The organism is Pedobacter sp. HDW13 (genome assembly GCF_011303555.1).
In the GTDB taxonomy this organism is placed as follows: domain Bacteria; phylum Bacteroidota; class Bacteroidia; order Sphingobacteriales; family Sphingobacteriaceae; genus Pedobacter.
In genome coordinates, this window is sequence record NZ_CP049868.1 from 4612429 (window position 1) to 4670099 (window position 57671).

Annotated in this window: 42 protein-coding genes and 2 pseudogenes (1 of these 44 running past the window's edge); 21 read left to right on the plus strand and 23 right to left on the minus strand. The window is 40.2% G+C overall.

Annotated features, from left to right (window positions below; genetic code table 11):
• The first annotated feature begins 243 nt into the window (after positions 1 to 243).
• The 4 genes from recR to G7074_RS19595 all read left to right on the plus strand — a co-directional run bounded on the left by recR (position 244) and on the right by G7074_RS19595 (position 3541).
• Positions 244 to 861: a recombination mediator RecR gene (recR, locus tag G7074_RS19580; protein WP_124559704.1), complete on the plus strand. Its 618-nt coding sequence runs from the start codon at positions 244 to 246 to the stop codon at positions 859 to 861.
• A 26-nt stretch (positions 862 to 887) separates the two neighbouring features.
• On the plus strand, positions 888 to 1592 hold the full coding sequence (locus tag G7074_RS19585; protein ID WP_124559705.1) for a glycerophosphodiester phosphodiesterase: 705 nt from the start codon (positions 888 to 890) through the stop codon (positions 1590 to 1592).
• Between the two features lie 64 nt (positions 1593 to 1656).
• Complete coding sequence (locus tag G7074_RS19590; protein WP_166210731.1) at positions 1657 to 2475, plus strand: SDR family oxidoreductase; 819 nt, start codon at positions 1657 to 1659, stop codon at positions 2473 to 2475.
• Between the two features lie 205 nt (positions 2476 to 2680).
• Positions 2681 to 3541, plus strand: a complete 861-nt coding sequence (locus G7074_RS19595) for an alpha/beta hydrolase (protein ID WP_166210734.1) — start codon at positions 2681 to 2683, stop codon at positions 3539 to 3541.
• A 167-nt stretch (positions 3542 to 3708) separates the two neighbouring features.
• Here the strand turns inward: G7074_RS19595 and G7074_RS19600 are convergent, their stop codons facing one another.
• Entirely contained in the window at positions 3709 to 4650 is a 942-nt protein-coding gene (locus G7074_RS19600; protein ID WP_124559708.1) for an ion channel, read from the minus strand.
• 381 nt (positions 4651 to 5031) lie between these two features.
• Between G7074_RS19600 and trpD the strand changes: the two genes are divergently transcribed.
• The 4 genes from trpD to trpA all read left to right on the plus strand — a co-directional run bounded on the left by trpD (position 5032) and on the right by trpA (position 8854).
• On the plus strand, positions 5032 to 6021 hold the full coding sequence (gene trpD, locus G7074_RS19605) for an anthranilate phosphoribosyltransferase (RefSeq protein WP_166210738.1): 990 nt from the start codon (positions 5032 to 5034) through the stop codon (positions 6019 to 6021).
• Positions 6015 to 6647 carry a phosphoribosylanthranilate isomerase gene (locus tag G7074_RS19610; RefSeq protein ID WP_240916360.1) on the plus strand — a complete coding sequence of 211 codons (633 nt, stop codon included), beginning with the start codon at positions 6015 to 6017 and terminating at the stop codon, positions 6645 to 6647. The genes trpD and G7074_RS19610 overlap by 7 nt, the downstream gene beginning before the upstream one ends.
• 151 nt (positions 6648 to 6798) lie before the next feature.
• Positions 6799 to 7980 carry a tryptophan synthase subunit beta gene (gene trpB / locus G7074_RS19615; RefSeq protein ID WP_166210741.1) on the plus strand — a complete coding sequence of 394 codons (1182 nt, stop codon included), beginning with the start codon at positions 6799 to 6801 and terminating at the stop codon, positions 7978 to 7980.
• A gap of 106 nt (positions 7981 to 8086) precedes the next feature.
• Positions 8087 to 8854 (plus strand): tryptophan synthase subunit alpha, encoded by a 768-nt coding sequence (gene trpA / locus G7074_RS19620; RefSeq protein WP_124559711.1) that lies wholly within the window; start codon positions 8087 to 8089, stop codon positions 8852 to 8854.
• 134 nt (positions 8855 to 8988) lie between these two features.
• On the opposite strand, the gene G7074_RS19625 is transcribed toward trpA, so the two are convergent.
• Positions 8989 to 9426: a GNAT family N-acetyltransferase gene (locus G7074_RS19625; protein ID WP_124559712.1), complete on the minus strand. Its 438-nt coding sequence runs from the start codon at positions 9424 to 9426 to the stop codon at positions 8989 to 8991.
• 528 nt (positions 9427 to 9954) lie between these two features.
• On the opposite strand from G7074_RS19625, the gene G7074_RS19630 reads away from it, so the two are divergent.
• From G7074_RS19630 to G7074_RS19645, 4 genes and pseudogenes are all read left to right on the plus strand, one after another.
• The gene (locus G7074_RS19630) at positions 9955 to 10560 is read left to right on the plus strand and encodes a TetR/AcrR family transcriptional regulator (protein WP_124559713.1); all 606 of its coding nucleotides are present in this window, start codon (positions 9955 to 9957) and stop codon (positions 10558 to 10560) included.
• 72 nt (positions 10561 to 10632) lie between these two features.
• Positions 10633 to 11835, plus strand: a complete 1203-nt coding sequence (locus tag G7074_RS19635) for an efflux RND transporter periplasmic adaptor subunit (RefSeq protein ID WP_124559714.1) — start codon at positions 10633 to 10635, stop codon at positions 11833 to 11835.
• A 23-nt stretch (positions 11836 to 11858) separates the two neighbouring features.
• Positions 11859 to 15052: pseudogene (locus G7074_RS19640) on the plus strand (efflux RND transporter permease subunit).
• The gene (locus G7074_RS19645; protein WP_166210744.1) at positions 15039 to 16502 is read left to right on the plus strand and encodes a TolC family protein; all 1464 of its coding nucleotides are present in this window, start codon (positions 15039 to 15041) and stop codon (positions 16500 to 16502) included. Before G7074_RS19640 ends, G7074_RS19645 begins: the two are co-directional and overlap by 14 nt.
• Positions 16503 to 16650: 148 nt before the next feature.
• Here G7074_RS19645 and G7074_RS19650 read toward each other — a convergent pair whose 3' ends face one another.
• The 7 genes from G7074_RS19650 to G7074_RS19680 form a co-directional block, all read right to left on the minus strand.
• The gene (locus G7074_RS19650; RefSeq protein WP_166210747.1) at positions 16651 to 17037 is read right to left on the minus strand and encodes a hypothetical protein; all 387 of its coding nucleotides are present in this window, start codon (positions 17035 to 17037) and stop codon (positions 16651 to 16653) included.
• Positions 17034 to 17243: a hypothetical protein gene (locus G7074_RS19655; protein WP_166210750.1), complete on the minus strand. Its 210-nt coding sequence runs from the start codon at positions 17241 to 17243 to the stop codon at positions 17034 to 17036. The genes G7074_RS19650 and G7074_RS19655 overlap by 4 nt, the downstream gene beginning before the upstream one ends.
• Before the next feature lie 843 nt (positions 17244 to 18086).
• The gene (gene nhaA / locus G7074_RS19660; protein WP_166210753.1) at positions 18087 to 19241 is read right to left on the minus strand and encodes a Na+/H+ antiporter NhaA; all 1155 of its coding nucleotides are present in this window, start codon (positions 19239 to 19241) and stop codon (positions 18087 to 18089) included.
• A gap of 863 nt (positions 19242 to 20104) precedes the next feature.
• Positions 20105 to 21025 (minus strand): type IX secretion system membrane protein PorP/SprF, encoded by a 921-nt coding sequence (locus G7074_RS19665; RefSeq protein WP_124559719.1) that lies wholly within the window; start codon positions 21023 to 21025, stop codon positions 20105 to 20107.
• 8 nt (positions 21026 to 21033) lie between these two features.
• Complete coding sequence (locus G7074_RS19670) at positions 21034 to 25875, minus strand: CehA/McbA family metallohydrolase (RefSeq protein WP_166210756.1); 4842 nt, start codon at positions 25873 to 25875, stop codon at positions 21034 to 21036.
• A 293-nt stretch (positions 25876 to 26168) separates the two neighbouring features.
• Positions 26169 to 26777: a hypothetical protein gene (locus G7074_RS19675; RefSeq protein WP_166210759.1), complete on the minus strand. Its 609-nt coding sequence runs from the start codon at positions 26775 to 26777 to the stop codon at positions 26169 to 26171.
• A 484-nt stretch (positions 26778 to 27261) separates the two neighbouring features.
• The gene (locus G7074_RS19680) at positions 27262 to 27882 is read right to left on the minus strand and encodes an L-threonylcarbamoyladenylate synthase (protein ID WP_124559721.1); all 621 of its coding nucleotides are present in this window, start codon (positions 27880 to 27882) and stop codon (positions 27262 to 27264) included.
• Between the two features lie 559 nt (positions 27883 to 28441).
• On the opposite strand from G7074_RS19680, the pseudogene G7074_RS19685 reads away from it, so the two are divergent.
• Positions 28442 to 29616: pseudogene (locus G7074_RS19685) on the plus strand (FMN-binding glutamate synthase family protein).
• 150 nt (positions 29617 to 29766) lie between these two features.
• Here G7074_RS19685 and asnS read toward each other — a convergent pair.
• The 6 genes from asnS to lpdA all read right to left on the minus strand — a co-directional run bounded on the left by asnS (position 29767) and on the right by lpdA (position 36644).
• Positions 29767 to 31215, minus strand: a complete 1449-nt coding sequence (gene asnS / locus G7074_RS19690) for an asparagine--tRNA ligase (protein ID WP_124559723.1) — start codon at positions 31213 to 31215, stop codon at positions 29767 to 29769.
• 764 nt (positions 31216 to 31979) lie between these two features.
• Complete coding sequence (locus tag G7074_RS19695; RefSeq protein ID WP_124559724.1) at positions 31980 to 32507, minus strand: ferritin; 528 nt, start codon at positions 32505 to 32507, stop codon at positions 31980 to 31982.
• A 666-nt stretch (positions 32508 to 33173) separates the two neighbouring features.
• A complete protein-coding gene (locus G7074_RS19700) occupies positions 33174 to 33533 on the minus strand; it encodes a hypothetical protein (RefSeq protein ID WP_124559725.1) in 360 nt (119 codons plus the stop codon).
• A 180-nt stretch (positions 33534 to 33713) separates the two neighbouring features.
• Positions 33714 to 34280: a GNAT family N-acetyltransferase gene (locus tag G7074_RS19705; protein WP_124559726.1), complete on the minus strand. Its 567-nt coding sequence runs from the start codon at positions 34278 to 34280 to the stop codon at positions 33714 to 33716.
• On the minus strand, positions 34280 to 35119 hold the full coding sequence (locus G7074_RS19710) for an MBL fold metallo-hydrolase (RefSeq protein WP_124559727.1): 840 nt from the start codon (positions 35117 to 35119) through the stop codon (positions 34280 to 34282). Before G7074_RS19710 ends, G7074_RS19705 begins: the two co-directional genes overlap by 1 nt.
• A gap of 136 nt (positions 35120 to 35255) precedes the next feature.
• Positions 35256 to 36644: a dihydrolipoyl dehydrogenase gene (lpdA, locus tag G7074_RS19715; RefSeq protein ID WP_124559728.1), complete on the minus strand. Its 1389-nt coding sequence runs from the start codon at positions 36642 to 36644 to the stop codon at positions 35256 to 35258.
• 700 nt (positions 36645 to 37344) lie between these two features.
• On the opposite strand from lpdA, the gene G7074_RS19720 reads away from it, so the two are divergent.
• The gene (locus G7074_RS19720; RefSeq protein ID WP_124559729.1) at positions 37345 to 40608 is read left to right on the plus strand and encodes a TonB-dependent receptor; all 3264 of its coding nucleotides are present in this window, start codon (positions 37345 to 37347) and stop codon (positions 40606 to 40608) included.
• Positions 40609 to 40690: 82 nt separating this feature from the next.
• Here the strand turns inward: G7074_RS19720 and G7074_RS19725 are convergent, their stop codons facing one another.
• The 4 genes from G7074_RS19725 to G7074_RS19740 all read right to left on the minus strand — a co-directional run bounded on the left by G7074_RS19725 (position 40691) and on the right by G7074_RS19740 (position 46192).
• Positions 40691 to 41326, minus strand: a complete 636-nt coding sequence (locus tag G7074_RS19725) for an acetyltransferase (protein ID WP_124559730.1) — start codon at positions 41324 to 41326, stop codon at positions 40691 to 40693.
• A gap of 655 nt (positions 41327 to 41981) precedes the next feature.
• Positions 41982 to 42377, minus strand: coding sequence for a c-type cytochrome (locus G7074_RS19730; RefSeq protein ID WP_166210762.1), 396 nt, complete (start codon positions 42375 to 42377; stop codon positions 41982 to 41984).
• A gap of 168 nt (positions 42378 to 42545) precedes the next feature.
• Positions 42546 to 43727: an AIR synthase related protein gene (locus G7074_RS19735; protein WP_124559732.1), complete on the minus strand. Its 1182-nt coding sequence runs from the start codon at positions 43725 to 43727 to the stop codon at positions 42546 to 42548.
• A gap of 290 nt (positions 43728 to 44017) precedes the next feature.
• On the minus strand, positions 44018 to 46192 hold the full coding sequence (locus G7074_RS19740; protein ID WP_124559733.1) for a glutamine synthetase III: 2175 nt from the start codon (positions 46190 to 46192) through the stop codon (positions 44018 to 44020).
• Positions 46193 to 46395: 203 nt separating this feature from the next.
• Between G7074_RS19740 and G7074_RS19745 the strand changes: the two genes are divergently transcribed.
• Positions 46396 to 47247 carry an energy transducer TonB gene (locus G7074_RS19745; RefSeq protein ID WP_124559734.1) on the plus strand — a complete coding sequence of 284 codons (852 nt, stop codon included), beginning with the start codon at positions 46396 to 46398 and terminating at the stop codon, positions 47245 to 47247.
• A gap of 17 nt (positions 47248 to 47264) precedes the next feature.
• A complete protein-coding gene (locus tag G7074_RS19750) occupies positions 47265 to 47615 on the plus strand; it encodes a hypothetical protein (protein ID WP_166210765.1) in 351 nt (116 codons plus the stop codon).
• A gap of 508 nt (positions 47616 to 48123) precedes the next feature.
• On the opposite strand, the gene purL is transcribed toward G7074_RS19750, so the two are convergent.
• Positions 48124 to 51822, minus strand: coding sequence for a phosphoribosylformylglycinamidine synthase (purL, locus tag G7074_RS19755; RefSeq protein ID WP_255456816.1), 3699 nt, complete (start codon positions 51820 to 51822; stop codon positions 48124 to 48126).
• A gap of 266 nt (positions 51823 to 52088) precedes the next feature.
• Here purL and G7074_RS19760 point away from each other — a divergent pair, with 266 nt between their 5' ends.
• Genes G7074_RS19760 through G7074_RS19770 form a run of 3 tightly spaced genes read left to right on the plus strand, consistent with a single transcriptional unit; the run spans position 52089 to position 53709 of the window.
• Entirely contained in the window at positions 52089 to 52469 is a 381-nt protein-coding gene (locus G7074_RS19760) for a VOC family protein (protein WP_124559737.1), read from the plus strand.
• 25 nt (positions 52470 to 52494) lie between these two features.
• On the plus strand, positions 52495 to 53001 hold the full coding sequence (locus tag G7074_RS19765; protein WP_124559738.1) for a hypothetical protein: 507 nt from the start codon (positions 52495 to 52497) through the stop codon (positions 52999 to 53001).
• Between the two features lie 57 nt (positions 53002 to 53058).
• Entirely contained in the window at positions 53059 to 53709 is a 651-nt protein-coding gene (locus tag G7074_RS19770) for a tRNA1(Val) (adenine(37)-N6)-methyltransferase (protein WP_240916361.1), read from the plus strand.
• A gap of 4 nt (positions 53710 to 53713) precedes the next feature.
• On the opposite strand, the gene G7074_RS19775 is transcribed toward G7074_RS19770, so the two are convergent.
• Both G7074_RS19775 and G7074_RS19780 read right to left on the minus strand, forming a co-directional pair.
• Positions 53714 to 54691: a hypothetical protein gene (locus G7074_RS19775; RefSeq protein ID WP_166210774.1), complete on the minus strand. Its 978-nt coding sequence runs from the start codon at positions 54689 to 54691 to the stop codon at positions 53714 to 53716.
• Positions 54688 to 55788 carry a carboxypeptidase-like regulatory domain-containing protein gene (locus G7074_RS19780; RefSeq protein ID WP_166210777.1) on the minus strand — a complete coding sequence of 367 codons (1101 nt, stop codon included), beginning with the start codon at positions 55786 to 55788 and terminating at the stop codon, positions 54688 to 54690. The genes G7074_RS19775 and G7074_RS19780 overlap by 4 nt, the downstream gene beginning before the upstream one ends.
• A gap of 265 nt (positions 55789 to 56053) precedes the next feature.
• On the opposite strand from G7074_RS19780, the gene G7074_RS19785 reads away from it, so the two are divergent.
• Complete coding sequence (locus tag G7074_RS19785) at positions 56054 to 56545, plus strand: metallophosphoesterase (RefSeq protein ID WP_166210780.1); 492 nt, start codon at positions 56054 to 56056, stop codon at positions 56543 to 56545.
• Positions 56546 to 56564: 19 nt separating this feature from the next.
• Positions 56565 to 57644 carry a class 1 fructose-bisphosphatase gene (fbp, locus tag G7074_RS19790; protein WP_166210783.1) on the plus strand — a complete coding sequence of 360 codons (1080 nt, stop codon included), beginning with the start codon at positions 56565 to 56567 and terminating at the stop codon, positions 57642 to 57644.
• Here the strand turns inward: fbp and rnhA are convergent.
• Positions 57641 to 57671, minus strand: partial view of a ribonuclease HI gene (rnhA, locus tag G7074_RS19795; protein ID WP_166210786.1) — the 3' end only. Its footprint extends 437 nt past the window's final position; 31 of the gene's 468 nt are visible here — the last part of the coding sequence; the start codon falls outside the window, past its right edge; its stop codon occupies positions 57641 to 57643. The two genes, fbp and rnhA, sit on opposite strands and share 4 nt — an antisense overlap.

Sequence of the window (57671 nt, forward strand, 5' to 3'; positions counted from 1 at the left end):
TTAGTTTTTACTGCTTTTGTTTAATGGTTTATAGCTGATTGTTAATAGTCATTACACCTAAGCCGGCGAGCCATTAATATTCAATCGTTTTTCTAAAACATCGCATTGGACTATAAGTAATCGACCATTAACTTAGAAATGCTTCGGAACATTGGTTATCAACTATGAGCCATTAACTATAACCCCATGAACTATTGAACCAATGACTAATGAACTAATAAACCTTTTACCTATTTTTGTATTATGAATTTTTCATCCAAACTACTTGAGGATGCAGTAAACGAATTTTCGAAACTGCCTGGTGTAGGACAAAAAACGGCTTTGCGTCTGGTGTTGCATCTTTTAAGCAAAGAACAAGAGGAGGTAAACCAGTTTGGTAACACATTTATTAAACTCAAACAACAGATTAAACACTGTACCACCTGTCACAATATTTCTGACTATACAATTTGCGAAATCTGTACCTCGCATAAACGCGATAAAGAAACCATTTGTGTGGTAGAAGATACGCGTGATGTAATGGCGATTGAAAACACCGGACAGTACTTTGGTGTTTACCACGTTTTGGGCGGTTTAATTTCGCCAATGGATGGGGTAGGACCATCTGATCTGTTTATTGATGGTTTGGTTACCCGTGTTGCAGCTGGCGGAATTAAAGAAATTATTTTGGCCTTAAGTCCCAATATGGAAGGCGATACCACTTTGTTTTACCTCTACAAAAGACTAAAAGAATTCAATGTGCCGGTTACTACCATTGCGCGTGGTATTGCCTTTGGTGGCGAACTCGAATATGCCGATGAAATTACCCTGGGGCGTTCGATTGTTACCCGTGTACCTTACGAAACTGCGATGATGAAATAATGGCAAAGCATTTTTTATTCTTATCAATGATTTTTTTTTCGGGATGGTTTGATCAAACGCCGATCAGGATCCATTCCCACAACGATTATACCCACAACAAACCTTTTTACGAAGCCGTTCAGAACAAGGCTTTTTCGATAGAGGCCGATGTATTTGTAGTTGGCGATTCATTAATGGTGGCACACAGTAAAAAAGAAATCAAAGCTGGGAATACCTTAGATAAAATGTACCTCCAGCCGATCTTGGCCTTTTCTAAAACTAAAGATTTTTATAGTTTCCAGTTGATGATCGATTTTAAAGAAAGCTGGGATATAACCTATCCTGTTTTGCTGAAAACATTGAAGCCCTACGAAAAACTATTTTCAAAAAGAGGCAAAAGGGTAAGCATTGTGATCAGCGGAAACCGGCCGCCGCACAATACTTTTCATCTTTATCCCGAAATGATCAAGTTTGATGGCTTGCCAGGCGTAAACTATGCCCTTGAAGATTTAAAAAAGATAACGATGATCAGTGCTAATTTTGCTGATTATTCCAAATGGAAAGGAATAGGTGAAATACCGGAAGCTGATCAAGACAAATTATCTGCACTTGTACTTGCCGCTTATCAAATCAATAAACCTTTCCGTTTTTGGGGAGCACCAGATAACGAAAACTACTGGAAGCAATCCCTATCAGGCATCATAAATACGGATAAAGTTACTGAAGCTACAAACTACTTTAAAACAAAATAAATATAAGAAGTATCAAGTCTCAATACTTATATCTTGATACTTAATACTCAAACCTTGCTACTAAATGAATCTAAAAAATAAAGTAATCGTCATTACAGGCGCATCAAGCGGAATTGGAAAAGCCTGTGCCGAAGAATTTGCAAAACGTGGTGCCAATCTGGTTTTAGCTGCGCGCCAATATGTAACCTTATGCGAAATCACAGCCGACCTGGAAAAACAATATGGTATCAGGGCAGTGGCCGTTCAGGCTGATGTAAGTAAAGAAGCCGATTGCGAGCTGATTATTAAACAAGCTCTGGTTTCCTTTCAAAAAATAGATATCCTGGTTAATAATGCCGGTTTATCGATGCGTGCCCTTTTTAAGGACCTTGATTTATCGGTGCTTAAAAACCTGATGGATGTGAATTTCTGGGGTACCGTTTATTGTACAAAATATGCCCTGCCCGAAATTCTAAAAACCAAAGGAACAGTAGTTGGCGTATCATCAATTGCAGGTTACCGCGGTTTACCGGGCCGTACAGGTTATTCGGCTTCTAAGTTTGCCATGAATGGTTTTATGGAATCGTTGCGTACCGAACTGCTTAAAACCGGCGTAAATGTAATGGTGGCCTGTCCGGGGTTTACCGCTTCGAACATCCGTGTAACAGCCTTATCAAAAGATGGTGCAGCCCACGGCGAAACCAGTATGGATGAAGGTAAAATGATGACCTCAGAAGAAGTCGCCAGCATTATAGCCGATGGTATTGAAAAACGTAAACGTACTTTAGTAATGACCGGACAAGGAAAATTAGCAGTATGGATGAATAAGCTTTTCCCGGCTTTTGTAGATAAAAAGGTATTTGATCTGTTTGCGAAAGAGAAAAACCCGTTGATTAAGGCTTAGCATTTCTTGAAAAGTCGTCATCTCGACCGAAACACAGTGGAGCGGAGAGATCTGTCTCGAGATAGATTTAGCTTCGCTGAGCACTTCGTGGTTCTCGACTGCGTTGCACTTCGCTCGAAATGACGATCAAGCAGCCTGTCGTGCTCCAAAAATCCACCTTTACAACAATTTCGTTTATTTATATAGAGAAGAAAAATCTTGTTTTATGTACAAACCCTTTGTTTTATTCATGCTCTTATTTCAAACCATCGTTTCACCTGCTCAGGTAAAAAAGGCGAAAAACATCAATTACGCCGGCAATACCGATGAGGCAAATACGCTAAACATTTTTTATAAGAACGACAGTATAAAAGATAAACCCGTTTTGGTTTTCATTCACGGTGGTTCATGGAGCAGTGGAAAAAAGGAGACCTATTGGTGGTTGGGTAGAAATTTTGCGCGTAAAGGTGTGGTTACGGTAATCATCAATTATCCCCTGGCTCCAAATGTGCAATACGAAAAAATGGGCGATGATTGTGCTTTGGCCGTAAAATGGGTGAGCGAAAATATTGCCACTTATAAGGCAAGCGCCGATAAGATTTTTGTAATGGGGCACTCTGCCGGTGCGCATTTGGCCGAGCTTATTAACGCCGACCCAAAATATTTTAAAAATGCAGGGATTAAAAACCCAATTAAAGGTGTAATCCTCAACGATCCCTTTGGCCTGGATATGCACGAATATTTAACCACAGCTGAAAAAGACCATTTTTATTTCGATTTCATCAGAACTTTTACCGAACAGGCTGAAGTTTGGAAAACAGCTTCGCCGATGGATTATGTAAGCAATATCAAAAATCCACATCTACTTTTTTATGGGAGTAAAACTTACGGCGCTATTAAGTTGCAAACGCCTAAGCTATACGAGAAACTAAAAGCCAAGGGTGTTCAGGCAGAAATAAAAGAAATTAAAGGTAAAAGCCATGTACCTATGATTAGCCAGATGATTTTTGGCGGGAACCAGTTGTATGAGGATATTTTGGGTTTTATACAAGAGGTATCGTCATTGCGAGGTACGAAGCAATCTTAATGCGGTAGCTAGGCTTTTCTTTGTTCGGTTGCAGCCCTAAACCCGCTAGTAGCAAAAATCCTTGTTGTTTGCAGCAACCCTGAATGCCCTGTCATGCTGAGGTACGAAGCATCTGTTTCATAGTTGTAGATGCTTCGTGCCTCAGCATGACAAATAACAAAAGCTACCTAAACCGTCCGCGTAACCTCATCCAGTTTACTATAATCCATTACCATTTTACCAGCCTCGTTGTGGTGATACATTTTCTCAAAACGGGCGTCCATTTCAATTTCTTCATCCTGGTAGCTGGTGCGTGTGTGGATGGTTTGGGCAAAAGTATCATCGAAGGCCTTTAACATAACAAAAACCTCAACCTCTGCCAGCTGCAATTCGATAAGCGATTTTTCGAACAACGGACTTTCTTCATTAATTGGGTGCACTAAAGTCCAGTTTAAAGAAAGGATGCTTATTTTATCGCGTTCGAGATGAAGCGGGTAAAAACGCCTCACTTGTTTATCATCAACCATTTCGTTGTACGACATTACCATCTGCACTTCTACTTCAATTAGCTGGTTGCGCCGTAAATTAACCAAACGGCACATTAAGCCATGACCACCCTCATAAGGGGCAATTACCATTTTCTTGCTGAAACTAACTTTAGAAGTTGGCCGGCTAAAGCGCCCGTACAATAAACCGGTTGCCAAAGCAAAAGCGAGCAGGCCGAGCATACTTTCGAATGCTGCCAGTACGCTTGTTACAAAACCTTGTGGCGCAATGTGGCCATAACCAACGGTAGAGATGGTTTGTGCTGAAAAGAAAAAAGCATCGAAAAACTGATCGCGGAGGGTAAGGCCCTTTGCGCCAACTAAATTTTCAATCCCAATCAGGTTGTACAGAATGGCAAATAAAGTATTTACAAGGAGATAGGTTATGAGAATAACCAAAAAGAAACGCGGCCAGCTCATGGTAACCAAACGCGTATAAGTATCATCGAACTTAAACCAGGGCAAGCCCGTACGCTCTATATTGGCCGAACCATCGGGATTGAGCATACGCTGATTTTTGGTTACCGGATTAGACCCGAAACCGAAATCATCATTAAACTGTACTTTTCTTTTGAAGAAAGACATATATTTTTAGAAAGATTTTGGAATTTTAAAAAACTATATCAATATTTGCTTTATACAAACATGATAATTAAAAACTTAAATAACAATTGGTGGTGGCATAACGAAATTCGTTAGGCAAATTCTATTGTTATATATTTTAAAATATTTTATACACAACGAAGAGGATTGCCCAAAAAGCAATCCTTTTTTTTGTGGTATTTTTTAACAACGCCCCGTTTAGTGTCTTCACGGAACGGAGTTTAAATAAATGGTTCGTGAAGACACGAACCATAATGAAATAAAGATATAAATGAAAAATGAACCACAGATGGACACAGATACACAGAGATTTTATCCGTGTTCATCCTTTTTATCTGTGGTTAAATAACATTGGCAATAAACATGAAAAAAATATTAAACCATTTATTCGAGAACAAGAGCTTTAGTAGGGAAGAGGCAAAAAACATACTGATCTCCATATCAGAAGGTGCTTTCAATTCTTCGCAAATTGCCGCTTTTATAACCGCTTATGCCATGCGCAACATTACCGTGCAGGAGTTACAGGGCTTTAGAGATGCCATGCTGGATATGTGCGTGAAAGTTAACCTTTCGGCTTACGAACTGATTGACCTTTGCGGTACCGGTGGCGATGGCAAAGACACTTTTAACATTTCTACCTTATCATCGTTTGTGGTGGCAGGTGCAGGTCATCATGTAGCCAAACATGGTAATTATGGTGTTTCCTCAGGCTGCGGTTCATCAAACGTAATGGAGTACCTGGGCTATAGTTTTACCAATGATGAGGATACTTTGAAACGCAATTTAGATGCCGCCGGTATTTGCTTTCTGCATGCACCACTTTTTAACCCGGCCATGAAAATAGTAGCGCCGATTAGAAAAGAGCTGGGCGTGAAAACCTTTTTCAATATGCTGGGACCAATGGTTAACCCGGGGCAACCCAGGCACCAGATGGTTGGCGTGTTTAGTTTAGAACTGGCCCGTTTATATGCCTATTTATATCAGGATACCGATAAAAACTATACCATTATGCACGCGCTGGAGGGCTACGATGAAATTTCGCTAACCTGCGATGTGAAAACCTTTAGCAACAAAGGCGAACAGATTTTAACCCTCGATGATATGGGCTTTGAAAGGGTAGATGTAAATGCGATTAAAGGTGGCGATACGGTAGAATCATCAGCTAAAATATTTATGGATGTATTAAATGGTGAGGCAACAAGGGTACAGAACGATGTAGTGCTGTGCAACTCGGCACTGGCCATCAGGACCATAAAGCCTGAACAGTCATTCGCCGATTGTTATTACGAAGCTGAGGAATCGCTGATGAGCAAAAAAGCACTTAACAGTTTTAAACAACTACTGGCATGCTAAAGTTAAAAGTTTGTGGCATGCGTTTGGCGGCAAATATTGCTGCGGTTGCAGAGCTGCAACCTGATTATTTGGGCTTTATCTTCTATGATAAATCGCCGAGATTAATCAGCGATGTTTCTGCAGAACTGATCAAATACATTCCTGCTGAAATTAAAACCATTGGTGTTTTCGTAAATGAAGATATCGAAAAGGTAAAAGAGAAAGTAAGTACTTTTAAGTTGAAAGCCGTTCAGTTGCATGGGAACGAATCGCCGGAGTATTGTGCAGGGTTAAAGGCCGGTTTTCCAGATGTAGAGGTGATTAAAGCTTTTGGCATAGATGAAGACTTCGATTTTGCCGTTTTGGCAGCTTACTTAGATGTAGCAGATTATTTTCTGTTCGATACCAAAACAAAAGCACATGGCGGATCGGGGAAAACATTTAATTGGTCTGTTTTAGACCGGTATACTTATAACAAACCCTACTTTTTAAGCGGTGGAATTGATTTAGAACATGCCACAGCGATAAAAAATATAAGCGACGATCGTTTATATGCACTAGACATCAATAGCCGCTTCGAAACCGAGCCCGGGCTGAAAGATGCAGTGAAGATTAAAGAATTTATAAAAGAAATGAGCACGAAATAATGTCATCATGAAGTTGATTAAAATATAAGTTGATCCGTCATTCCCAACTTGATTGGGAATCGTAATGCATGTGCTTTGAGATTCCCCGCCTGCGCGGGAATGACGACTTATCTTTAAAAGCTATCGATGTGACAATTTAGTAGAAAAGAAAATGAAATACAAAGTAAACGAAAAAGGATATTACGGAGATTTTGGAGGCGCTTACATCCCCGAAATGCTTTATCCGAACGTAGAAGAATTGCGTCAAAACTATTTAAAGATTATTGATGATGCCGATTTTCAAAAGGAATTTCATCAATTGTTAAAAGATTATGTTGGGCGCCCTTCGCCACTGTATCTGGCAAAAAGATACTCTGAAAAGTACGGCGCTAATATTTTTCTTAAAAGAGAAGATTTAAACCACACCGGTGCGCACAAGATCAACAATACCATCGGACAGATTTTGCTGGCCGAAAAACTGGGTAAAAAGCGGATTATCGCCGAAACAGGTGCTGGTCAGCATGGTGTAGCTACCGCAACGGTTTGTGCTTTGCGTAACCTGGAGTGTGTAATTTATATGGGCGAGGTAGATATCGAACGCCAGGCACCAAACGTAGCCCGCATGAAAATGCTGGGTGCAAAGGTAGTTCCGGCAAGTTCGGGTAGTAAAACCTTAAAAGATGCCACTAACGAGGCTATGCGCGATTGGATTAACAATCCGGTTGATACGCATTACATTATCGGTTCGGTAGTTGGACCACATCCTTACCCTGATATGGTGGCTATTTTTCAATCGATCATCTCAGAAGAAACCAAAAAACAGTTAATAGAGCAAACCGGAAGCGATCAACCTGATTACGTTTTAGCTTGTGTAGGTGGTGGTAGCAATGCCATGGGCATGTTCTATCATTTTATGGATGATGAAAATGTGAAACTAATTGCTGTAGAAGCTGCGGGTAAGGGTGTTTCGAGTGGATTTTCGGCCGCAACAACTTATTTAGGTAAGGAAGGCGTTTTACACGGTAGCCGAAGTATTTTAATGCAAACAGAAGACGGGCAGGTGGTAGAGCCGCATTCGGTTTCTGCCGGACTGGATTATCCGGGTATTGGTCCGCAACATGCCCATTTGTTTAAAACAGGTCGCGGGCGATATGTTTCTATTACCGACGAAGAAAGTTTAGAAGCGGGTTTATTGTGTACGCAACTGGAAGGGATTATTCCGGCGATTGAAAGCGCACACGCATTGGCTTACCTCGAAAAAATGGAATTTAAAGGAGGCGAAAATGTAGTGGTTTGCCTATCTGGCCGTGGCGACAAGGATCTGGATACTTATATTAAGTACTTTAATTTATAGAAAGCCGTCATTGCGAGGCACGAAGCAATCTTAATGCTTTGGGTTAACGTGTAGCGATTGTAGTAGGATTGCTTCGTGCCTCGCAATGACGAAAATGATAGAAAAAATGAACAGAATTAAACAACTCTTCCAGGAGAAGAAAAATATATTATCAATTTACTATACCGCTGGTTACCCTAACCTAGGCGATACCATTCAGATTGCTGAGGCCTTGCAAAAATCGGGTGCTGATATCCTGGAAATCGGATTTCCTTATTCGGATCCTGTTGCCGATGGTCCGGTGATTCAGGCGAGCAGCAAGCAATCTTTAGATCAGGGTATGACCTTAAAGGTGCTTTTCGAACAGCTTAAAGATTTACGTAAAAATGTTACCATCCCTGTTTTACTGATGGGTTATGTAAACCCTGTGCTGCAGTTTGGTGTAGAAAATTTTTGTAAGGCTTGCGCCGAAGTAGGGGTAGATGGTTGTATTGTGCCCGATTTACCGATGGCGGAATATGAGGAGCTTTATCAGGATTGCTTTGAACAACACAACCTGAGCAATGTATTTCTGATTACGCCACAAACGGCAGAAGAGCGCATCCATAAAATTGACGGCTTAACCAATGGATTTATTTATTTGTTATCATCGTCGGCTACAACAGGTAAGAATTTAGAAGTGGGCAATACCACCGAAGCTTATTTTAGCCGTATAAAAGAGATGAACCTGAAAAATCCGACTATGATTGGCTTCGGGATCAGCGATAAACAAACTTTCGATAAAGCCTGCTCGTACGCGAATGGTGCAATTATCGGTACTGCTTTCGTTAAAGCTATTGCTGATGGCAATTTAGAAGAAAGTGTAAGTAGTTTTATGAAGAAGTTTAGGGACTAATGTTTTCTCTTTTTCTATAAATCGTCATTGCGAGGAGGAACGACGAAGCAATCTTTTATACTGGTAATCTTTGCTAAAAAGATTGCTTCGTCGGCTGAAAAAGCCTTCTCGCAATGACGAAATCTCGAAAGAATTTATCTATTTACCCAATCGGCATAAGTCATTTCGAATTTTACTTCACCTTTATTTACCATACCTGCTTTTTGCCAGCCTTGCCTGGTGTAAAATTCTTCGGCACAGGTATTAGGCGATGTACCCAACCATACGGTTTCGTGGGTTTGTTCGAAATACCAATCCATCATTAGCTTGTGCAGTGCTTTACCAATGCCTTTGCCTTCGTATTCCGGACGGAGAAACAAGGCCCAGATATTATGCTCCTGTAAATCTACAATTGAAAAGCCAATCACTTTACCATCTACTTCGCATATCCAGCCTTTACCACGGCGGGTAATAAAGTCTTCACAATCGGCATTGGTTACCAAAGCAGGGTTGGATAGCGTGTTTTCTTTAACGGTATGCCTTACCACCTGAATTTGCGGAATGTCGGTTATGGCTGCTTCGCGGTATATCATGATACTAAGATAATGGATTTAGGAAATGATTGAATGTCAAATTTTGAGTGATTGAATTATGAATGATTGAATTGTGAATTTTGAGTGATTGAATGTTTCAGACATGGTGGCATAAAATAATGTTAATTAAAATTCTTACGTGTACTAAGTTGTCTGAAGTGGTGATAAAAGCTTAAAGTAAATTTTACCACCTAAAGATTTAGCTTCGCTGAGCACTGCGTGGTTCTCGGCTCCGTTGCTCTGCGCTCGAAATGACGATCCGAGAAGGTGGTGTAAGGCTATTGGCAGAGCTATACTGACAAAAGATCACTGCCATGACTTATCCTGAATGTCTGCTTGTCAGGCTCTAAAAATTAGGATAAAAATATTCGTTAGGATATTAATAAAACTGAAAAACCTCATTTAAATGCAATAGGAGTACTTTTTAACGTCGCAAAATTCTATATGACAATTGCATGATTGTGAATTCTGGAATTGGTTCTACATTTGCTTAACGGTGTTAGATTATTTACACCTTATATTCCAGTCATGGGAAGCAAAGAAAGAATACTACGTTTAAAAGATGAAACCAGAACAAAAATTCTGGATGCTGCCTTGAACATTGTTCAAACAGAAGGCTGGCAGGCATTGAGTATGCGTAAAATTGCCGATCAGATCGAATATACTGCACCGATTATTTACGAATATTTTTCGAACAAAGAAGGAATCCTGCTCGAGTTAACCAGAAGAGGTTACCTGATGCTGGCCAAAGACATCCGCGAAGCGCGCGACCAACATGAAGCACCTGCTGACCAGATGGAAGCGATGTGGATTGCCTACTGGAATTTCGCCTTTGCCCACAAAGAATTTTATCAGTTGATGTACGGTGTGGATATGGTTTGTTGCACTGTTAAGAATTCGTTGCCCGAAGCAGAAAATGTAGGGCACATGCTTGGCGATGTAATTGAATCATTATTCGATAAAAAACCGGTATCAGACGATGATATCTGTAGAAAGTACTACACCTATTGGTCGATTATACACGGTTTGATATCCATCAACCTGGTACGCCCCGACGGGAGAACAACCAACGAGCTGAACCAGCAAATTTTAAAAGACGCTATTAAGGGAATTACCTTATCTATTAATAGTTAATTTTTTTTTACCCTGCTATTTAACACTGTTAAATAGTTTATACATCTTAAATCCATTATAATTTAAAATCATATGAAATCTCTACATCGTTTGTTTTTATTATTTAACACTGTTAAACGATTTACATTTGTTAAATATGCCTTCGCTCTCGCTTTTGCCACAATTGTACTGGCCAGCTGTAAATCTGCCCCACAGCAAGCTGCAACTGCACCACCGCCGCCCGTTTTACCGGTAAGCGCAATTAATCAAGGCTCTGAAACCACCTTTATCGAATATCCGGCCGCTATACAAGGCGCTGTTGATATTGATGTACGCCCGCAGGTAAGCGGTTATTTACAAAGTGTACTGGTTAACGAAGGTGCTTATGTTACTGCTGGCCAAACACTTTTTAAAATTAACGAAAACCCTTACCGCGAAGCTTTAAACAATGCCAAAGCCAGTTTACATGCTGCTGAGGCCGCTATTTTAAATGCACAGCTGGAGGTAGATAAGTTAACGCCATTGGTGCAAAACAAGGTCGTTTCTGATATCCAGTTAAAAACGGCTAAAACAGCCTACAAAATTGCACAAGCCAATGCCGAGCAGGCTAAAGCCAATGTAGCTTCGGCACAAATTAACTTAGGCTATACCAACGTTAAGGCTACCGTGAGCGGTTATATTGGCCGGATCCCGAAAAAACAGGGAAGTTTGGTATCACCAACTGATCAGGCTGCCTTAACCCAACTATCGGATATACACGAAGTACATGTATATTTCTCGCTGGCCGAAAACGATTTCAACAGTTTCAATACCAATTACCCGGGCAAAACCCCTGCCGACAGGATTAAACATTTACCTGCGGTAGAACTGGTACTGGCAGATAATTCTACCTATCCGGTAAAAGGAAAAATCGACATGATTGATGGTCAGTTTGATAAAAACACTGGTGCCATTACGTTAAGGGCCAGTTTCCCTAATGCCAACGGCGTACTACGCTCGGGCAATACCGGTAAAATCCGCTTGGGCTTATTACATAATGATGCCATCCTGGTACCTCAATCGGCAACAGTTGAAATGCAGGATAAAGTGTTTGTGTTTACCCTGGGCGACAGCAGCAAGGTGAAAAAACAAGCCATTAGCATTGTTGGTAAAGCCGGCGAAAATTATCTGGTAAAAGAGGGCGTAAAAGCCGGCGATCAGATTGTGTTAAGCGGTATCGACAAATTACAGGAGGGCATGGTTATCCAACCTCAAAAAGCAGCAGATAAAGTAGCTGTTGCAAATCCAAAAAAATAAGACAACAATAAACTTCATAAGTCATGTTTCAGAAATTTATAAACAGGCCTGTACTTTCGACCGTTATTTCCATATTGCTGGTAATAGTGGGTATACTTGGCCTAACAAAGTTGCCCTTAGAGCGCTTTCCAAATATCGCCCCTCCGTCGGTATTGGTAACTGCTGTGTATCCGGGGGCTAATGCCGAAACCATTTTACGTTCGGTAACTCCATCATTGGAGGAAGCAATTAACGGTGTGGAAAACATGACCTACATGACTTCCACTGCCAGTAACGATGGTACGCTGGGTATTACGGTTTACTTTCAACAAGGTACCAACCCCGATCAGGCCGCAGTTAACGTGCAAAACCGTGTTTCGCAGGCCACCAGCCAGTTACCGGCAGAGGTTGTACAATATGGTATAACCACCACCAAGCAGCAAAACAGCTTTATTGGTGCAATAGGTGTTTACTCAGAAGATCCTAAAAAATACGATGCTGTTTTTGTAAACAACTATGCACAGATTAATATCATTCCGGAAATTAAACGTATTCCGGGTGTAGGTTCGGCCAGTGTATTTGGTGGTATTAAAGATTATTCAATGCGCATTTGGTTAAATCCAAGTCAATTGGCTACTTACAAAATTACACCTAACGAAGTGATCAGTGCTATTCAGGATAAAAATCTGGAAGCGGCACCGGGAAGGGTAGGTGAACGTAGTAACGAGGCATTTGAATATGTAATTAAATACAAAGGAAAGCTTACCAAACCAGAAGAGTACCAGAATATTGCTATCCGTTCTAATTCGGATGGTTCTATATTGCGCTTAAAAGATGTGGCCCGTGTTGAATTGGGAGCTTACAGCTACAGTAGTGTAAACCGCTTAAACGGCCATGATGGTATTACCATTGGGGTAATTCAGTTATCGGGCTCTAATGCCAACGAAATTCAGATTTCTATCGATAAACTGATGGCAAAACTATCGAAAGATTTCCCTGCAGGGATTAAATTCAATCAGTTTTACCGTACCAAAACCGATTTGGACGAATCTATCAACCAGGTTGAGCATACTTTGATTGAAGCCTTTTTACTGGTATTTATCGTAGTATTTATCTTCCTTCAGGATTTCAGGTCTACCTTAATCCCTGCTATAGCGGTTCCGGTGGCTATTATTGGTACTTTCTTTTTCATGCAGCTGTTCGGCTTCTCGGTTAACCTATTAACGCTGTTTGCATTGGTACTGGCCATTGGTATTGTGGTAGATGATGCGATTGTGGTGGTAGAGGCGGTGCATGCCAAGATGGAAGAAAACCCGGGCTTAGTCCGAAGGCGGCAACCACCCAGGCCATGAACGAAATTACTGGGGCCATTATATCGATTACACTGGTAATGGCGGCGGTATTTTTACCGGTTGGTTTTATGACGGGTTCAACAGGTATATTTTACAAACAGTTTGCCTTAACCATGGCTATCGCCATCATTATATCGGCGGTTAACGCTTTAACTCTAAGTCCGGCGCTGGCTGCCTTATTTTTAAAGAACAAACATGCCGAGGGTGGCCACGCTGTACCTAAAAAAGGTTTTGTAGAAAAGTTTTATGCGGGCTTTAACGGTGGTTTTAATTACATGACCAACCGTTATATTGGGGGCTTAAAAGTGCTTATCCGAAATAAATGGATCAGCATGGCCGGCCTGGCCTTAATTGTTGCGGTTACCGTTTTATTGGTAAGCAGAACAAAAACCGGTTTTATCCCTACAGAGGATCAGGGTTTTGTGGCCATTGCGGTTGCTTCTCCTTCAGGAACCTCGTTAGCCAATACGAATAAAATATTAAAACAGGCTGAAGCTGAGTTGAGGGCAATGCCATCGGCAAGGTTTGTAATGTCGTTGGCTGGTTATAACTTTTTAACTGCATCTAACAGTCCATCGGCCGGACAGATTTTCTTATTGTTAAAACCGAACGACGAAAGGGGTGCGGTAAAAAATATCGATGAGATACAGAATATCGTAAGGGCTAAAATGGCCGCTATATCTGCCGGTACTTTCTTTGTATTCAGTTTCCCTACTGTACCTGGCTTTAGCAACGTTGAGGCCATGAACGTAATGTTACAGGATAAAACCAATGGCAGGCTGGATAAATTTAGTGGTGTAGCAAATAACTTTATCGGCAAACTGATGACGAAACCGGCAATTGCTTTTGCTTTTACTTCTTACAAAGCAGATTATCCGCAATTACAGCTCGATGTGAACAATGAAAAGGCCGATCAGCTGGGCGTAAGTGTTAAAGACATTTTGCAAACCATGCAAACCTTTTTCGGTACTGCACAGGCATCAGATTTTAACCGCTTTGGTAAATACTACCGTGTGGTGGTTCAGGCCGATATTGCCGATAGAACTGACCCGGCGAGTATAGACCGTGTATTTGTTAAAAACAAGGCAGGCGAGAGTGTGCCTATTAATACCCTGGTTAAACTAACCCGCGTTTATGGTTCTGAAACGGCTTCGCGTTATAACCTGTTTAACTCTATCGAGGTAAATGCGATCCCTAAACCGGGCTTCAGCTCTGGTGATGCCATTAAAGCGATTGAAGAAACCGCCAGGGAACAATTGCCAACGGGTTATGCTTACGAATTCTCGGGACAAACACGTGAGGAGATTTCTTCAGGCGGACAATCGACAGTGATATTCCTGCTTTGTTTGGTATTTGTTTACTTCTTGTTATCGGCACAGTATGAAAGTTATATCCTGCCATTAGCAGTAATCTTATCTATCCCTACTGGTGTATTTGGTGTGTTTGTGGTATTGGGCTTAACTGGTATCGAAAACAACATTTATGTACAGGTAGCGCTCATTATGCTTATTGGGTTACTGGCTAAAAACGCCATCCTGATTGTAGAGTTTGCGGTGCAGCGGCGAAGGGCAGGACTGAGTTTGTTCGATTCGGCTATTGAAGCCGCGCGATTAAGGATCAGGCCGATTATCATGACCTCGCTTGCCTTTGTGTTTGGTTTGTTCCCAATGAGTATTGCAACGGGCCCATCGGCACAGGGTAACCACTCTATCAGTATTGGTGCTGCCGGAGGTATGGTATCTGGTGTGGTTTTAGGTCTATTTATCATCCCGGTACTTTTTGTCATCTTCCAGGCTTTACAGGAAAAAATATCCAAAAAATCAAAAGAGGTTGTTCACCACCATGAAGAGCCTGTAAATAATCATGCAGTTTATGAAACGGTTTAATTTATATAGCATCCTATTCCTCGCTTTGGTTTGGAGCGGATGTTCGGTTTCGAAAGATACAGCCTTGCCCAATGTTGCGCCTGGCTTATTCAGAAACACAGCACCTCAAGACTCTTCGAGCATTGGCACTATGCCCTTGAAAAGTTTTATTAACGACCTTACTGTACAAACTTTAATTGATACAGCTTTGGTTAAAAATTACGATATGCAGATTGCTTTGAAAAATATCGATGCGGCCGAAGTATTGTTTAAACAATCGAAACTGGGCAATTTGCCCGAGCTGAAATTGCAGGTATCGGCGAGTTCGAGCCGCCCTTCTGATAACAGTTTAAACGGATTGAGCTTAAACCAGTTTACGGGTTCGAGCCACATTGAAGATTACAGCGCTAACCTGGGCGTATTCTGGGAGGCTGATATCTGGGGGAAGATCCGTAACCAAAAGGCGGGCGCTTTGGCCAGCTTTTTGCAAACTGCCGAAGCGCGAAAAGCTGTACAAACACGCTTAGTGGCCAATGTGGCCCAGGGTTATTATAATTTGCTGATGCTGGATGCACAACTGGAAATTGCCCGTAAAAACCTTAAACTGAACGATAGTACTTTAAGGATTATTAACCTGCAGTTTGATGCAGGTCAGGTAACTTCGCTGGCCATTCAGCAGGCACAGGCACAGCAGCTGGTTGCTGCACAGCTGATTCCGCGTTTAGAGCAAAATGTAGCTTTACAGGAAAACGCTTTAAGTGTACTGATTGGTATTTTGCCTAAAGCCATTAACCGCGCCAGCCGTTTGGATAAAATGAGTATTCCTGCCAATTTAAACGCGGGTTTTCCATCGGCTATGTTAAGTCGCAGGCCAGATATTAAGTCGGCAGAGCTGGCACTTAATGTAGCCAATGCCAAAGTTGGTGTAGCTAAAGCGAGTTTATATCCTTCGCTGGTAATTACCGCCAGTGGTGGCGTTAACTCTTTTAAAGCCAGTAACTGGTTTAATGTACCGGCTTCGTTGTTCGGGTTGGTTTCGGGTGGTATTACGCAACCTATTTTTCAACGCGGACAGTTAAAGGCCAATTTAGAACTGGCAAAAATTGACCGCGAGAAAACAGTGATCCAGTTCCGTCAGTCGGTTTTAAATGCCGTAAGCGAAGTTTCTGATGAACTGACTAAAGTAGAAAAACTGAAAGACCAGTACAGCATTGCCGAAAGAAGGGCACAAACTTTACAGCAGGCTTCTAAAAATGCAAGCTTATTATTTAAAAGTGGCATGGCCAACTATTTAGAGGTAATTACTGCACAAGGCAACTTATTGCAAAGCGAACTGGAACTGGCTACCATTAAAGCCGAACAGTTAAATGCTGTGGTAGGGTTGTACCGTTCTTTAGGGGCGGATGGAATTAAAAACGTAATTGTTTTTACCAAAAGGCACCAAAACACTAAGAAACCTATAAGGTTGTAATGATCTTATAGGTTTGTAATAAAAAACAGGGCGGAAACTATTGCTAATAGCCTGGTTCCCTCCATGTTTTTGTGGTTATAAGGGGTTTTTAGCAAGTTTTTATTACGCTGTTATAGCGGAGCGCTTGCTTTCCATGTAGAAAATAGTATTACTTTCTTTTTGATAAGCCAAACGAATATCGAAAGCCAAGATTGAAACTGGTATTGTTTGCGCCCGAACCTTTTGCAAATAGCTCAATATTATCGCCTTTTTTCAAAGGAATCTGATAGCCTAATCCGTAGGCCTGATAAAATCCGTTTGTAGCTGTTGTACCATAATTGTAACTGCTACCTGAGCTGGTATATGGGAAATTAATGGTTTGAGATTCTTCCTGATAACCTAATTCTGCAGAAAGATAAAAACGGCCAATGTAGTATTTTGTGCCTGCATATAGGGCATTTTGCCAAATTTTTATGTCTTTGGCTGGTGTTACACTGCCGTTAGAAACGATGTAACCTACGTTTGGCTTGTTTTTTTTGATGTATGCGAGGCTCATCCCCGCGGTAAAGCCCAGTGCTTGTTTAAGCGGAATTCGTAACCTATTTCTGCCCCAAATACAGGCGCTTTAAGTGTTGAATTATAACCAGCAAAGGGTGAAAGGTGAACGCTGTGTTTAATTAAACCTGTAGAATCCTGCGCATGGGTTATTTTAATGCCTGCAAATCCGATTAGCAGCATTAGTATTAATGTTTTAGTTTTCATGAACTAAAAATACAGTAGGTAAATGTACGGTTGATTTTAATTAACGGTTTTTAACCTTGTTTACAATATTTAACTAAAAATATGTTAAAGGTTGTTAATTGGTGTGATATTTTTAACAGATTTTGAGGAAATGGAATGGTGAGATGATCAATAGGTAGTCGAAGGACCTTCTTTATTTCCTTTCTGAATCCGTTCCTATGCCGCATGGCAATGTGCAGACAAACCCTTACCGTCAGTTGAACTTGTTTCAGCATCTCTCATTATTGTTATATCCGCTCACCGCGGCGGGGGTTCTTACTTTTGGCTTGGCCTAAAAGTAACAAAAACCTAAGGCTTGGATCCTTCCTTGTGAAAATTTACGAAAATCTTAATTGCGGCAGTCTCTAGACGCTTGCCTTTGCTCGTTCCCATACACGCGCTTGATCCTGCCTTGTGCAGTGGGGTATGAAAGGAGGTGCGAAGTTTTTCGTGCTTTTTCTGGCGAAAATCTCCTATGCCAGATAGCATGGTGCAGAGGTTTGCCGCATAAGGCTGTCATCCTGAAGGTTAATTTATTGGATAAATCAATATTAGCGATCTGCTTTCGAGGTTGCTAACCAATCGTATTTAATGCAAAATGAATTTTGAAGTATTGTCTCCGATTTCAGTTTAGCTACATATTTAAACATCTTCAAAGATTTCTCCATTCCTTTTCACTTCAGTCGAAATGACGATCATTCTACTGAAATCTTTAATTAATATTATTCTCAGGCTGAACGAAATTTAAACGAAGGCATGATGGTAATCAGTATACACCGCGTTCTTTGTGCTTCATCTTAGCGTCCTTTGTGGTTAAATATATGTTTAAGCCTTTCTTACCCCTTTCAAAAACAGAAACCCCACCACTCCCGATAAAACCGATGCGGTTAAGATTGCAAACTTCGCTTCTGCAATGTGCATAGGCTCGCTAAAAGAAAGCAGCGCAATAAAAATAGACATGGTAAAGCCGATACCGGCCAGCATGCCGAGGCCTAATATGTGTTTCCAGCCTGCGCCACTGGGCAAGGCCGCCCATTTGAGCTTAACCGCCAGCCAGCTAAAAAGTGTAACCCCAATGGTTTTGCCGGCAAATAAACCAATTACAATGCCCAGACCTAAGGGTGAAAGCAGACCGCTTAACATTTCTTTTTGAAAGGTAATATTGGTATTGGCCATCGCAAACAAGGGCATGATGAAGTAATTAACGGGTGTGGTTAAAAAATGCTCGAGTTTTTCTAAAGGCGATTCGTTACTGGTGCTATTGGTTGGGATGGTAAAAGCTAGTAAGACCCCTGCAATGGTGGCGTGGATACCCGAATGGTGGATGCAATACCAGAGCAAAATACCAGGGATGAGGTAAAATACGAGTCGCTTTACCCCGAAATAATTCATTAAACTGAGCAGCAGTAAAACGCCTGCAGCCATGGTCAGGTATTCGAAATGGATTTGGTTGGTATAAAAAATGGCTATGACTAAAATAGCACCTAAATCATCTACAATGGCCAGTGCAGCCAAGAAGATTTTTAAACTGGCAGGTACGTTTTTACCCAACATGGCAATAATGGCCAGCGCAAAGGCAATATCGGTAGCCATGGGAATACCCCAGCCGGCTGCGGTAGGCTGGTTATGGTTAATTACAAAATATAGGGTTGCGGGTACAAGCATGCCACCTAAAGCGGCAATTACAGGTAAACTGGCGCTTTTGATGGAAGAGAGTTCGCCCTCCAATAATTCGCGCTTAATTTCGAGGCCTACCAGTAAAAAGAAGATGGCCATCAGGGCATCGTTAATCCATGCTAAAATGCTGTAGTTTACTGCGCCGAAGCCGATTTTGGTATCCAAAAAGTGGATAAAGCTATCTTTATCGGAAGAGTTGGCAATGATGAGGGAAATGGCTACACAGATGAGTAACAGTAGTCCACCGATTTGTTCTGAGCGGAAAAATCTTTTGAATGTTTCGAGGTTGATGGTTTTGGCCATGGGGTAAAAGTAGTGAAATTTATATGTTTTTTCCTATGCAGGGGGCTTTCTTCCGCTCGCTGCCGCGAGGGCTCTTACCTTTTTCTTGATAAAAAGGTAACCAAAAATCAAGGCTTGGATCTTTGTAAAAACCTGTGAAAAACTTAATTGCGGCAGTCTTTAGGCGCTTGCCTGCGCTCATCCCAGCTCACGTGCTTGATCCTGCCTTGGGCAATGAGGGTATGAAAGTCAGTGCAAAGTTTTTCGTGCTTTTTCCGGCGAAAATCTCCTAGGCCGGAGGGCAGGGTGCAGAGGGTTGGCGTTAAGATTGTCTCCTTAGATTTTAGAATTCTCGAATACAAAGGAGGATTGATGACAGATTCGTAACTTTTTGACCCTTATGTAGTTTGGCTGTTTGTCAGCATAGTGCTTTTGCCTACCGATCAGGTAAGCTTTTATTCAAAGTTAAACCAATTATAAATTCAATTAATTCATAAATAAAAAACTTCTACAAGTCTAAAGGACGATCCAGGTGCGTGAAGGCTGGGAGGTAAATATTTCTCTTGAACCCTTTCCCTTTCAGGGAAAGGTGCCGATAGGGGGGATGGCGATAGAAAGGTATAGTACTGGTGTAGTGAAAGTCCTTCGACTACCTGTCCCGATCCATCGGGAGGCTTAGGATGACAGGCTAAGAGGATTGATGCGAGGAAGTTCAATTCCGGGATTGTCTTTAGTTAGAGATGCTGACCACGAAGTAGCTATTAGAACCTACAAAACAACAAACAACGCTAATAAAATAAATTCAGCATTACGGATAAAATGCAAAAAGCCGCAGATGGATGGTCTGCGGCTTTATATGGAGCGTAGTTATGCTGTACGATGTACTATGGTTTCTTGCCGATGTTTACACGGACATTCACTTCAAAATCGCCACCGGTATAACCACTGATGGCTGATGTTGCTGTATTGTAATAAGCCATAAGGTACAAGGTCGATTTGTAATTCATACCTAAACCAACCGTAGCATTTTGCGTATTGTGGTACATGGCCATTAAATAGAGTTTATCGTTGGCAAAGTTGGCGTTTAAGCCGGCATCCCATAAATTCTGGTAGTTTTTAATGCCTCTGAATACGCCTTTGGGTTCTAAACTAACGGCATCCATACCTGAGCCGAGGTTAAATTTATAACTCACCGCCGAGTAAAAGGTGGGTTTATCGGCAAAGTTTAAATCATCTTTACGGAACACGGAACGCATATTGGGTACGGCACCTTCGATGGTTAAGTTTTTCGAAGTATACGATACACCGAAATCGCCATCGAGATAGTAACCCCTGTCGTTAAAGCGGGCAATGGATGGATCGTTGATATCGCTGTTTCTGATGCTGCTTAAATCGAGCCTGTCCTGACTGGCGCCAAACGAAATACCAAAATTTAGTTTCTGATCTTCGCTGTTTAAGGGCAAATGGTAAGCAAAGGTTCCAACAGCTTTGGTACGCTGTATACCGCCCGACTTTTCGTTGTAGAAATTTACTCCCCAGCCCACTTTATTTACCTTCTGATCGAGGGTAACACTTTGGGTAAGCGGTGCCCCCGGAATGTTTGACCATTGTTTGCGGAAACTGCCGTTAATGTTAAAGCCTTCGTTAATACCGGCCATAGAGGGGTTAACCAGATAGCGGTTTTGGAAATACTGGGCATTTAAGGGCAGGAGCTGTGCTTTTACCTGATTGATAAAGGAAAGGCCTGCTGCAAATAGAAACGTTACGCGACTTATTTGCTTTATGTTTTTGATGATTGCTTTCATGTCTGTAATTAGTTTCTAAGGATGTTGATATAACCTTTAAATGTACCTATACCGTTACCGAGATCAATGATGTAGTAATAGGTACCTTCTGAGAGCGGACTGCCGTTCAGGGTTCCGTCCCAATCGTTGGCATAGGTGCGTTTGGTGTATAAGATGCGTCCGGTTTTATCGAAAATCTTTAGAGTATTGTTGGGGTAATAATCGATGTTTTTGATGATGAACTTATCGTTATAACCATCACCGTTGGGTGTAACTACAGTACTGGCTTCGAGTTTATAATCTTCTATTACGGTAATGGCAATGGTTTGATCGCTAACACAACCGCTTGCATTGGTTACTGTAACCCGGTAAGTACCGCTTTGCTTTGGCCTGATGGTTAGGGCTGCAGTGCTTTGTCCGCTGATGATGTCGGCACCTGACCAGCCGTATTGGGTACCACCTGTTGCGGTTAAAATCAGGGCATCGCCTTTAGAAATAGAAACACCTTTATTGCTGCTGATAGCAACTACCGGTAAAACATTTACGGTTACGGTTGCCGATCCGCTCTGTAACTGGCTGGCATAGGCATCGGCCACGCTTACCAGGGTATAGGTATAGGTACCTACCGAACTGGTTGGTACACTAAGGCTTGCCATGGTGTTGTTTGTGGTGATGGTGCGGTTTGCGCCTCCATTTATGGTGTAGGTAAAGGTGTATGGTGCTGTACCTACTGAACCTGTAAAGATAATATTAGGTGTTGAAGCAAAGTTACATACGGATGCATTACCTGCGATGGTTGCCTCTGGTAGCGGACGGATAATTACGGTTGCGGAGCCGGTTTGTGGCTGACCACAGTTGATATCGGACACGCTTACCAAATTGTAAACGAAAGTACCCACTGTACTGGTTGGTGCTGCAACTGTTGCAGTATTGCCTGTAGAGGTTACCGTGCGGTTAGTGCCGCCGTTAATGTTATAGGTAAAGGTATATGGGGCTGTTCCGTTTGCACCGGTAAAGGTAATGTTTGGTACCGCGGCTAGGTTTGGTACTGCTGTAGTGCCCGAGATGGTTGCTGTAGCCAAAGTTCTAACAGTTACTGTTGCAGTTCCGGTTTGGTTCTGCCCGGCATTTACATCGGATACGCTTACCAGGTTATAATTGAAAGTGCCGGCTACGTTGGCAGGTGCCGCTACAGTTACTGTGATGTTTGCCCCAACAGTGCTGATGGTTTTATTGGCCGCGCCGTTAATGTTATAGGTAAAGGTATATGGGCCTGTACCGTTGCTGCCTGTAAAAGTAATGTTTGGTGCGGTTCCGTTTAAGCATAGTGCGGTTGTGCCCGAAATAGCTGCTACCGGAATAGGGTTAATTTTGACCGTGGTAGAAATATTCTGTGGCTGCGTGCTATAAGCATCGGTAATGCTGGTAACGGTATACACAAAGGTACCTACGGTACTGGCCGGTGATATAAGGGTTGCCGTAGCTGTTGCTGATGTTAAAGTTTGATTGGCACCACCGTTAATGTTGTAGGTAAAGGTAAAGGGTGCAGTACCTGCTGTTGCGGTAAAGGTAATGACCGGTGCAGTAGTATTTACAGGGATAGAAATATTACCGCTCAACGCTGCAACTGGTTTGGCGTAGATTTTTAAATTGGCCGGGCTGTAGTTAAGGGAATAATTGGTGGTTAATGCTAATGTTCCCTGTTGAATGGCATAATCGCCGGCGGTTTCGCCCGTAACGCGTGTTAATGCACCAGTAAAGATATCGGTGCCTATTAACGCAGGGCTAGAAACATAGGTAAATGCCGGATCAACGGTACCTTCAACCTTGGTTTTGGCATCGGCGGTTACGTTAATGGTTTTAGGGGCAATGGTTAATACCTGTTGTTTGGCTACAGCCGGATTAAAGAAGGTATCGCCGGGCTGGTTGGCCGTAATGGTTATCGTACCTGCTTTTACAATATGGATGTCGTTATTGCTGATGGTTGCAATATTCGTATCGCTGCTGGTATACCCGATATTGATGGCGGTATTATCGCTGGTAGCACCTGCAATCAGATCGGGATCGCCATAAGTAGCGGTCCTGGTAGCGGCAAAAGTAATGACCTGGTCTTTTTTAACGGTTGCATCATCTCTGGTGTACCAGATAGGTGAGGTAATAATCCTGCTTCCATCGGCCTCAACAATATCAGCATAATAATAACCAGTGGCCAGATTGGCTAAAGCATTATCGGTATAGGTTAAACTTGCGGTAGCGCTATTGGTTAACTCAACCGGGTTGGTTCCGCTTCCTGGTGTTCCATATAAAATCCTGATGCTGGTTACCGGGCTTGTGGTAATAGAACTTACCGAAATTTGTGGTGCACCGGCAGTTTTAAATACGCTACCTACGGGCTGTTTGTTTATGTTGAAAATTACTTTGGCCGCCGAATCTTCTGATGCATAGAAACGCATCTTTTTAATGGCATCCAATAAATCGTTTTCGGTAAGGGCGGGAGCCAGTACCACCAGCCTTGCACGGGTATGCTTACCAAAGGTTAAATTGTGGTTATCGTGATCGATGGTTGCTCCAAGGTGATATCCACGGGCGAGCATGCGGTTATAATAGCTTAAATAACTCATGGAACTTGCCGGGTCGGAATAGGTAACGTTGGTAGAAAATGCGGGACCGCTCTCTAAAGCAGCACCAACAATGGCACTATCGGCACTTAAATCGTAAGTGGCAGAAATGTTGTTAAAATCGGTGGTATTGGGGTGGGCCAAAGTTGCAATGGCATTTAAACCATGGCGGTTAATGATCCTGAATAAACCAGCCGGACCGGTATAGGTACTTTTAGGTACATAAATCTGGTTTTCGCCAGGTTCCCAACCGATCAGTGAATCGATACCGTACACAATTACGTGTCCGCCACCGCTGATTACACCCCACTCCATACCATGCATAGCAACGAAAGTAGAGGTGGTTGCTTTTTTAGCAGCGTCGATACCGGGTTGCCAGTTAGCCAACGACATACCTGCCTGGGTGTGGTTATGCTCTGATATACCCAGGAAATCGAGATTCATTGCCGTTTTGGCAAAAGCATAATCATCTTCAGGTTTTTTGGTTAAATCGTCTTTATTTCCGTCCGAATAACTACTGTGACTGTGTAGGTTACCGTAATAGAAATTCAGTTTGTTTACATCAAGGATGCCTGTTTTAAAATTGCCTAAAAGTGGTTGTATGCTTAAATACAACGGACCACCACTACAGGCGCTGTTTAGGGCATAGGTAAAGAAATAGTAATTGGTGTTCTGCGTTAATCCGTTTCTGATAAACGAAGTGCCGCTTCCTCTTTTTACCACAATACCACCGCCCAGCATGTCGCCAACATTGTAAACGGTTTGGTTTACGGGGGCTGCGGTTAAGGTATTGCTGGTGCTCATTACTACCAGGTATTCATCGGCTGCGCTGGCTGCTGTAAAAGATGCCTGGATAAAGTTGTAGTTGGATGAGGTAATGGTAAAACCTGTAGGCTGTGCGGTTGGAGTGGCACATGGTAACAGGGTTTTGGTAGTTTGTGCCGCGGTTAAAATATTGGTGGTTAAATATTTCGGTCCGCCGGTACAGGAAAGGTTGTTCAAAGGAACAATAAAGTAATTGTAAGTGGTTGAGCTGGTTAAGCCGTTATCGATAAAAGTATTGCTTACAATTTTATTGATAACGGTACCACCGCCAAAAGAAGAGCCAATGGCATAAGCGGTACCATCAACCGGAAGTGCGCTTAATGTTGCATTTAAACTTCTGATGATGAGGTATTCGTTGGCATCGGCCGATTTGGTAAAAGCAGCCGTGATACTTCCTGTGGTTACCGCACTAAAAGTAAGGGCTGTTGCTGGGGCTGTTGGCGCGGCACAGGCAGGTAAATTTGGAGGGAAATGAACTCCTAACCTGTTGGCATCGTCATCGTCGATTGCATTTTGTACAGTAGCCAGTGGAGTTCTGGTCCAGTCATCATCCACGTAAGTAGGACTAGGTGCAGTAACGTTTAAACTTCTTACATAAGAAACATCTTTAGCGTTAACTCCCTGACCAAAAGCATCGATAATGTTATTGTTAGCATCGAGTAAAGCCACACCGTCGTTACCATTAAAATTGATAACGGTATTGCTGTTCAATACGGCGCTTGCAGGGGTTAAATAAGGCACTTCGCTGGTGCTGTTTCCGGTATTGCCCAAAAGCACTGTACTGTGCGCAGGGATGGTAAAGTTTAAATTTACGGTTTGCGATGGCGCTCCGGTAATGTTGATATTGCCAGCATCGCCCGAAATATTATAAAGCGCGAGTTTTAATTGTGGTGATGCGGTATTAATGGGGGCATTGCTCAGGTTGGTCAGTTCGATCCATTTGTTTACGGAAGTTCCTTCGTAATACTGGCTGATGATTACAGGTGCACTTACCAAAGGCGGGTTGGCGGTAGTCGCATCAACAGTGGCCACTGCGGTCTGTAAATTGCCGGCCACATCTTGTGCAACCACATATAAGGTGTAACCTGTACCGGTTGTTAAACCTGCAATTGATGCACTGGCATCGGTATTGGCGGTATTGGCAAATGAACCCGATTTTAAAGCTGCGGCACCTGTTCCATCTTGTGCGGCTTTAACCTGTGCTGGGGTAGGTATGGTACCGCCTGATAGCGCCAGCACATAATAAGTGGTGCCCGCTTCGTTAATGTTGTTTACAAAAGCAACAGCAGTAGTGGTAACCGCAGCTATTTTTGGATAGGTTGCTGTGGTTACCGGTGGGGTAATATCAGCTGCGCCAAGGGTAGAGAAACTTAATGTAGTAGCTGAAGCTTGTAGATTTGGCGAAGTTGCTGCATCTTCGGATACCACATATATCTTATAAGCTGTAGAAAGTGTAAGTGCTGATATGGTTGTACCCGCATCAGTATTGGTTGTATTGGCAATGGTACCAAATTTAAGTGCCTGAACATTATTGCCATCCTTACCTGCTTTTATTTGTGCAGTTGTTGGGGCTGTTCCTGCAGCTGGTAATAAAACATAATAAGTATTTCCGGTTTCATTGATATTGCTGATCAGGTTTACCGTAGTGCTGGTTATTAAGGCGGTTTTAGGGTAACCAGAAGCATTTGTTGGTGGTGTTGTATCAATCGTGCCAGAGCTTGTTACCGAACCCCAATGTTGAAACCGATTCTTCCGGCAGCAGGAGAGTTAAAGCCCCAGCCACCAGTAGCTGTTTGTCCTGAAGCGTAATAGCGGATGGTTATAGTGGTACCTGTTGCTACATTTTGTAATGCCGTTATTCCCGATAGGTTAACCGTAGGAGATGCATTTGGGGCAACAGTTGTATTTGTTATCGATGATGGACTTCCTATTAAGGTAAAGGTTGTTCCGTCTAAGCTATAAGCATATTGCGAGCTAACACCCGCGTTTGCATAATAAGTAGCTGTTCCGGCAAAAAGGGCATCAATAGAGCTAAGTGAAATTTTATTGCCCGCTGAAGCTGTTAATGTTACCTGAAAATAGTCAGTGTTGGCGGTAGATATGCCGTCATTTTTAAAATTAACTGTCCTAAATGAATTGTTACCTGCACTTGCTGCTGCACCTGCTCCACGGGTTATAACTGGAACGGCGGCTAAGCCTGCATCGGATGTTGTGGCTGTAGAGGTTGCCAACATACTCTGCCCTGTAAAATCCCAACTGGCAATCTGTGCCAATGTAGTTAAAGGGAAATAGAGGGTAAGAAATAAGGATAATAGTAAAAGTTTTTTCATATAATCTGTTTTTGATATGAAATGATGAATAAATCTTTTTTAATAAGTTAGTTAAGCGAATCAAGAGTAATTGCTTTAAAATTCGGGAACGGTCCCGCAAGAATTTGGATGATTAGATTAGCGTTTTGTCATACGGGATAATAAGGATTGTTTTGTTGGAGAATTTTTTGATCATTCAGCAGGAAACAACAATCGCTATACCGTAAATAGATATAACAATACGGAGAAACCATTTGTCCGACAACGATTTTTAAACTGATGAACAGTTATTGGAGTAATTGTAGCGCCATATAGAATAATTAGGTTGCGAAAATAGGTTTTGAATGTTAATTCAGTATTATGGGGTGATTAATTACTGGTTTGTTTGTTAAAAGCCTGGACAATACAGTATTGAAAATATAAATTTATATATTTCTTCGGCATTTTAACAAGATGTTGATAAATCCTCTTAAACCGGTAGAGTTACCGGCTTATTTTAATGTATTTATAGGTAATCCTCGATATTTCCTTTACCCTCACGGATTACTTCGAACTCGCCGGTGGTGCAATCTATCACTGTCGAAGCCTCATTGTCGCCGTAACCACCATCAATAACGAGGTCGACCAGGTCTTCGTATTTTTCGTGGATCAGTTCGGGATCTGTTGAATATTCAATTACTTCATCGTCGTCTTTTATTGAGCTCGATAAGATTGGGTTACCCAGTTCTTTTACAATACAGCGCGCAATGTTATTATCGGGCACACGTATACCTACTGTTTTTTTGTTTGAACTTAACAGTTTGGGTACATTGTTGTTCGCATTAAAAATAAAGGTAAAAGGACCCGGTAAGGCTTTTTTCAGTACCCTGAAAGTAGTATTATCAATGGGTTTGATATAATCGGAAATGTGCTTTAAATCGTGGCAGATAAAAGAGAAGTTGGCCTTTTCGGGTTTAATGCCACGTATACGGCAGATCTTTTCAATTGCTTTTGGATTGGTAATATCGCAGCCCAAGCCGTAAATTGTATCGGTTGGATAGATGATGAGGCCGCCTTTTTTCAGTACTTCTACAACCTGTTCAATGGCTTTTTCGTTGGGGTTTTCCGGATATATCTTAATAAGCATAGCGTAAAAATAACAATTTAATGGTGTCAGTTGTTTAATAATCCTAATCTTTGTAAGACAAAACATCCGCTAATCTAATTTTATGAGAAAAGCTTTCGTCGCAATTGCCGCATTTTTAATTGCCCTAACCATTATGCTGGGCCTTTATCATCCCTTTTTATGGTGGACATTTATTTTTACAGGTCCTTTTGTTATACTCGGTATTTACGATTTATACCAGCCGAAACACAGTATTGTAAGGAATTACCCTGTTTTTGGTCGCTTAAGGTATTTTATGGAAGAGTTAAGGCCAAAGGTGTACCAGTATTTTGTAGAAAGCGATACAAATGGTACGCCGTATAGCCGGTTAAATCGCTCACTTATTTATCAGCGCGCTAAAAAAGATAACGATACCATTCCTTTTGGAACACAGTTAAATGTATACGATAATGGTTACGAATGGCTAAGCCACAGTATTGCAGCTATTTCACATCACGAATTGAACTTAGATCCACGGGTCTTAGTTGGCGGGCCGGACTGTAAAAAGCCTTATTCGGCCAGTATTTATAATATTTCGGCCATGAGTTTTGGTTCGTTGAGTCAGAACGCAATCCTGGCTTTAAACGGCGGTGCCAAAATGGGTAATTTTGCGCACAACACAGGCGAAGGGGGTATTAGCGATTATCACCGTCAGCCGGGTGGCGATTTAATCTGGCAAATTGGTACGGGTTATTTCGGGTGCCGTAATACCGATGGTACCTTTAACTACGATGCTTATGCCGAGCGTGCCCAGACAGATCAGGTAAAAATGATTGAGATCAAGCTCTCGCAGGGTGCTAAGCCAGGTCATGGAGGTATGTTGCCGGCTAAAAAGGTAACGCCCGAGGTGGCACGCATCCGTTTGGTGCCCGAAGGTAAAGATGTATTGTCGCCACCAGCGCACTCAGCTTTTAATACACCTATCGGTTTGCTGGAGTTTGTTAAGCAACTGCGGGATTTATCGGATGGTAAGCCTGTTGGCTTTAAGCTTTGTATTGGCCGTAAAAGTGAGTTTTATGCCATTTGTAAGGCGATGATCGAAACAAAAATCTATCCTGATTTTATTACTGTTGATGGGGAGAAGGTGGTACGGGTGCGGCACCACAAGAGTTTTCTAACTCGGTAGGGATGCCATTACGTGAGGGAGTAGCTTTTGTATATGATGTGTTGAATGGTTTCGACCTGAAAAAACACATTAAAATTATTGCTTCGGGTAAGGTAGCTACCGGATTTGACCTGGTTAAAAATATAGCATTGGGTGCTGATATGTGTAATGCAGCCCGCGGAATGATGTTTGCATTAGGTTGTATACAGGCTTTAGAGTGTAACAGTAATACCTGCCCAACGGGTGTGGCTACGCAAGATCAAAGCCTGATGAAAGGTTTGGTAGTAGAGGATAAAACCGTGCGCGTTAAAAATTTCCATAACCTAACTGTTGCCAGTGCTGTAGAGTTGCTGGGGGCAGCAGGTTTAAGAGAAACTCATCAGTTAAGCCGTGCATATATTAACAGGAGGGTGAGCCCAAGTGTAATGCAAAGCTATTTAGAAAGCTTTCCATACATTCCGGCAGGTAGCTTGTTGCAAACACCTTACCCAACGCGTTACGAACTGGGGATGGCTTTAAGTACTTCGCAAAGTTTTGCTCCAACTGATTATAAGGTTTCGGCGGTTGATTATGCGCATGCGAACCCTTATGGCGATCATGCAAGCGAATAACAAACGTTCATACGGAACATAAACGCCAATTGTACAATTGGCTACCTGGGAGTCGTCCCGATGGGACGAAATAGAAAAGCGGTCAGATTTTTAAAACCTGACCGCTATTTTATTTAAAGGGTTTTCTTTTTTAGTTACCTGTTAAGCCTATTAAAATTCAGCGTTTTTAGGGAACCTTGGGAAAGCAATTACATCGCGGATGTTGGTCATACCGGTTACGAACAATACCAAGCGTTCAAAACCTAAGCCGAAACCAGCGTGCGGTGCTGTACCAAAACGGCGGGTATCTAAGTACCACCACAATTCATCCTGTGGAATGTTCAAAGCCTCCATGCGTTGGGTTAAACGATCTAAACGTTCTTCACGTTGCGATCCGCCAATCATTTCGCCAATACCCGGAAACAGGATATCCATTGCGGCAACTGTTTGTCTGCCTTCGGCATCGGGTTCGTTCTGACGCATGTAGAACGATTTAATATCGGCAGGGTAATCGGTTAGGATTACTGGTTTTTTAAAGTGTTTTTCTACCAGGTAGCGTTCGTGCTCGCTCTGTAAATCAGCTCCCCACTCATCAATCAGGTATTTAAACTGTTTCTTCTGGTTTGGTTTAGAAGATTTTAAAATCCTGATGGCTTCTGTATAGGTTAAACGTTCAAAGTCGTTAGCTAAACAGAAATCAAGCTTTTCTATCAGGCTCAATTCGCTACGCTCGTTCTGCGGTTTTTGTTTATCTTCTTCGGCCAGGCGTGCATTTAAAAATTCAAGTTCGTCTTTGCAGTTATCTAAAGCATATTTAATTACATACTTCATCATATCTTCTGCAAGCTGCATGTTGTCTTCTAAATCTGCAAAGGCAAACTCAGGCTCAATCATCCAGAATTCGGCAAGGTGGCGTGTTGTATTCGAGTTTTCGGCTCTGAAGGTAGGTCCGAAAGTATAAATTTTACCAAAAGCCATTGCAGCCAATTCGCCTTCTAACTGACCCGATACGGTTAGGTTGGTGGCGCGTGCAAAGAAATCTTGCGAGAAATCAATCTGTCCCTCGTCAGTACGTGGCGGATTGTCGAGATCTAAAGTAGTTACTTTAAACATTTCGCCAGCACCTTCTGCATCACTTGCGGTAATTACAGGTGTGTGCATGTAAACAAAACCACGTTCGTTATAAAACTGGTGAATAGCGAAAGCTAATGCATGACGTACCTTGAAAACAGCGTTAAAGGTGTTGGTACGGAAACGCAGGTGTGCTATTTCGCGTAAAAACTCCAGACTGTGTTTTTTAGGTTGCAAAGGGAATTTCTCCGGGTCGCTATCGCCCAAAATTTCTACACTGGTTGCTTTAATCTCCACAGTTTGGCCTTTACCAAGCGATTCGATTAATTTACCTGTTGCAGAAATTGCTGCACCTGTAGTGATTCTTTTCAACAGCTCATCGGGTAAATTATTAAAATCGATCACAACCTGGATATTGCTCATGCAAGACCCGTCATTTAATGCAATAAACTGATTATTACGGAAAGTTCTAACCCATCCCATAACCGTTACTTCTGTGTCAAATGCTGTCGACTTTAATAAATCTTTAATTTGCTGTCTCTTAATCATATTGTTGTTTATAAAAGCCGCAAATTTAGGAAAAAAAAGCATATCAGTTGATAGTTTAGCGCTTTCGGTTAACAGTTTTTTTAAGTATGAAGTATTTTAAATTGTTAGTGGTAGGGTTAAAGCTTTTTGTTGTGGAATTTGAAGTTGTATATGGTTTTAATGAATAAATTTCATTGATGTTCTTGTTTTCTTTTTTGTTTTCTTGTTTTTTAGGTTGTTTGTGGTTTTATTTTGATTTATTGTTTGTTATTTTTTTGTTTTATGTGTTATTATGATTTTTATCATTAAATTTTTATGTTTTTTTTGTTTTATTTTGTGTTTTTATTGTTTTTAATTTGATTTTTTAGGTATTTTTTGTTTGTTTATTTGTTTTTAATATTAAAATTTGAATATTTTTTATGTTTTTTATTGAAAATTGTTGTGTTTTTAAATAAAAATAGTACTTTTGTAATGCTCGTTAATTATTATTATATATTTGGTTTAAAAAGAGCGCTGGTAACGGCGCTTTTTTTATAAAAATTGAGACTTATTCATAAAATCAACATAAACTAAACAACCTAAACTAAGAAAGCTCCAATAAATTGGGGCTTTTCTTTTTTTAGCGCCATCTCGACTAAAGTGCAGCGGAATGGAGAGATCTAGCTCGATAGATTTTTCGACTGCGTTGCACTCCGCTCGAAATGACGGTCATATGGGAGGAAAAACTCTTGAACAAAAAAAGCTACCCTTTTCAGGATAGCTTTTCAATATATGTTTTGTTGTTGTTATTCTTCTGAATAATTGATTTTGTTCACATGCTTGTCGATTTCCCATCTTCCGGTACCTTCTTCGCCAATTACGTCGAACAATTCTAAAGCTCTGCGGGCTTTGTATTCTTCTTCACGTTGTTCTTTTAAGAACCAGTTTAAGAATTCCATGGTTACAAAATCCTGCTCTTTGTGGCATTTAGCTGCAATGTTTTTGAAACTTTGGGTGATTGCAATTTCAGCTTCTAAGGCATCTTCGAAAACTTCTCTGAAGCCTGCGAAATCTGTTTTGATTCCGTTTACTTCTGGAGAGATTGCGTTTCCGCCCATATCCAATACATATTTGAATAGTTTAAGCTGGTGTACTCTTTCTTCTTCAGATTGCTTTAAGAAATAATCTGCTGAATAGTCGTAGCCATTTTGATCGCACCAAGATGACATTGATAAATATAGTGATGAAGAGTGAGCTTCTTTTTTGATTTGCTGATTTAATAATGTTTCAATATCCTGTGATATTAAACATTGATTGCGCATTAAGTCTTTCATAATTCTGTGCTTTAATAACAATACAAATGTATAGTGAATTTGTTCGTCTTTATAATTTATTTGCAATATGAAATTAGTCTAAATTGCTGATAATTAGTTATTTGTAATCAGTTTAAATAATGATGGATGAGGTAAGATGGATGATGGGAAATGGGGAGGGTAGAGGGGATAACGCTAAACGGATACTGCTTGAGGATCAGAAGTATAGTAGGAGGTTTTCTATTAGTTGTTTCAATGATAAAGTCAATGAATGGATATTATTTTAAGCATTAACAATAAAAAATGAAATAGATTTCTCCGTTTCTCTGCACTCCAGTCGAAATGACGATCAGGAAGGGGGATAGTGCGCAAGGAAAAAAAAAGTTAAAGGTTTTTAATTGATAGTTAAGCAGTTTGCAGTTTTCAATTGACAGTTTGTAGAACTCAGTTTGCCAGTTTAAGCAATTAACTGATTAACCCAATTGTACAGTTAGCCAATCATTTTTGATCATTAAGAAGCTAAGGGGATTAAAGTTTTAGTGATTGCTGAAAATGATATGTTAAGCAGTTTGCAGTTTTCAATTTGCAGCTTGCTGTGCTCAGTTAACCACTTTAAATAATTAACCGATTTACGGTGCTAATGAACAAATGATTAATGTACGAGTGAAGAATGTACATTTTCCATCCTTAATAAACTAATCTGTAAAGGCAGTCTTTAATCATGTGGTTTAATTTGAACATGGTGAAAGTGCCTTGTAACAGATCTTTTAACGCAATAATTTCTAAAGCATTTAAAAGATACATGTGTTCGCAGCCATTAAAGGTAACCAATTCGAAATCAGCTTTGTGGGTATTTAAAAGAAGTGCTTCGATATCTATATCTTCTACAACCTTTTTTAATTTTTGAAGTGAAAGGCAGTTGAAGCGCGCAAACTTGCCACCAAAATCTACATAAAAGCAGTTTAACTTATCAGATTGATAAATAGAACCATGAGTATTTGAGAATACGTTAGCCAGTTGGTTGATATCGATACACGCTTTTTCCATTGGCTACAAAAATTGTGATTATTTAGATTAAATACAAATAAAAATGGAAATAAATTTTAGTGAGCGTGTAGCGGGTTGAGTTTGGCGTGAGGAAGGAAGGATCGTCATTCCGAGCGTAGTGTAACGGAGTTGAGGAATCTATTAAGTGTTTCCTTGTTGATGTGTTCTAGAAAAACTAAATTAGTGATCCGCTTTAAGTTGAAACACCATGTGATGGTACAATCCCCCCATAAATTGTTTTTCGTTTTGGATTACAAACCCCATTTTTTCGTAAAGCTTTAATGCCTGTTTGTTATTTTGTTCGACCAGGAGCGCAATGGTTTGGTGACCCAGTTGCTGGCCCCAGCTAATGCCTGCCTTGATCAGCACTTTTCCTATTCCTTTTCCCTGAGCTTTAGGATTAACACTAATGCTATCCAGATAGAATTCGCCGCTTTGGGTTTCTGCATCCTGGTTGTTGTCGGTTTGCTTATCGTTATGGATATAAGTTAGAAAAGGCTTGCGGAGTTCGGTAAGCTTCCCTCCATCGTAGGCATTTAATGAGCCTAGCACTTCGCCTGATTCTTCAAAAACCAAAGTGTTTTCATAACTGTATTGATTACCCTTTTGCTGAAAGAGATATTCGAAAATGTGGTTAATTTCGCTTTGGTTTTGTGTATGGGTTAATTTGCCTGCCAGTTCACCCATCGCCTGGAGTATTAAAGGTACAACTTTGGCAAAGTCAGCAGGTTTGGCTGGTCTGATCATTAAATATCGCTTAAGTTAAAAGTTTCGGCTACGCGGATGCCTTTTTCGGTCCGCTGCAGGGTGCAACACTCGTTAACCGGATCGTGCTCCAGGTATAAGATATAATTGTTGCTCACTGCTTCTTCTAAAAAGGCCTGCTTTTCGGTTAATGTTTTTAACGGAAACATATCGTAAGCCATTACATAGGGCAGGGGCAAGTGACCAACCGACGGTAAAAGATCGGCCATATACACGATGGTTTTTCCTTTGTAGTTAATTTTAGGCAGCATCATGGCATCGGTATGGCCATAGGCAAAGCTGATGTTGATGTCTTTTTGCCAGGCTATATTTTCCTGTTCGGTAACAAATTTTAACTGTCCGCTTTCCTGTATGGGTAAAATGTTTTCTTTTAAAAAGGATGCTTTTTCTCTTGCATTTGGTTCTACTGCCCATTGCCAGTGCTTTTCGTTGCTCCAATAGGTTGCCTTGCTAAAGGCAGGTTTTAGTTTCTCGCCATCCCTTACCACCGCACCGCCCACATGGTCGAAATGGAGGTGCGTTAAAAATACATCGGTAATATCGCTGGTACTGAAACCTAAAGCGGCCAGCGATTTTTCTATCGTATCATCGCCATGCAGATAATAATGGCTAAAAAACTTTTCATCCTGTTTGTTCCCTATTCCGGTATCGACCAAAATAAGTTGATTGCCCTCTTCAATTAATAAGCAGCGCATGGCCCAGGTACAAAGGTTATTGGCATCTGCCGGGTTGGTTTTTTGCCAAATGGCTTTGGGTACCACGCCAAACATGGCGCCGCCATCGAGTTTAAAAAAGCCTGTGTTTATGGTGTGAAGTTTCATTTGATGTAAGATGTAAAATGGTTGATGTAACAGTGCTAAAAATACAAAACCCTTTAGGATTAACTAAAGGGTTTCTGTAATAATATTGGTTTTATTGTGGCTTGGTCTTACGCCTTCAACCTTTAAACCTTTTACCTTATAAGTGGATTACCTCTCCGTATGCATCAGCGGCTGCTTCCATAATGGCTTCGCTCATGGTAGGGTGTGGGTGAACCGATTTAATCATTTCGTGTCCGGTAGTCTCTAATTTACGTGCCACTACAATTTCGGCAATCATTTCGGTAACGTTGGCACCAATCATGTGCGCACCTAATAATTCGCCGTATTTGGCATCGAAAATTAGTTTAATGAAACCATCTTTAGCACCAGCAGCACTTGCTTTACCTGAAGCTGAGAATGGGAATTTACCAATTTTTAATTCATAGCCTGCTGCCTTAGCTGCTTTTTCGGTATAACCTACCGAAGCAATTTCTGGCGTGCAATAGGTACAGCCCGGAATGTTGTTGTAATCTAAAGGCTCTGCATGCTGACCTGCAATTTTTTCTACACAGATAATACCTTCTGCAGAAGCCACGTGTGCAAGCGCTTGTCCGCCAACCACATCGCCAATTGCATAGTAACCTTTTACCGAAGTGTTGTAGAACTCATCGGTAACGATTTTACCTTTTTCGGTTTTGATGCCTGTTTCTTCTAAACCAATGTTTTCGATGTTGGCTACAATACCGGCAGCTGAAAGTACAATATCGGCTTCGATGGTTTGCATACCTGAAGCAGTTTTAACCGAAACTTTGCAACCTGCACCGCTGGTATCAACCGACTCAACACTTGCTGAAGTCATTACATCGATACCGGTTTTCTTTAAGCTACGCAATAATTGTTTCGACACGTCTTCGTCTTCAACAGGTACTACGTTTTCCATAAATTCTACAATGGTTACTTTTGTTCCCATTGTGGCATAGAAATAAGCAAACTCAACACCGATAGCGCCCGAGCCTACTACTACCATGCTTTTTGGTAATTCGGGAAGTACCATAGCCTGGCGGTAGCCAATAATTTTTTTGCCATCTTGTTTCAGGTTAGGCAATTCTCTCGAACGTGCACCTGTAGCAATGATGATATTTTTAGCTGTAAGTTCTTTTTGCGAGCCATCAGCACCTTTAACTTCTAATTTGTTGCCTGGTTTAACTTTACCAGTACCCATAATTACGTCAATTTTATTTTTTTTCATTAAAAATTGAACGCCTTTACTCATGCCATCGGCTACCCCGCGACTGCGTTTTACCACAGCAGCAAAATCGGCCGTTGCACCAGCTGTTGTAATGCCGTAATCGGCAGCATGGTTAATATATTCGAAAACCTGAGCACTTTTTAAAAGTGCTTTAGTAGGGATACAGCCCCAGTTTAAACAAATACCGCCTAATGATTCGCGCTCAACAATTGCAACTTTTAGTCCCAGTTGTGAAGCTCTGATCGCAGCTACGTAACCACCTGGGCCGCTGCCTAAAACAATAACGTCGTAATTCATCTGTTTTTTTTAGTTTATTTTTAATCTGTCAGATGGAGCTTGCCCTAATTAAAATAAGCTAATTAGGGTTGGTTCATATCTATTTTAAACAGATTTGTTTTTTAATCGCTTTGTGTTTGCTGTAATCTTTGGGTAAAGGAGTCTCTGTGCGTACAGATTAATCTCGTGTTGATAGTTGCCTACGTTCACCTTACAAGAAGCTAAGGAAGCTAAATCCTTTAACAATCGCTCAAAACTAAAAAAAAAATGTCAATTGACTAGACCAATGTTGAGATAGCAGTTAAAATTTACACTGGCTGAATATTACAGGCATAAATTTAACATGGTGTTTTTTGTGTTTTCGTATTTGTAAATAGGCAAATCAAATGCCCGGCATGGTAGGGCTAACTGTCTTATTTTTAAGTGAATATTATTGTTGAAAGTTATTATTTGAAAAATATCATTGTTGTGGCTTGTTTTCTGCCTAAATAATAACCAATTCTGGGTTTTGTTATTAAAAATTTAGTTCTTTAAACAAACGTTTGATAAACTGGAAGTTGTTGTTGCTTTGATATTTGTTAAATGTTGAAAAAATATGACCAACTTAACCATAATTTAACATTGGATGTTAAAATGTGTTAAATTTTATTGGGTACATTTGCGGCATTAATTATCATTAGATTATTATTCAACAACAAAAAAACATTTAAAAAAAGAAAGTATGAAGAAATCTTTACTTTTAAGATTAGTACTGGTTATTGTTGCTTTTGTAGGTATCACTTTTGGTGCGGATGCACAGGTTACTACATCATCGATAACAGGAACAATTAAGGATGCCAAAGGCGCCTTACCTGGTGCAAGTGTAAAAGCTACGCATACACCATCGGGAAGTGTTTACACCGCTTCTACCAACAATGATGGACGTTACACAATTGCCAATGCCCGTGTTGGTGGCCCTTACACTATTGAAATTTCTTTTGTTGGTTATAAGCCAGAGAAATTGACAGATGTTTACCTGAAATTAGGTGATGCTTCTGTATTAAACATTGTCTTAAATGATAATTCTCAAGTACTAAGCGATGTTGTAGTAAGAGGTACTGCTTCAGCCAGTAAATCAAAAACTGGTATGGCAACTGCCATTTCTAGAAAACAAATCGAAGAGTTGCCTGCAATTTCAAGGAGTTTAACAGATTTGACAAGATTAACTCCTCAATCAAGCTCTGCAGGTAATGGATTCTCATTCGCTGGTAGAAATGCATTATTTAATTCATTAACACTTGATGGTGCTCAAATGAATAATGTTTTTGGTCTTTCATCTTTACCAGGAGGACAAACAAATGCTCAACCGTTTACACTTGATGCATTAGAAGAATTACAAATAAATTTAGCTCCTTACGATGTTAAACAAAGTGGCTTTACCGGAGCTGGAGTTAATGCTGTAACCAAATCTGGAACGAACAAGTTTTCAGGATCAATTTATAGCTATTATAAAAATCAAAACCTTCAGGGATATAAAGTTGGTGATACGCAATTACCAAAAGGTAGTGGTGATGCTTTTTCTAACAAACAATTGGGATTTAGATTAGGTGGACCAATAGTAAAGAATAAATTATTCTTTTTTGTAAATGGTGAAATCAGCAGAAGAACTGCGCCATTCTCGACACTTCAAGTAGACAGAGGGACATCAAAAGGTGCTAATATTTCAAGAGTAACTTTTAACGATATGTTGACTGTTAAAAATTTAGTGCAATCTAGATTTGGCTATGACCCGGGAGAAATTGATGGCTACAGTAACTTAACTGAAGCAAATAATCTTACAGCAAGATTGGATTGGAACATTAGTAATTCTCAAAGGTTAACCGTTAGGTATAATTACTTAAATTCATTTGACGATAAGGCACCAAGTGGTTCTGGGTCTAGGAACGGTCGTGGGCCAAGTCCTCAATCGATGATTTTTTCAAATCTTAGATATAAACAATATAATAATTTAAATTCAGTAACAGCTGAATTGAATTCTAGATTTGGTAATAAGTTCGCTAATAATTTGCAACTAATCTATTCAGGATTTAGGGATTATAGAGAACAAAATGGAGGAGCATTTCCTTTAGTGGATATAGAAGATGGAAATGGAAATAATTATATTTCATTAGGTTCTGAGCCATTTAGTGGTTTAAATAGATTAAATCAAGATATTTATACTTTAAATGAGAACTTTAACATTTTTGCTGGTAATCACACCATCACTTTAGGTGGAACTGTTGGATATCAAAAGTTTGCGAATGCTTTTGCTCAATTCTTTAGTGGTCAATTTAGATACAAAAGTTTATCAGATTTTGTTGCAGCAGCAAATGGTAACAATTCAATCGTGCCGCTTCAATATCAGTTAACCTATTCAGCAGACGCATCGAATCCACAGCCATATGCAATATTTAGTCAGATGCCAGTTGCTTTCTACGCTCAGGATGAATGGTATATTAAACCTAATTTTAAACTATCATATGGTTTAAGATTAGATGTACCTATCTATACAGCAGATATTCAATCTAATCCTCGAGTAACCGATGCTTCTTTTAGAGATGGTGAAAAATTGGATGTTGGTCAGCTTCCAAAAACGCAATTGCTATTTTCTCCTAGATTAGGATTTAACTGGGATGTATTAAAGGATTCTAGATTAATCATTAGAGGAGGGTCTGGTATTTTCACAGGAGCTTCAACAGGCGTATGGTTAACCAATCAAGCTGGTAATACAGGTTTAATGTTCGGATCTGATCTATTGACAAATCCAACAAATCGTCCATTTAACCCTAATCCATCTGCTTATATTCCAACCAACGTAAATATACCTTCTACTTTTGCTATTAATTTGACATCACCTAATTTTAAATTACCTCAGATTTGGAGATCAAGTTTAGCATTTGATTATAAATTACCTGGTGGTATATTGGCTACTGTTGAGGGAATGTATACTAAATCTATTAACGAGATTTATCACAGAAACGCAAACCTAGTTAACGCAGCTGGTACATATTCTGGAACAGGAGATACAAGGCCATATTTCCCTGGTGTTACAGCTACTTCAAATGCAAGTGCTGCACCTAACAGAGTAAACTCATTTATCACTAACGCTATTGTGCTTGACAATACTAATCAAGGTTATGCATGGAATGTTACTGCACAATTGCAAAAAAGATTTGGTAGTATTGCTGATGTAATGGTTGCCTATACCAGAAGTGATGCTAGAGACATAACCTCTAACCCAGGTTCGCAAGCTAATTCTGCATATTCTGGAAATCCAATTATAGGAGATCCAAATGTACCAACATTAGCTTATAGTAGTTTTGTTGTTAAGAACCGTATCATTGCTTCTGTAAACTTTAACTTTAAAATAATTCCTAATTCTACAACATCACTAGGGTTTATTTATGAAGGATCACCTTATGGTGATAATTTTGGAAACACAAGGTTCTCTTATCAAGCTGGTGATATTAACGGAGATGGTAACGCTAACGACTTGATGTATGTTCCTAAAGATATCAATGATATCCAACTGCAAGCAATAACAGGTGCAAATGCCGAAAGTATAGCTTCTCAGTGGAATAGACTTAATCAATATATTGATCAGGATAAGTATTTAAGTACCAGAAGAGGTCAGTATTCAGAGAGAAATGGAGCTGAATATCCTTGGGCTAATCGTGTGGATGTAAGAATTATGCAGGAAATCCGTACTCTGTTTGGTAAAGAGAATGGAAACAGATTTAACCTGAGCTTAGATATTGTGAACTTTGGTAATTTATTAAATAAAAATTGGGGTTTAACCAAAATTCCTAATCTTACAACTCCTTTGGTTTTTCAAGGTAGAGATGCAGGAACTGGTAGACCTAAATATACTGTTAATCAGAACTTAGGAACTAGTACTTTTAGAGATAATACTAGTTTTGCTTCACGTTACCAAATCCAGGTAGGTGCTAGATACAGTTTTAATTAATTATAGTCTACGATGATTTTTTAAGCCCTGATCAATTGATCGGGCTTTTTTGTTGGTATTGATTGGGATAGACGAAATTCGATTAAATTATTGTTTTCTTAACCCTGGCTGGTACTCCTGCTACCATTACATTTTCGGGTACATTCTGCGTAACTGATGCTCCTGCGGCGATGTAAGCGCCTTTGCCAATGGTTAGTCCTGGTATTATGGTTGCACCTGCACCTATAAATACACCTTCCTGAATATGAACATTGCCTGCAACGGTAACACCGGGCGATATGGTTACGTAATCGTCAATAATGCAATCGTGGCTAATGTTGCAAAGGGTATTGATAATGCAGTGGTTGCCGATATTAACCTGGGCATTAATTACCCCTCCGGGCGCAATACAGTTGCCTGTACCCATTTTTAGCGTCGGGCTTAAGTAATTGTGCGGATGGATAATATTGATGAAGCTGTAGCCCTTTTCTGTTAGCAGGCTAATTATCGATTTCCGTTGATAGTTGCCAATAGCTCCAATAAGTGCAAGTTCTGGTGAAGCTGGATATTGTTTGATGAAATCGAGCAGCTGAATAACCGGTTTACGGAGGCTGGAATGCTGATCATGATGATCGACATTGATGACGTAGCCTGCTAAGTTATACTCCTGGTGACTGTTAAAATATTCGCTAACTTCTGTAGCGTGTTTACCAGCACCCAGAACATATACGTCGATCATGATGTTTATTCCAATTAGGTGTAATTTGTTAACGTTGAATATACGTTTATAGATATGGATTTGGACAATGTATCGGTAAAAAGGTTTAATGTATCGATAAAGGTATAGTTGCTTTTAAGGTTGTTTTGGTTTTTGTACGCTTAATATTATTTACATTTTTCAGAACAAAGCGATCATTCGTCCGATTTGAAAGAAATAGCGTGAGATACCTTTTTTAAAACCTTTGCTGAAGAAAGCTTGACATCCATTATCAGGAAAAGAAGGTCGATGAAGGAGAGTACCTATCCTAGATTTGTAGAAAGGACATAAATAAAAAAGAGGTTGCCTTGTAAAGATATAGTTTGGCTATGAACTTGCTTCAACTTACTGAAGATTTTGGCAAGCCCTTCGGCAAGGTACCATTGACAGACCCAAGAGAAGAATCGTCATTTCGACTGAAGCCAACCGGTTTTTCACCGGTGGCGGAATGCCTGCCCGTACAGGCGGGGAGAAATCTATCGAGGCAGATTTCTCGACTACGCTGCACTTCGCTCGAAATGACGACCCTGAGTGGGCTGTTACTAATATTGATCTTTATGCAATAAATTATTCCTCAGATGACAATACTATATTTTAGGCAACTCTTTTAATAACTTAAAGAAGCCAGTGCTTATAATTACTTACCTGGTTCTGTTTTACCATTGTGGCAGGTTATACAGGCAATTTGGGTAATGGTTTTTCCTTCCTGCAGGGCGTTGTGGAAATATTTCTTATTGATCTTAGCCGTCATGCGCATCATTTTACGGGCTGTTTCCTTCTCAGGTTTTTCATCGCTGGCGAAATCCATTTTCCTCGGGTTATCTTTCATTGAGGCATGGCAATGGCTACAACGTACGCCTAAAGCCAGCTTAAAATCGTCCATTACTTTGTCGAGTTCTTCCTTGCTGATGTTTTTAGGCAATACCTTTAAATTTTTTGCTTTTGGCTCTGGTTCAGGTTTAGGCATAAAGGCGCTCAGGCTAAATGCAAAGCAAGCCAATAAGGCCATTACGATGGTCTTTTTATAATTCATGTTCTGTTGGTTTGTATAACTAATATAATCCTTTTTCTATTGTAGAAAATGACTTTAACAGATTGTAATGAATTTATTTCAATAGCTGAGGTAAGGTGGAGGAATCGGTTTAAAAGAAAAGGCTTCGGAGTTTATCCAAAGCCTTTATGTTAAGTGCGAAGCGGGAGCTTAGTTGTAAACAAATGTTCCTTTTTCGCTTTCTATTGTTACTTGTTTTTGTTCGCCTTTTTCTACCCGGCCAATAATTTTGGCGTCGATATTAAAGCTTTTCGAAATTTCGATAATGCTGGCAGCAATATCCTGTGGCACATATAGCTCCATACGGTGCCCCATGTTAAACACTTTGTACATTTCTTTCCAATCAGTACCCGATTCTTCCTGTATGAGTTTAAATAGCGGCGGTACAGGGAATAAATCGTTTTTAATGACGTGGATATCGTCGTTAACGAAATGCAATACCTTGGTTTGTGCACCACCACTGCAATGTACAATGCCATTAATCTGACTGCGGTGTTTTTCCAGTATCTGTTTAATTACAGGTGCATAGGTACGGGTAGGTGAAAGTACCAGTTTACCTACTGTTATTTTGCCATGGCCTTCGATATCGATTTCGTCGGTTAGTTTTTTGCCGCCTGAGAAAACCAGATCAAAAGGCACTGCAGGGTCGAAGCTTTCAGGGTAAGCATTGGCAACCGATTTATCAAATACATCGTGACGGGCAGAGGTTAGTCCGTTTGAGCCCATACCACCGTTGTATTCTGTTTCGTACGTAGCTTGCCCCGATGAGGCCAGGGCTACAATTACGTCGCCAGGTTTAATGTTATCGTTGCTGATGATCTCTTCGCGCTTTAAGCGGCAGGTAACGGTAGAATCAACAATAATGGTACGTACAAGATCGCCCACATCGGCTGTTTCGCCACCGGTAGAGTAAATTGAAATGTCTTGCTCGCGCAGATCGGCCAAAATTTCTTCGGTACCGTTAATTACAGCTGCAATTACTTCGCCCGGAATCAGGTTTTTATTACGGCCTATGGTTGATGACAGGAGGATGTTATCGGTAGCACCTACACAAATCAGGTCATCAATATTCATAATGATGGCATCTTGCGCAATACCTTTCCAAACTGAAATATCGCCGGTTTCTTTCCAATATACGTAGGCTAAAGATGATTTGGTACCTGCGCCATCGGCATGCATGATATTGCAATAAGCCTCATCTCCACCTAAAATATCGGGGATGATTTTGCAGAATGCTTTTGGGAAAATTCCTTTATCGATGTTTTTGATGGCATTGTGCACATCTTCTTTTGAGGCAGAAACGCCACGTTGATTGTACCTGTTATCACTCATGTTGCGCAAAGATAACTTTTTAAGGTGGAAGGTAAAAGGGTAGAAGGTAAAAGGTTGATAGAAAATCCGAAATCTCAAGTCGGGAGTCAGAAGTTTTTTACCACAAAGGCACAAAGCACAGAAAGGTTAATAATAAGCAATTATCAATAACCAGTTTGCAGTACTATTGAACCAATTTTGCAGTTTTCAATTGACAGTTTGCAGTACTAATGAACTATTGAGCCAATAAACCATAAAAAAGGGCGTAAAGTGCACACTTTACGCCCGATAAGCTTAAAACCTTGCGGTTATTATTTCATGAATAACAATTCTCTGAATTTTGGTAAAGGCCAAACGCTATCGTCAACGATTTGCTCTAGTTTATCAGCGTGGTAACGGATGGTATCGAAGTAAGATTTAACTTTCTCATCGTAAGCAATCGCTTTTTCGCGGGTGTCTTCCAATTTGTTGGTTACTTTACGTTCTTCTAACATCGCATCGATATTACTCTTAACGATATCTAAGTGCTCAGATAGTTTTTTAACAATTTCTAATGAAGATTTGCTATCAACACCAAGTTCTTTTAATCCTTTAACGTTTTCGATTAATGAATTTTGGTAAGCAATTACAGCAGGGATAATAGCAGTGTTAGCAACTTCGCCCATTACACGTGCTTCGATCTGTAATTTTTTGTAGAAGTTTTCTAACATGATTTCATGACGGGCATGAATTTCACGTGCGCTATAAATACCAGTTGTTGCAAATAACTCAGCCGATTTCTCAGTTAAGTAAGCATCTAAAGCTTTAGGTGTAGTTTTGATGTTTGATAAACCGCGTACTGCAGCTTCATCTTCCCACTCCTGGCTGTAACCATTACCTTCGAAACGGATTGCTTTTGATTCTTTGATGTATTTTTTGATTACTGTTAATAAAGCGATGTCTTTTTTATCACCTTTCTTAATTAACTTATCAACTTCAGCTTTAAATTTAACCAATTGCTCGGCCATGATCGCGTTTAAGATCGTCATTGGAGCAGAAGAGTTTGCAGACGAACCTACAGCTCTTAACTCAAATTTGTTACCTGTAAAGGCGAAAGGTGAAGTACGGTTACGGTCGGTGTTATCTAATAAAATCTGAGGGATTTTAGGGATACCTAACCAAAGTGCGTTATCTTCTTTGATTTTTTTGCTGATACGTGAGTGCTCGATCTCGTCTAATACATCGTTCAATTGCGAACCTAAGAAGATGGAGATAATTGCAGGTGGCGCCTCGTTAGCACCTAAACGGTGATCGTTGCTTACTGATGCAATACTTGCACGTAATAAATCTGCATGCTCGCTAACTGCTTTAATGGTGTTAACAAAGAAAGCAAGGAACATTAAGTTGTTTTTTGGCGTTTTACCTGGTGCCAATAAGTTTTTACCAGTATCTGTAATTAACGACCAGTTATTGTGTTTACCTGATCCGTTGATACCTGCGTATGGTTTTTCGTGTAATAAAACACGGAAGTGGTGACGACGGGCAACTTTTTCCATCAAATCCATCAACAATTGGTTGTGATCGATAGCTAAGTTGATTTCTTCATAAATTGGCGCACACTCGAACTGAGAAGGTGCAACCTCATTGTGACGGGTTTTTAAAGGAATACCTAATTTTAAAGCTTCGTTTTCGAAATCTACCATGTAAGTGAATACACGCTCAGGAATAGAACCGAAATAGTGATCTTCTAATTGCTGACCTTTAGCAGACATGTGTCCGAATAAAGCACGGCCAGTTAATAATAAATCCGGACGGGCGTTGAATAACGACTCATCAACAAGGAAATATTCTTGCTCAATACCTAAAGAAGCATTTACTTTAGTGATGCTCTTATCGAAATACTGGCAAACATCAACAGCAGCTTTATCTAATGCAGCTAATGCTTTTAATAAAGGTGCTTTATAATCTAAAGCTTCGCCAGTGTATGATACGAAAACTGTAGGGATGCAAAGAGTTTTACCTGCTTTACTTTCCATAATGAAGGCCGGAGATGAAGGATCCCATGCAGTATAACCACGAGCTTCGAAAGTGTTACGGATACCACCGTTAGGGAAACTCGATGCATCTGGCTCTTGCTGAACCAAAGCGCTACCTGCAAATTTTTCGATTGCGCCTTCTCCGCTAGGCTCAAAAAACGAATCGTGTTTTTCGGCTGTAGTACCTGTTAAAGGCTGGAACCAGTGTGTATAGTGGGTTGCACCAGCAGCCATTGCCCATGATTTCATGGCGGTAGCAATCTGGTTTGCGTCTTCTGCGTTAATTAACTCACCTTGGTTGATAGATGAAATTAATTTCTCATACACGTCTTTAGATAAGAAATCTCTCATTTTTTTCTTATCAAATACATTAGCGCCAAAAAAGTCAGAGATTTTTGCTGAAGGAGATTTAACTTCTGGTGAAATTCTGTTTTGAGCCTCTTTTAATGCGATGGTTCTTAAGCTTTTCATTAATTTGTTATGTTTTTTGTCAAAAATAGTATATTTTATTAATTTTCGTAAAATAATCGGATAAATTATATCAATTTTATTGAAAATGAAATAAAAAAATGTTTTTCAGGTGAGAAATTTCATTTTTTGTAAAGAAAACAGATTTTTTGAATGTTTTATGGAATCGGTGATTTTGGTGCATCATGCTATAAAACTTAAAAACTATGTTCAACTCTTCTATTAACGTATACAAAACCGAGTGGCTCGATCTTGTATTTGCAGACCGCAACAAAAATTATGGCGCTTATGATTTAAGAGCTAAATCTTCGTCGATTATGACCAGGGCTCTTTTCGTAGCCGGAAGCTTGTTTTTACTGTTGTGCTTTTCTCCTTTAATTTATGCCAAATTGTTTCCGAAGGATATTATTACTGATGGGGTGGGGAAAGTTATTCATATAACTCCGCCAGATCGCATTCATCAAATGAAAAAGGATGAGCCAAAGCCAGAAAAGAAACCTGAACCTGCAAAGGCCGATCCGGTTAAGGTTAAAACAGTTGCTTTGCCAAATAATATTGTTGTGGTAAATAAAGTAGATCTTCCCGATCCGCCAACGGTTGCAGAGATAGAAAAGGCAGTGATTAGCGATAAAACACAGGATGGTATTGTAAGCCCCGGGGCAGTTATTACCGACAATAAAGGTAATGGTGACGGGACAGGAACCGCTAAAGATGGTACTGGTACGGAATCAAATGAAGTTGTTGGTTTGAGTGGTGTAGATGAATATCCTGAATTTACGGGCGGAGCCAAAGCGTGGTCTAAATATATGGAACGTAATTTAAGGTATCCATCAAGAGCGCAGGATGAAAGTATAGGTGGAAAGGTTTTTGTAAGTTTTGTGGTAGAGAAAGATGGTTCGATTACAGATGTATCAGTAATTAAAGGAATTGGTTTTGGTTGCGATGAAGAAGCAATGAAAGTAATTAAAAAATCGCCGCTTTGGAAACCAGGCCGTAATAAAGGTGTGCCTGTAAGGGTAAGGTACAACATGGCCATCAATTTCCAGATTTCTAATTAAAATTTACCAGTGGAACGATGAAAAAGCACCTTTTAATATGGATGATTCTTTGCCTGATTTCGGGGCATTTGAGTGCCAAAGCGGTGCTGGTTGCGGATAGTGTTAAAGTACAAAGCATTAAACGGGCCAACGCCGATATCAAAAAAGGCAAGCTTAAATTCCTGATCCAGGGTGGTATTGCGCCAACGCGTGTTAAAGGGCAGGAAATATTTAAGCATAAATATGGCCTTGAGTATTATGATTTGGGTTGTGTTGGACCTTCGGATATTACCATTAAAGATTATAATAAGGTAATAGCTGCTTTCATGGATCGTAAATTCGGAAAGGGCTGGAGAAAAGAGGTGAGGAAGGATGTTAGAGGGATTTGAGTTATTAAGCTTGAGATGTGAGACCTGCGATATTAGATGTGAGATTTGAGAAAGAGGAGATGTGATAAAATTTCTGTTAACGCGCTTGTTTTTGGAAAAATGTGAGGTTGGGTAAATTGAAGCGGTTTGGGCGGTGCTCAGGCCGTTTTTTTGTCTATCGGGTCCGTCACCTGATTTCGTAGTCTGCGTCTCCACAAACCACAAGTAATCACTCATGGTTAGTTTTGGCTATGGCCGGTGAGGGCACAGGCCATAGAGTAAGATACGTCATCTCGAGCGAAGTGCAACGCAGCCGAGAGATCTACCTTGTTAGATTTCTCCATTTCGCTGCGCTTCAGTCGAAATGACGGCACGACAAATACTCCGCTCGAGATGACGAATATGTTTAAACAAAAATGGATGATGGTTTTTGCGCCATCATCCATTTTACATTAATTATTATGAGTTGTCAACTTTCTGGCCATTGTGCCATTAAAGTTGACAACTCTGGGCATACCATTTAAATTGATTACCCGTGGTTTTCGATCCACTTGCGGGCGTTTATAAAAGCTTCCATCCATGGCGAAACTTCGTCTTTTCTGCCTGCAGGGTAATTCGCCCAGTGCCATTGGAACAATGAACGTTCAATGTGCGGCATCATTACCAGGTGACGGCCAGTTTCATCGCACAACATTGCGGTGTTGTAATCCGATCCGTTCGGACTGGCCGGATAGGTTTCGTAAGCGTATTTGGCTACAATTTTGTATTGATCTTCTGCGTATGGTAAAGAGAATCTTCCTTCGCCATGCGATACCCAAACACCTAAAGTGCTGCCTGCAAGGCTTGATAACATTACCGAATTGTTTTCCTGTAAGGTTAGCGAAGTGAAAATACTTTCGTGTTTACCACTTTTGTTATGCAACATTTTAGGTTTATCGGCGTGGTCTTTATTAATTAAGCCGAGCTCAACAAATAACTGACAGCCGTTGCAAATACCTACCGATAATGTATCAGGACGGGCAAAGAATTTTTCTAAAGCAATTCTCGCTTTATCGTTATATAAAAATGCACCAGCCCAACCTTTTGCCGATCCTAAAACATCGGAGTTTGAGAAACCACCTACAGCACCTATAAACTGAATATCTTCTAAAGTTTCTCTACCAGTAATTAAATCGGTCATGTGTACATCTTTCACATCAAAACCAGCTAAGTACATGGCGTTTGCCAGTTCGCGTTCAGAGTTACTTCCTTTTTCGCGGATAATGGCGGCTTTTGGCCTTGGTTTGGTTTCGTCGATTGCTGGTTTCTTACCATCAAAAGTAAGCGGGAAACTGTAATTTAAAACGTGGTTTTTATAATTATCGTAACGTTCTTTAGCTAAACCAGCACCAGTTTGTCTGCTATCTAACAGGTACGAAGTTTTGAACCATACATCACGCAGGTGATCGATATCAAAACTAAAGCTATCGGCAGCATTTTTAACTTCCAGCGTAGCTGAACTACTTACTGTACCAATTTTATGGAAAGCAACACCGTTTTCAGTTAATGTGGCTTCTGCAGCAGCATCAGCTTGGAAAACTACAGCAATGTTTTCGGCAAAAAGCAATTTAATGCTATCCTGCTGTGCTAAAGCCGATAAATCAATCTGAGCACCTAATCCGCGGTCGGCAAAACACATTTCCAATAGGGTAGTAATTAAACCACCGCTACCAATATCGTGTCCGGCCTGGATTTGGCCCGCTTTAATTAATTGTTGTAAGGTGTTAAATGCATTTTTTAACTGAACTGCATCTTTAACATCAGGTGTTTCTGTACCTACTTTATTTAAAATCTGTGCGAAAGATGAACCGCCCAGTTTGTAACTATCGTTTGAAAGGTTGATGTAATAAATAGCACCGCCATCTTTTTGCAATACCGGTTCAACTACTTTGGTAATATCATCGCAGTTGGCACCTGCAGAAATAATCACTGTTCCGGGCGCAATAACATCGCCATTGGCATATTTCTGTTTCATTGATAAGGAATCTTTTCCGGTTGGGATGTTGATACCTAAATTGATTGCAAAATCAGAACAAGCTTTAACAGCTGAATATAACCTGGCGTCTTCGCCTTCATTTTTACAGGCCCACATCCAATTGGCAGAAAGCGAAACGCTTTTTAAACCATCTTTTAAAGGTGCCCAGACAATGTTCGAAAGCGATTCGGCAATGGCATTGCGGCTACCTGCAGCAGGATCAATCAAGGCCGAAACTGGTGCGTGACCAACTGAAGTGGCAATACCTTCTTTACCCTGAAAATCTAAAGCCATTACACCACAGTTGTTTAATGGCAGTTGCAACGGGCCAGCACATTGTTGTTTGGCTACTCGGCCACCCACACATCTATCAACCTTGTTGGTTAACCAATCTTTAGCTGCAACGGCTTCTAATTGAAGTACTTGCTCTAAATAAGTAGTTAATTGGGTAGCATCATAGTTAAGCGCACTATATTTGCGATCAACGGTGCTATCTTCCATTACAATTTTAGGCGAACTGCCAAACATGGCCGCCAACTCTAAATCCATTGGTTTTAAACCGGTAGTTGCCGATTTAAAGGTAAAACGGTGATCGCCGGTAACTTTACCTACAGTATACATTGGTGAACGTTCGCGGTCGGCAATTTTTTGCAGAGTTTCGATATGTTCGTTACCAATTACCAATCCCATTCTTTCCTGCGATTCGTTACCGATAATTTCTTTTGCTGAAAGGGTAGGATCGCCTACCGGAAGTTTATCGAGGTTAATTAAACCACCGGTTTCTTCAACCAGTTCTGATAAACAGTTTAAGTGACCACCAGCACCGTGATCGTGGATGGAGATAATCGGATTATGATCACTTTCTACCAAACCACGTACAGCGTTTGCAGCACGTTTTTGCATTTCGGGGTTTGATCTCTGGATGGCATTCAATTCTATACCACTTCCATGCTGACCAGTATCAGCGGATGAAACTGCTGCACCACCCATTCCGATTCTATAATTTTCGCCACCCAGGATTACGATATTATCGCCTTCCTGTGGCTTAAGTTTTTGTGCCTGACTTGCTTTACCATAGCCAATACCACCGGCAAGCATAATTACCTTATCAAAACCCAGGGTACGGTTATCTTCTTCGTGTTCGAAAGTTAAAACTGAACCTGTAATTAGTGGCTGCCCGAATTTATTTCCAAAATCGGTAGCACCATTGGATGCTTTGATCAGGATATCCATTGGGGTTTGGTATAGCCATTGTCTTTCTTCAACACCTTGTTCCCAGGGGCGGTTATCTTCTAAACGTGAAAGAGCCGTCATGTAAACTGCTGTTCCGGCTAAAGGTAAAGAACCTTGTCCACCAGCTAAACGGTCTCTGATTTCGCCACCTGAACCGGTTGCTGCGCCGTTAAATGGCTCGACAGTGGTTGGGAAATTATGTGTTTCTGCTTTTAAAGAGATTACTGAATCGAAATCGCTCAAAGCATAAAAATCAGGCTGATCGGCACGTTTAGGTGCAAATTGCTGAACTTTAGGGCCTTTAATAAAAGCAACGTTATCTTTATAGGCCGAAACAATATCGTTAGGGTTTTCTTCTGAAGTTTTGCGGATGAGCTTAAATAAAGAGGTAGGTTGCTCTACGCCATCAATAACGAATTTTCCGTTAAAGATTTTGTGACGGCAGTGCTCAGAATTCACCTGCGAGAAACCAAAGACTTCAGAATCGGTTAATGGTCTTTCTAATTTTTGCGCTAAAGCGTTTAGATATTCAACTTCTTCATCGCTTAAAGAAAGTCCTTCTTGTTTATTGTAAGCTGCAATATCAGTAATTTCTAAAATCGGCTCAGGCTTAATGTTAATGGTATAAACTTCCTGATCAATCTTATCATATTTTTGAGAAAGCATCGGGTCGTAATCAGCAAACGCTTCGTCAACCTGCTTAAATTCTTCGATCCTGATGATACCCTGCATGTCCATATTCTGGGTAATTTCTACTGCATTGGTACTCCATGGAGTAATCATAGCTGCCCGTGGTCCTACGAAAAAGCCTGTTAAAGCTGTTTCCTGTAAGATTTTGGCGCCGCCAAATAACCATTCGAGTTTAGTAATATCAGTTGTAGAAAGCGCTTTGTCTGTTTGTAAAACAAAAACCGCCTGCGATTGACTAAGGAAGAAATGAATCATGCTTTTTTTTTGAAGTCGCAAATTTAGCGTTTTTATATCGAAAAACTGGTGTAATATGGTGATTGAATGATAGAATTTTGAAGATAAAATGATTAAAGATGAATTATTGAAGGAGAGAATTATGGAATTATCGAATGAAGGAATTTTGAATGAGTGAATGATGGGATTTTGAACGAGTGAATTATTGAGTGATGGAGTTTGGGTGGGCGGTACCTTAATGAAAAGATTTTGATTAACTGATGGGTATATTTTGCAACTTTGCTGGTAATTCAATCATACACTCATTTACTTAATCATTATTTATGCTACGTATCCATCATATTGCCATTATTTGTGCTGATTACGAAAAATCGAAAAATTTTTACGTGAATAAGCTGGGATTTACCGTGCTGGCAGAAGTTTACAGGGCAGAACGCAAATCGTATAAGCTGGATCTGGCAGTGAATGGTGTTTATCAGATTGAGCTTTTTTCGTTCGAAAATCCACCCGCACGACCGTCGCGTCCGGAGGCACAGGGTTTGCGGCATCTGGCTTTTGAAGTTGAAGATATTGAAAAGGAGATTTCGCGGTTAAATGAACATGGTATTGTAACAGAGCCCATTCGCATTGATGAATTTACGGATAAACGTTTCACTTTTTTTGCCGATCCGGATGGTTTGCCTTTAGAATTGTATGAACGATAAATCTTTTTAAAATAAAACACTCCAAATGAAAAAAACGCTCTTGATTTGTGTATTAATTTATTCTTATATCAATACACAAGCGCAATCTCAAATTAAATACACTGCTAAAGTTGAAACCGGATATCATTTTATTTTTGCAAGGTTACTAAAGCATATGCCTGAAGATGGTGTGTCCTATCATCGGCCGCATGGGTTATCTGATGGAATAGATTTAAGTTTTGTTAATGGCATAAGTTTCAGAAATAACCTTAGGTTAGGTTTGGGTGTTTCGTATTTAGATTATAAGCAAATGGATGGTTATGCTATTTTTGGTGATCTCGAATATTTAACAGGAAAAAGGAAAGTTTCGCCCGTATTCAATATGAAAATTGGTAAAAGCTATGTTAATGATATCAGCGATAATACTTTTGTTGATTTTACAGGAGGGGTTGAATATAAAGTTGGGAAGAAACTGAGTTTGCAGTATAAAGTGGGGTTAAGATTCGTGCATCATTCAGCTTTTCTCCCTGTTAGGATTGGAGCAAGACTTTAGCTAAAGATGAGTATTTTTAAGTTCAAGCAATTTGAAGTCGATCAGACAGGTTGCGCGATGAAAATTAACACCGATGGGGTACTGCTTGGTGCAATGGTAGGCCATCAATCGCCCATGCGTATTTTGGATATTGGAACCGGCACAGGGGTAATTGCCCTGATGCTGGCACAGCGTTTTCCTGAGGCTTTTATACAAGCGGTAGAGATTGATGGAAAAGCTGCCGAAACTGCGGGGAGGAATTTTGGGGCTTCAGTTTTTAATGAACGGTTAAAAGTGCAGCATGTTGCTATTGAGGATTTTAATAGTGATGAAAAGTTTGATCTGATTGTTTCCAATCCACCTTTTTTTGTGAATGATTTAAAAAATCAAGAAGCAAGAAAAGGTATAGCCAGGCATGCTGGTGAGCAGTTTTTTTACGATTTAATAATTAAAGTAAATGAATTGTTAAGTGCTACTGGTATCTTTTGGTTTGTACTGCCTGTAAAACAAGCTGAACAATTAATAAGCAGTGGTATTCAATACGGTTTGTACTTGAACCAACAAATCGATTTACATTCTGATGAAACCAAACCTGCGTTTAGAAACATTGTTGGTTTAAGCAGGAGTAAAGTAGCTTTGGAGAGGGTGCGATTTAATATTTATCAGGCAGAAAAGGTTTATACACAGACTTATCAAAACTTATTGAAGCCTTATTTTTTAGGCTATTAGATATTTAATAGGAAATTTCTGCACTTATGGTTAGGTCTGTGAAATCTGGGGAGAGATTATCTAATGGTTCCCATTTATCAAAAAAGGTTAGACCATAAACATTAAGTTTTGGTCCTTCATTAGTAGATATTCCAATAAATGGACGATAACTTGTGATGTTGAAGGCTATCGATTCGTCGTTATAAGTTGTTTTGCTCATGTTTTCATCATTTCTGATCCATTCTACTGCGACAAAAAAATCGCCTTTGGGCACCATAATTTTGTACTGTTTTAGGTTAACAGTGATGTTGCGATTATTGAAGTTTTTTACTTCAATAATTTCATTGCACAAATCCTCTTTGGGCAATCCTGTATGGGTATCGGCAGAATAGATTCTGAGTTTAAATGAACATTGTTGCATGGATAAATAAGAGTGGCTTCGACTATCCGGGTATCTGGGGTTTTCTAATACCCATTTGTCGTTTAAAAATACCAGCTGACCTAATGTAATTGAATTGAGCATTCCTTCTGCTATGGTATTAAGCTTTTGGGCTACTTGTAAAAATGCAAAAGGTTGAAGCTGGTAAGACAATCCTAAGTAATGGTTAGATTCATTACGCTCGAAAATATTAAGCGTGACAGATTTACTGCCGGGTTTTTGCTGTATTTTTTTTGCTGTTGAGTTGTTTTTCGGACTCAGTAAAATTAACTTTTCATTGTTTAGATTCTTTAGGCAGATTTTTTTTGTGAAATAGTTCTGTTTTGTAATATATAACGTGTCTTGAATAAAGTCATTTTTGACGATCAAGTTAAGTGTTCCATCTTTATCTGCTAAATAGGTCGTTCTTTCGAATGGATTAGATATTAATGCGTTAGCTATTGGTTCCTTATTCAGGCTATCAATTATAGTAAAAGAGAATCTTTCAACGTGAGTGGTGTCATTTAACTGTGCATTTGACTTTATGGCCAGAAGAAGTAAGATGAGTGTTGTGCTTAATTTCATTTTTCGAAATAACTAACTGTAGCGGATAATGCTAATTCCATTTCGTGTTGGTTATTTTTTGCCAATGGTAAAGACTCCCATTGGTCGCCAATAAGCCTCCATTTTGTAGCTACTTTATCTTTTTTAGCTGCGTAAATTGAAAGCAGAGGCTCGTAATTCGTTTTATAAACAGGCATAATGGTAGTCCTATCTTGGTTTTTGTTTAATTGGGCAGGTTTGTTAACGAGCTCATGGCTTAATGCAATATTTTCGTTAAAAGGAATATAGAGCCACTCTACCATTACATAAAATTTTTGATGTGGAATGAAAATTTGTTTGGTGGCAAGCCCAACTTCAATCAAAGTTGCGCTATTGGTTAACTTAACCTCAATTTTGTCTTTATATAATAGTTTGCCAGGCTTTCCGGTTAGGGTATCTGCTTCCAGCAAATAAAGGTTAAAACGGACATTGTAGCTCTTAGTAATGATTTTTTCGTTTCCGAAATTTGAACGTGCAGTGGCTATTTGCTGTTGGTCAACTTCAATAGGGCTATAACGCCTGTTTTGCATAATATGGGCGAAAGTATTGCTTGGGGAGACAGTTAAATAGTCTTTGTAGATAAACCTACCCAACGTTATTTTTTCTAGTTTGGCATTGGCAATTTCTGAGGTAAAGAGTTTTGCTATTGGAAATGGGGAGATATAGGGCGAGATTTTTTTTCTGATTCGTGGGTTATAGCTGGCCTGAGCGTATTCAAAATAATTGATTATGACGTTTTTTTTTCTGCCTCCGGTAATGTTTACCTGATTAAGTGATAATATATTTTCCGGCAATATGATTTTGCTGTTTTGTTTAAAATCGATAGTTGCAATTTTCTTGCTCTCATATCCAACACTACTAAAGACTAGAGTATCGCTTAAGCCTCCTGATGATGTGATATTAAATTGACCTTTTTGATTGCTCGCAGTTTCTATATTTTCTATAATTAGTTTAACCGTAACCAGGGGTAAAATTCGTTTTTTGTCGTCGGTTATGGTACCTCTATAAATAACTTGCGCGAACAGGCTCTGAGTGGTTAGCGTAATAATAAATAGTAGTGAGAGGCGAAGTAATTTCATAGATTTAACACTAAAGTAATGGTTTTATGATAAAAGATATTATAGTTTATAAGCTTTGGTTGGAATAAATAAAAATAAACATCTTTTTTGCTTTGCCCATTACTGAGAATATGTCAATATAGTACAATTAACGCGACCTTTATTTGTAAGATATAGCAGTCTTTTTATTTCGGCTTTTAGGTTTAACTTTGAAAGCTATTGCTGGAGATTTCATACTTTATTGCTGTTATGTCTTGTGAATTAAGGGCACAATTAAGTTTACATAATGAAAAAAATAGGGTTAATTTCAGATACTCATGGTTTTTTAGATGATGCGGTTTTTAGGCACTTTGAAAGTGTAGATGAGATTTGGCATGCCGGCGATTTTGGTCCGGATGTAGCTGCGCCTTTGGCCGCTTTTAAACCTTTACGCGGTGTATTCGGAAATATAGATGATGCGACGATTAGAAATGAATTCCCTGAGAAAAATCGATTTAGCTGCGAAAGGGTAGATGTATGGATGACACATATCGGCGGATATCCGGGAAGATACTCGTCTTTGGTAAAGACTGAAATATACACTAACCCTCCAAAATTATTTATCACAGGACACTCGCATATTTTGAAAGTGATGTTCGATGAAAAGCTAAAATGTTTGCATATAAACCCCGGAGCAGCGGGAAAACACGGTTGGCACAAAGTGAGAACCCTGATCCGTTTTTGCATTACTGACGAAAATATTCATACCTTAGAGGTTATAGAATTATCGGGTAGGTAATGTAAAATATACACTAAGTATGGTTTGTGGCGTTAAAACACTAGGACAATTTATTATAGAGAAACAGGCAGATTTTCCCTATGCCAAAGGTGAACTTTCGAGGCTGCTGCGGGATATTGGTATTGCTGCAAAAATCGTTAACCGCGAAATTAACAAGGCGGGTTTGGTTGATATCCTGGGGGATATGGGCACAACCAATATTCAGGGTGAAGAGCAAAAGAAACTGGATGTTTATGCTGATGAACAGTTTATTGCTGCTTTAACGAGCGGGGGTGAATGTTGTATTGTAGCTACTGAGGAGGAGGATGAAATTATCCATATTGACTCTCCGGTTTCGCAAAATGCAAAATACATCGTGTGCATCGATCCGTTAGATGGTTCATCTAATACTGATGTGAATGTTGCTGTGGGTACTATTTTTTCGATTTACAGGAGAAAATCGGTAGAAGGCAGGGCCAGCTTAGCAGATGTGCTTCAAAAAGGTACTGAGCAGGTTGCTGCGGGTTATGTTATCTATGGTTCATCGACCATGCTCGTGTACACTACGGGTAAGGGAGTTAATGGTTTTACGCTCGATCCATCAATCGGTGAGTTCTGTCTTTCGCATCCTCAAATGAAAATACCCGAAACGGGTTATATGTATTCGGTAAACGAAGGTAACTATGTGCATTTTCCGGATGGGGTTAAAAAATACATCAAATATTGCCAGGTAGAAGATGAGGCTACCAAACGCCCTTACACCTCGCGTTATATTGGCTCAATGGTGGGCGATATTCACCGCAATTTAATCAAGGGCGGTATTTATATCTATCCTACCACTGCGCGCTCACCTAAAGGAAAACTGCGTTTATTATACGAGTGTAACCCTATGGCATTTATTATTGAACAGGCAGGAGGGAAGGCCAGCACAGGTTTCGACCGGATATTGGACATTCAGCCAACTGAATTGCACCAACGGGTACCTGTATTTATCGGGTCGAAAAATATGGTTGATAAAGCGGAAGAAATGATGTTTTTATATACTGCCAAATCAATTTCGCTTGAAACAAAGGTAGAAAATACCCTACAGGATCTGGGAGTGGTAGGTGGAATTGATTAGCTACCCTTAGCTCTTTCTACTTCAAAT

Excerpts from the sequence above, each read along its gene's own strand:
- recR (WP_124559704.1), top strand. The coding sequence starts at position 244 with ATGAATTTTTCATCCAAACTACTTGAGGATGCAGTAAACGAATTTTCG.
- G7074_RS19585 (WP_124559705.1), top strand. The coding sequence starts at position 888 with ATGATTTTTTTTTCGGGATGGTTTGATCAAACGCCGATCAGGATCCAT.
- G7074_RS19590 (WP_166210731.1), top strand. The coding sequence starts at position 1,657 with ATGAATCTAAAAAATAAAGTAATCGTCATTACAGGCGCATCAAGCGGA.
- G7074_RS19595 (WP_166210734.1), top strand. The coding sequence starts at position 2,681 with ATGTACAAACCCTTTGTTTTATTCATGCTCTTATTTCAAACCATCGTT.
- G7074_RS19600 (WP_124559708.1), bottom strand. The coding sequence starts at position 4,650 with ATGTCTTTCTTCAAAAGAAAAGTACAGTTTAATGATGATTTCGGTTTC.
- trpD (WP_166210738.1), top strand. The coding sequence starts at position 5,032 with ATGAAAAAAATATTAAACCATTTATTCGAGAACAAGAGCTTTAGTAGG.
- G7074_RS19610 (WP_240916360.1), top strand. The coding sequence starts at position 6,015 with ATGCTAAAGTTAAAAGTTTGTGGCATGCGTTTGGCGGCAAATATTGCT.
- trpB (WP_166210741.1), top strand. The coding sequence starts at position 6,799 with ATGAAATACAAAGTAAACGAAAAAGGATATTACGGAGATTTTGGAGGC.
- trpA (WP_124559711.1), top strand. The coding sequence starts at position 8,087 with ATGAACAGAATTAAACAACTCTTCCAGGAGAAGAAAAATATATTATCA.
- G7074_RS19625 (WP_124559712.1), bottom strand. The coding sequence starts at position 9,426 with ATGATATACCGCGAAGCAGCCATAACCGACATTCCGCAAATTCAGGTG.
- G7074_RS19630 (WP_124559713.1), top strand. The coding sequence starts at position 9,955 with ATGGGAAGCAAAGAAAGAATACTACGTTTAAAAGATGAAACCAGAACA.
- G7074_RS19635 (WP_124559714.1), top strand. The coding sequence starts at position 10,633 with ATGAAATCTCTACATCGTTTGTTTTTATTATTTAACACTGTTAAACGA.
- G7074_RS19645 (WP_166210744.1), top strand. The coding sequence starts at position 15,039 with ATGAAACGGTTTAATTTATATAGCATCCTATTCCTCGCTTTGGTTTGG.
- G7074_RS19650 (WP_166210747.1), bottom strand. The coding sequence starts at position 17,037 with ATGAGCCTCGCATACATCAAAAAAAACAAGCCAAACGTAGGTTACATC.
- G7074_RS19655 (WP_166210750.1), bottom strand. The coding sequence starts at position 17,243 with ATGAAAACTAAAACATTAATACTAATGCTGCTAATCGGATTTGCAGGC.
- nhaA (WP_166210753.1), bottom strand. The coding sequence starts at position 19,241 with ATGGCCAAAACCATCAACCTCGAAACATTCAAAAGATTTTTCCGCTCA.
- G7074_RS19665 (WP_124559719.1), bottom strand. The coding sequence starts at position 21,025 with ATGAAAGCAATCATCAAAAACATAAAGCAAATAAGTCGCGTAACGTTT.
- G7074_RS19675 (WP_166210759.1), bottom strand. The coding sequence starts at position 26,777 with ATGAAAAAACTTTTACTATTATCCTTATTTCTTACCCTCTATTTCCCT.
- G7074_RS19680 (WP_124559721.1), bottom strand. The coding sequence starts at position 27,882 with ATGCTTATTAAGATATATCCGGAAAACCCCAACGAAAAAGCCATTGAA.
- asnS (WP_124559723.1), bottom strand. The coding sequence starts at position 31,215 with ATGATTAAGAGACAGCAAATTAAAGATTTATTAAAGTCGACAGCATTT.
- G7074_RS19695 (WP_124559724.1), bottom strand. The coding sequence starts at position 32,507 with ATGAAAGACTTAATGCGCAATCAATGTTTAATATCACAGGATATTGAA.
- G7074_RS19700 (WP_124559725.1), bottom strand. The coding sequence starts at position 33,533 with ATGGAAAAAGCGTGTATCGATATCAACCAACTGGCTAACGTATTCTCA.
- G7074_RS19705 (WP_124559726.1), bottom strand. The coding sequence starts at position 34,280 with ATGATCAGACCAGCCAAACCTGCTGACTTTGCCAAAGTTGTACCTTTA.
- G7074_RS19710 (WP_124559727.1), bottom strand. The coding sequence starts at position 35,119 with ATGAAACTTCACACCATAAACACAGGCTTTTTTAAACTCGATGGCGGC.
- lpdA (WP_124559728.1), bottom strand. The coding sequence starts at position 36,644 with ATGAATTACGACGTTATTGTTTTAGGCAGCGGCCCAGGTGGTTACGTA.
- G7074_RS19720 (WP_124559729.1), top strand. The coding sequence starts at position 37,345 with ATGAAGAAATCTTTACTTTTAAGATTAGTACTGGTTATTGTTGCTTTT.
- G7074_RS19725 (WP_124559730.1), bottom strand. The coding sequence starts at position 41,326 with ATGATCGACGTATATGTTCTGGGTGCTGGTAAACACGCTACAGAAGTT.
- G7074_RS19730 (WP_166210762.1), bottom strand. The coding sequence starts at position 42,377 with ATGAATTATAAAAAGACCATCGTAATGGCCTTATTGGCTTGCTTTGCA.
- G7074_RS19735 (WP_124559732.1), bottom strand. The coding sequence starts at position 43,727 with ATGAGTGATAACAGGTACAATCAACGTGGCGTTTCTGCCTCAAAAGAA.
- G7074_RS19740 (WP_124559733.1), bottom strand. The coding sequence starts at position 46,192 with ATGAAAAGCTTAAGAACCATCGCATTAAAAGAGGCTCAAAACAGAATT.
- G7074_RS19745 (WP_124559734.1), top strand. The coding sequence starts at position 46,396 with ATGTTCAACTCTTCTATTAACGTATACAAAACCGAGTGGCTCGATCTT.
- G7074_RS19750 (WP_166210765.1), top strand. The coding sequence starts at position 47,265 with ATGAAAAAGCACCTTTTAATATGGATGATTCTTTGCCTGATTTCGGGG.
- G7074_RS19760 (WP_124559737.1), top strand. The coding sequence starts at position 52,089 with ATGCTACGTATCCATCATATTGCCATTATTTGTGCTGATTACGAAAAA.
- G7074_RS19765 (WP_124559738.1), top strand. The coding sequence starts at position 52,495 with ATGAAAAAAACGCTCTTGATTTGTGTATTAATTTATTCTTATATCAAT.
- G7074_RS19770 (WP_240916361.1), top strand. The coding sequence starts at position 53,059 with ATGAAAATTAACACCGATGGGGTACTGCTTGGTGCAATGGTAGGCCAT.
- G7074_RS19775 (WP_166210774.1), bottom strand. The coding sequence starts at position 54,691 with ATGAAATTAAGCACAACACTCATCTTACTTCTTCTGGCCATAAAGTCA.
- G7074_RS19780 (WP_166210777.1), bottom strand. The coding sequence starts at position 55,788 with ATGAAATTACTTCGCCTCTCACTACTATTTATTATTACGCTAACCACT.
- G7074_RS19785 (WP_166210780.1), top strand. The coding sequence starts at position 56,054 with ATGAAAAAAATAGGGTTAATTTCAGATACTCATGGTTTTTTAGATGAT.
- fbp (WP_166210783.1), top strand. The coding sequence starts at position 56,565 with ATGGTTTGTGGCGTTAAAACACTAGGACAATTTATTATAGAGAAACAG.